This window comes from Amycolatopsis sp. NPDC051371 (genome assembly GCF_040682155.1).
Taxonomy (GTDB): domain Bacteria; phylum Actinomycetota; class Actinomycetes; order Mycobacteriales; family Pseudonocardiaceae; genus Amycolatopsis.
Genome location: NZ_JBFBAG010000059.1, coordinates 1 through 56,344, shown reverse-complemented (window position 1 = coordinate 56,344; position 56,344 = coordinate 1). Strand labels below are relative to the sequence as shown.

The 56,344-nt window shown below is 71.5% G+C and carries 51 protein-coding genes and 2 pseudogenes (1 of these 53 cut by a window edge); 30 read left to right on the top strand and 23 right to left on the bottom strand.

Going from position 1 to position 56,344, the window contains the following annotated elements; all coding sequences use genetic code 11:
- On the bottom strand, positions 1–803 hold the 5' portion of the coding sequence (locus tag AB0M59_RS46035) for a polyprenyl synthetase family protein (RefSeq protein ID WP_364628333.1). The gene continues 289 nt to the left of window position 1, outside the view; the window shows 803 of its 1,092 coding nt (coding positions 1–803); its start codon is at positions 801–803; its stop codon lies off the left edge, out of view.
- Between the two features lie 60 nt (positions 804–863).
- On the bottom strand, positions 864–1,553 hold the full coding sequence (gene merB, locus AB0M59_RS46030; RefSeq protein ID WP_364628331.1) for an organomercurial lyase: 690 nt from the start codon (positions 1,551–1,553) through the stop codon (positions 864–866).
- A 49-nt stretch (positions 1,554–1,602) separates the two neighbouring features.
- Here merB and metF point away from each other — a divergent pair, with 49 nt between their 5' ends.
- From metF to AB0M59_RS46015, 3 genes are all read left to right on the top strand, one after another.
- On the top strand, positions 1,603–2,487 hold the full coding sequence (metF, locus tag AB0M59_RS46025; RefSeq protein ID WP_364628329.1) for a methylenetetrahydrofolate reductase [NAD(P)H]: 885 nt from the start codon (positions 1,603–1,605) through the stop codon (positions 2,485–2,487).
- A 42-nt stretch (positions 2,488–2,529) separates the two neighbouring features.
- A complete protein-coding gene (locus AB0M59_RS46020; RefSeq protein WP_364628328.1) occupies positions 2,530–4,218 on the top strand; it encodes a DUF885 domain-containing protein in 1,689 nt (562 codons plus the stop codon).
- Between the two features lie 522 nt (positions 4,219–4,740).
- A complete protein-coding gene (locus AB0M59_RS46015) occupies positions 4,741–5,613 on the top strand; it encodes an EamA family transporter (protein ID WP_364628326.1) in 873 nt (290 codons plus the stop codon).
- A gap of 18 nt (positions 5,614–5,631) precedes the next feature.
- Here the strand turns inward: AB0M59_RS46015 and AB0M59_RS46010 are convergent, their stop codons facing one another.
- Together AB0M59_RS46010 and AB0M59_RS46005 are read right to left on the bottom strand one after the other, a co-directional pair.
- Positions 5,632–6,204: a GNAT family N-acetyltransferase gene (locus AB0M59_RS46010; RefSeq protein WP_364628324.1), complete on the bottom strand. Its 573-nt coding sequence runs from the start codon at positions 6,202–6,204 to the stop codon at positions 5,632–5,634.
- Positions 6,201–6,713 (bottom strand): YbaK/EbsC family protein, encoded by a 513-nt coding sequence (locus tag AB0M59_RS46005; RefSeq protein WP_364628322.1) that lies wholly within the window; start codon positions 6,711–6,713, stop codon positions 6,201–6,203. Before AB0M59_RS46005 ends, AB0M59_RS46010 begins: the two co-directional genes overlap by 4 nt.
- Before the next feature lie 729 nt (positions 6,714–7,442).
- On the opposite strand from AB0M59_RS46005, the gene AB0M59_RS46000 reads away from it, so the two are divergent.
- The 4 genes and pseudogenes from AB0M59_RS46000 (at position 7,443) to AB0M59_RS45985 (ending at position 10,577) form a co-directional block, all read left to right on the top strand.
- Entirely contained in the window at positions 7,443–7,856 is a 414-nt protein-coding gene (locus AB0M59_RS46000) for an SAV_6107 family HEPN domain-containing protein (protein WP_364628362.1), read from the top strand.
- Positions 7,846–8,616, top strand: a complete 771-nt coding sequence (locus tag AB0M59_RS45995; protein WP_364628320.1) for a maleylpyruvate isomerase family mycothiol-dependent enzyme — start codon at positions 7,846–7,848, stop codon at positions 8,614–8,616. Before AB0M59_RS46000 ends, AB0M59_RS45995 begins: the two co-directional genes overlap by 11 nt.
- Positions 8,617–8,674: 58 nt before the next feature.
- Positions 8,675–9,402: pseudogene (locus tag AB0M59_RS45990) on the top strand (VOC family protein).
- 113 nt (positions 9,403–9,515) lie between these two features.
- Complete coding sequence (locus tag AB0M59_RS45985) at positions 9,516–10,577, top strand: GNAT family N-acetyltransferase (RefSeq protein WP_364628360.1); 1,062 nt, start codon at positions 9,516–9,518, stop codon at positions 10,575–10,577.
- 160 nt (positions 10,578–10,737) lie between these two features.
- Here AB0M59_RS45985 and def read toward each other — a convergent pair whose 3' ends face one another.
- Genes def through AB0M59_RS45955 form a run of 6 tightly spaced genes read right to left on the bottom strand, consistent with a single transcriptional unit; the run spans position 10,738 to position 20,238 of the window.
- The gene (gene def, locus AB0M59_RS45980; RefSeq protein ID WP_364628318.1) at positions 10,738–11,238 is read right to left on the bottom strand and encodes a peptide deformylase; all 501 of its coding nucleotides are present in this window, start codon (positions 11,236–11,238) and stop codon (positions 10,738–10,740) included.
- 36 nt (positions 11,239–11,274) lie between these two features.
- Positions 11,275–15,936: a DEAD/DEAH box helicase gene (locus AB0M59_RS45975; RefSeq protein ID WP_364628316.1), complete on the bottom strand. Its 4,662-nt coding sequence runs from the start codon at positions 15,934–15,936 to the stop codon at positions 11,275–11,277.
- Positions 15,917–16,717, bottom strand: a complete 801-nt coding sequence (locus AB0M59_RS45970) for a DeoR/GlpR family DNA-binding transcription regulator (RefSeq protein ID WP_364628314.1) — start codon at positions 16,715–16,717, stop codon at positions 15,917–15,919. The genes AB0M59_RS45975 and AB0M59_RS45970 overlap by 20 nt, the downstream gene beginning before the upstream one ends.
- Positions 16,689–17,966, bottom strand: coding sequence for an MFS transporter (locus AB0M59_RS45965; RefSeq protein ID WP_364628312.1), 1,278 nt, complete (start codon positions 17,964–17,966; stop codon positions 16,689–16,691). The genes AB0M59_RS45970 and AB0M59_RS45965 overlap by 29 nt, the downstream gene beginning before the upstream one ends.
- On the bottom strand, positions 17,963–18,991 hold the full coding sequence (gene pdxA / locus AB0M59_RS45960) for a 4-hydroxythreonine-4-phosphate dehydrogenase PdxA (protein ID WP_364628310.1): 1,029 nt from the start codon (positions 18,989–18,991) through the stop codon (positions 17,963–17,965). Before pdxA ends, AB0M59_RS45965 begins: the two co-directional genes overlap by 4 nt.
- Positions 18,988–20,238 (bottom strand): four-carbon acid sugar kinase family protein, encoded by a 1,251-nt coding sequence (locus AB0M59_RS45955; RefSeq protein ID WP_364628308.1) that lies wholly within the window; start codon positions 20,236–20,238, stop codon positions 18,988–18,990. The genes pdxA and AB0M59_RS45955 overlap by 4 nt, the downstream gene beginning before the upstream one ends.
- Before the next feature lie 182 nt (positions 20,239–20,420).
- On the opposite strand from AB0M59_RS45955, the gene AB0M59_RS45950 reads away from it, so the two are divergent.
- The 4 genes from AB0M59_RS45950 (at position 20,421) to AB0M59_RS45935 (ending at position 24,552) form a co-directional block, all read left to right on the top strand.
- Entirely contained in the window at positions 20,421–22,265 is a 1,845-nt protein-coding gene (locus tag AB0M59_RS45950) for an Hsp70 family protein (RefSeq protein WP_364628306.1), read from the top strand.
- A 175-nt stretch (positions 22,266–22,440) separates the two neighbouring features.
- Positions 22,441–22,635: a DUF3046 domain-containing protein gene (locus AB0M59_RS45945; protein ID WP_364628304.1), complete on the top strand. Its 195-nt coding sequence runs from the start codon at positions 22,441–22,443 to the stop codon at positions 22,633–22,635.
- Positions 22,636–22,871: 236 nt separating this feature from the next.
- On the top strand, positions 22,872–23,918 hold the full coding sequence (gene recA / locus AB0M59_RS45940) for a recombinase RecA (RefSeq protein ID WP_364628302.1): 1,047 nt from the start codon (positions 22,872–22,874) through the stop codon (positions 23,916–23,918).
- Between the two features lie 106 nt (positions 23,919–24,024).
- Complete coding sequence (locus AB0M59_RS45935) at positions 24,025–24,552, top strand: regulatory protein RecX (RefSeq protein ID WP_284741286.1); 528 nt, start codon at positions 24,025–24,027, stop codon at positions 24,550–24,552.
- A gap of 120 nt (positions 24,553–24,672) precedes the next feature.
- On the opposite strand, the gene AB0M59_RS45930 is transcribed toward AB0M59_RS45935, so the two are convergent.
- The 4 genes from AB0M59_RS45930 to edd all read right to left on the bottom strand — a co-directional run bounded on the left by AB0M59_RS45930 (position 24,673) and on the right by edd (position 30,627).
- A complete protein-coding gene (locus AB0M59_RS45930; RefSeq protein ID WP_364628300.1) occupies positions 24,673–25,935 on the bottom strand; it encodes an MFS transporter in 1,263 nt (420 codons plus the stop codon).
- Positions 25,936–25,954: 19 nt separating this feature from the next.
- Entirely contained in the window at positions 25,955–27,925 is a 1,971-nt protein-coding gene (locus AB0M59_RS45925; RefSeq protein ID WP_364628298.1) for a PEP/pyruvate-binding domain-containing protein, read from the bottom strand.
- 213 nt (positions 27,926–28,138) lie between these two features.
- On the bottom strand, positions 28,139–28,744 hold the full coding sequence (gene eda, locus AB0M59_RS45920) for a bifunctional 4-hydroxy-2-oxoglutarate aldolase/2-dehydro-3-deoxy-phosphogluconate aldolase (RefSeq protein ID WP_364628297.1): 606 nt from the start codon (positions 28,742–28,744) through the stop codon (positions 28,139–28,141).
- Positions 28,741–30,627, bottom strand: coding sequence for a phosphogluconate dehydratase (gene edd / locus AB0M59_RS45915; RefSeq protein WP_364628295.1), 1,887 nt, complete (start codon positions 30,625–30,627; stop codon positions 28,741–28,743). The genes eda and edd overlap by 4 nt, the downstream gene beginning before the upstream one ends.
- A 254-nt stretch (positions 30,628–30,881) precedes the next feature.
- On the opposite strand from edd, the gene AB0M59_RS45910 reads away from it, so the two are divergent.
- The 7 genes from AB0M59_RS45910 to AB0M59_RS45880 are packed head-to-tail and all read left to right on the top strand — an operon-like array spanning position 30,882 to position 36,961.
- Entirely contained in the window at positions 30,882–31,169 is a 288-nt protein-coding gene (locus AB0M59_RS45910) for a hypothetical protein (protein ID WP_364628293.1), read from the top strand.
- Positions 31,166–31,990: a hypothetical protein gene (locus tag AB0M59_RS45905; protein ID WP_364628292.1), complete on the top strand. Its 825-nt coding sequence runs from the start codon at positions 31,166–31,168 to the stop codon at positions 31,988–31,990. Before AB0M59_RS45910 ends, AB0M59_RS45905 begins: the two co-directional genes overlap by 4 nt.
- Before the next feature lie 60 nt (positions 31,991–32,050).
- Complete coding sequence (locus AB0M59_RS45900) at positions 32,051–33,967, top strand: fumarate reductase/succinate dehydrogenase flavoprotein subunit (protein WP_364628290.1); 1,917 nt, start codon at positions 32,051–32,053, stop codon at positions 33,965–33,967.
- Complete coding sequence (locus tag AB0M59_RS45895; protein WP_364628288.1) at positions 33,964–34,716, top strand: succinate dehydrogenase/fumarate reductase iron-sulfur subunit; 753 nt, start codon at positions 33,964–33,966, stop codon at positions 34,714–34,716. The genes AB0M59_RS45900 and AB0M59_RS45895 overlap by 4 nt, the downstream gene beginning before the upstream one ends.
- On the top strand, positions 34,713–35,303 hold the full coding sequence (locus tag AB0M59_RS45890) for a hypothetical protein (protein WP_364628286.1): 591 nt from the start codon (positions 34,713–34,715) through the stop codon (positions 35,301–35,303). Before AB0M59_RS45895 ends, AB0M59_RS45890 begins: the two co-directional genes overlap by 4 nt.
- A 12-nt stretch (positions 35,304–35,315) precedes the next feature.
- On the top strand, positions 35,316–35,840 hold the full coding sequence (locus AB0M59_RS45885; RefSeq protein WP_364628284.1) for a GNAT family N-acetyltransferase: 525 nt from the start codon (positions 35,316–35,318) through the stop codon (positions 35,838–35,840).
- Complete coding sequence (locus tag AB0M59_RS45880; protein ID WP_364628282.1) at positions 35,837–36,961, top strand: amidohydrolase family protein; 1,125 nt, start codon at positions 35,837–35,839, stop codon at positions 36,959–36,961. The genes AB0M59_RS45885 and AB0M59_RS45880 overlap by 4 nt, the downstream gene beginning before the upstream one ends.
- Here AB0M59_RS45880 and AB0M59_RS45875 read toward each other — a convergent pair.
- Complete coding sequence (locus AB0M59_RS45875; protein WP_364628281.1) at positions 36,948–37,799, bottom strand: helix-turn-helix transcriptional regulator; 852 nt, start codon at positions 37,797–37,799, stop codon at positions 36,948–36,950. The genes AB0M59_RS45880 and AB0M59_RS45875 overlap by 14 nt on opposite strands.
- 172 nt (positions 37,800–37,971) lie before the next feature.
- Between AB0M59_RS45875 and AB0M59_RS45870 the strand changes: the two genes are divergently transcribed.
- Genes AB0M59_RS45870 through AB0M59_RS45860 form a run of 3 tightly spaced genes read left to right on the top strand, consistent with a single transcriptional unit; the run spans position 37,972 to position 40,899 of the window.
- The gene (locus AB0M59_RS45870) at positions 37,972–38,925 is read left to right on the top strand and encodes a DUF4037 domain-containing protein (RefSeq protein WP_364628279.1); all 954 of its coding nucleotides are present in this window, start codon (positions 37,972–37,974) and stop codon (positions 38,923–38,925) included.
- On the top strand, positions 38,918–39,607 hold the full coding sequence (locus AB0M59_RS45865; RefSeq protein ID WP_364628277.1) for a YoaK family protein: 690 nt from the start codon (positions 38,918–38,920) through the stop codon (positions 39,605–39,607). Before AB0M59_RS45870 ends, AB0M59_RS45865 begins: the two co-directional genes overlap by 8 nt.
- A gap of 26 nt (positions 39,608–39,633) precedes the next feature.
- Positions 39,634–40,899: a DUF4041 domain-containing protein gene (locus AB0M59_RS45860; protein WP_364628275.1), complete on the top strand. Its 1,266-nt coding sequence runs from the start codon at positions 39,634–39,636 to the stop codon at positions 40,897–40,899.
- A gap of 7 nt (positions 40,900–40,906) precedes the next feature.
- Here AB0M59_RS45860 and AB0M59_RS45855 read toward each other — a convergent pair whose 3' ends face one another.
- The 5 genes from AB0M59_RS45855 to AB0M59_RS45835 form a co-directional block, all read right to left on the bottom strand.
- Entirely contained in the window at positions 40,907–41,644 is a 738-nt protein-coding gene (locus tag AB0M59_RS45855; RefSeq protein ID WP_364628273.1) for an SDR family oxidoreductase, read from the bottom strand.
- A gap of 117 nt (positions 41,645–41,761) precedes the next feature.
- Complete coding sequence (locus AB0M59_RS45850) at positions 41,762–42,670, bottom strand: amino acid ABC transporter permease (protein ID WP_364628271.1); 909 nt, start codon at positions 42,668–42,670, stop codon at positions 41,762–41,764.
- Positions 42,667–43,353: an amino acid ABC transporter permease gene (locus AB0M59_RS45845; protein ID WP_364628270.1), complete on the bottom strand. Its 687-nt coding sequence runs from the start codon at positions 43,351–43,353 to the stop codon at positions 42,667–42,669. Before AB0M59_RS45845 ends, AB0M59_RS45850 begins: the two co-directional genes overlap by 4 nt.
- Before the next feature lie 75 nt (positions 43,354–43,428).
- Positions 43,429–44,280, bottom strand: coding sequence for a glutamate ABC transporter substrate-binding protein (locus tag AB0M59_RS45840; RefSeq protein WP_364628268.1), 852 nt, complete (start codon positions 44,278–44,280; stop codon positions 43,429–43,431).
- Positions 44,281–44,334: 54 nt separating this feature from the next.
- A complete protein-coding gene (locus AB0M59_RS45835) occupies positions 44,335–45,063 on the bottom strand; it encodes an amino acid ABC transporter ATP-binding protein (RefSeq protein ID WP_284741287.1) in 729 nt (242 codons plus the stop codon).
- Positions 45,064–45,348: 285 nt separating this feature from the next.
- On the opposite strand from AB0M59_RS45835, the gene AB0M59_RS45830 reads away from it, so the two are divergent.
- Positions 45,349–46,023, top strand: coding sequence for a response regulator transcription factor (locus AB0M59_RS45830; protein WP_364628357.1), 675 nt, complete (start codon positions 45,349–45,351; stop codon positions 46,021–46,023).
- A 5-nt stretch (positions 46,024–46,028) separates the two neighbouring features.
- A complete protein-coding gene (locus AB0M59_RS45825; protein WP_364628266.1) occupies positions 46,029–47,426 on the top strand; it encodes a HAMP domain-containing sensor histidine kinase in 1,398 nt (465 codons plus the stop codon).
- On the opposite strand, the gene AB0M59_RS45820 is transcribed toward AB0M59_RS45825, so the two are convergent.
- Positions 47,423–48,349 (bottom strand): TAXI family TRAP transporter solute-binding subunit, encoded by a 927-nt coding sequence (locus AB0M59_RS45820; RefSeq protein WP_364628264.1) that lies wholly within the window; start codon positions 48,347–48,349, stop codon positions 47,423–47,425. The two genes, AB0M59_RS45825 and AB0M59_RS45820, sit on opposite strands and share 4 nt — an antisense overlap.
- An 82-nt stretch (positions 48,350–48,431) precedes the next feature.
- On the opposite strand from AB0M59_RS45820, the gene AB0M59_RS45815 reads away from it, so the two are divergent.
- The 3 genes and pseudogenes from AB0M59_RS45815 (at position 48,432) to AB0M59_RS45805 (ending at position 51,333) form a co-directional block, all read left to right on the top strand.
- Positions 48,432–49,637, top strand: coding sequence for an FAD-dependent oxidoreductase (locus AB0M59_RS45815; protein WP_364628263.1), 1,206 nt, complete (start codon positions 48,432–48,434; stop codon positions 49,635–49,637).
- A gap of 334 nt (positions 49,638–49,971) precedes the next feature.
- Positions 49,972–50,499: pseudogene (locus AB0M59_RS45810) on the top strand (discoidin domain-containing protein); the annotation flags it as partial.
- 171 nt (positions 50,500–50,670) lie between these two features.
- A complete protein-coding gene (locus AB0M59_RS45805) occupies positions 50,671–51,333 on the top strand; it encodes a glycoside hydrolase family 64 protein (protein WP_364628356.1) in 663 nt (220 codons plus the stop codon).
- Between the two features lie 42 nt (positions 51,334–51,375).
- Here AB0M59_RS45805 and AB0M59_RS45800 read toward each other — a convergent pair whose 3' ends face one another.
- Positions 51,376–52,032, bottom strand: coding sequence for a TetR/AcrR family transcriptional regulator C-terminal domain-containing protein (locus AB0M59_RS45800; RefSeq protein WP_364628261.1), 657 nt, complete (start codon positions 52,030–52,032; stop codon positions 51,376–51,378).
- Between the two features lie 85 nt (positions 52,033–52,117).
- Here AB0M59_RS45800 and AB0M59_RS45795 point away from each other — a divergent pair, with 85 nt between their 5' ends.
- The 4 genes from AB0M59_RS45795 to AB0M59_RS45780 all read left to right on the top strand — a co-directional run bounded on the left by AB0M59_RS45795 (position 52,118) and on the right by AB0M59_RS45780 (position 55,645).
- Complete coding sequence (locus tag AB0M59_RS45795; RefSeq protein WP_364628259.1) at positions 52,118–53,236, top strand: NAD(P)/FAD-dependent oxidoreductase; 1,119 nt, start codon at positions 52,118–52,120, stop codon at positions 53,234–53,236.
- A 137-nt stretch (positions 53,237–53,373) separates the two neighbouring features.
- Positions 53,374–53,622 carry a hypothetical protein gene (locus tag AB0M59_RS45790; RefSeq protein WP_364628257.1) on the top strand — a complete coding sequence of 83 codons (249 nt, stop codon included), beginning with the start codon at positions 53,374–53,376 and terminating at the stop codon, positions 53,620–53,622.
- A gap of 59 nt (positions 53,623–53,681) precedes the next feature.
- Positions 53,682–55,175: a tRNA (N6-isopentenyl adenosine(37)-C2)-methylthiotransferase MiaB gene (gene miaB / locus AB0M59_RS45785; protein ID WP_364628255.1), complete on the top strand. Its 1,494-nt coding sequence runs from the start codon at positions 53,682–53,684 to the stop codon at positions 55,173–55,175.
- Positions 55,172–55,645, top strand: a complete 474-nt coding sequence (locus tag AB0M59_RS45780) for a hypothetical protein (protein WP_364628253.1) — start codon at positions 55,172–55,174, stop codon at positions 55,643–55,645. Before miaB ends, AB0M59_RS45780 begins: the two co-directional genes overlap by 4 nt.
- A gap of 1 nt (position 55,646) precedes the next feature.
- Here AB0M59_RS45780 and AB0M59_RS45775 read toward each other — a convergent pair whose 3' ends face one another.
- Positions 55,647–56,075, bottom strand: a complete 429-nt coding sequence (locus AB0M59_RS45775; protein ID WP_364628251.1) for a hypothetical protein — start codon at positions 56,073–56,075, stop codon at positions 55,647–55,649.
- Between the last annotated feature and the right edge of the window lie 269 nt (positions 56,076–56,344).

The window sequence follows — 56,344 nt, the reverse complement described above, 5'->3', positions numbered from 1 at the left end:
CCCTCGCGCAGGTCGTCGCCGGCGGGCTTGCCGGTGACCGACGGGTCGCCGAACACGCCCAGCAGGTCGTCGCGCAGCTGGAACGCGACGCCGACCTCGCCGCCGAACTCCAGCAGCGTGTCGATCAGTTCAGGAGATGCCCCGCCGAGCGCGGCGCCCAGGTGCAACGGCCGCTGCACGGTGTAGGCGGCGGTCTTGAGCCGGTCGATCTTCAGCGCGGCCTCGACGGAGGCGTCACCGGTGGCCTGCGTGCGGACGTCGAGGTACTGCCCGGCGAGCACCTCGGTGCGCATCGCGCGCCACGCGGGGCGGGCCGCGGCCAGGGTCTCCGCGGGCAGCGGCGCGTCGGCGAACATGTCATCCGCCCAGGCCAGGGCCAGGTCGCCGACGAGCACCGCGGTGGCCAGGCCGAACGTCGCGGGGGAGCCGAGCCAGCCCTGGTCGGCGTGCAGCTTCGCGCCCGCGATGTGCACCGTCGGGAAGCCGCGGCGGGAGTCGGAGGAGTCGATCAGGTCATCGTGGATCAGCGCGCACGCCTGGATCAGCTCGAGGCTGGACACCGCCTGCAGCACGCCCTCGGCGTCCGGGCCCGCCGGATCGCCGCCCGCGCCGCGCCAGCCCCACCAGGCGAACGTCGGGCGCAAACGCTTGCCGCCGGTCAGCACGAACCCGCTGAGCGCGTCGATCCCGGCCTTCACCGTCGGCTCGGTCGCCACGATTCCGGCGCTCGCCCGGCCGAGGAACCCGGCCAGCGCCCGCTCGACGTCGGCGGGCAGATCGGCGTCGGAACCGGGCGCGTTCATGCCGCCATCCTCGCGGAACCGGCGGGGCCGCGGGCTGCCGGGGCACCCGGATGTGGTGAATCAGACTCCGGCCGTGGCCGCCCAGAACGGCCCGGTCAGGCCCGCTTCGGCGAAGTACGCGACGGCGCTGTCCGGTTCGCGCCGCCGGTAGCCGCGCTCGAGCCGGCCTTCGTACCAGCCGCGGGCGAGCCGCCAGAGCGTGACGAGGTCCATGACGTACCCCTTCTCCTGCCCGGTCGCCGTCAGCCAGGCGTCCACACAGGACTCGCAGCAGAACAGCCGCTGGTGCCCGCAGGTGCGCAGCACGTCGTCCCACATCCGCGCGGCGGGCACGAGGAAGTGCGCCACCTGCGCGCCCTCCGGCGGGCCGGCGCGGTCGACGGCCAGTGCGTGCGGCTGGCCGCAGCCGGGGCAGCGGGTCGCGATGAGCACCTCCGGCTCGTCGGCCACCAGGTGGGGGATGGCGAACGAGTCCCACGCGCAGCCGCCCCACCACAGGGTGTGCGAGCCCATCACCGAGAACCCGAGCGACTTCGCCGCGAACGGGTGGGCCAGCACGACGTGCTCGCACTCGTCGAGCACCAGGTGGTGGGCTGCGGCGAGACGGTGCAGGGCCTGCTTGGCGACGGCCAGCGACCCACCCGCCGCGTCGGCCAGCTCCGGCGCGGACGGCGCGCGGCCGCGGTCGGCGAAGGCGTGGTAGACGGCGAGGCGCACGTCCTCGTCCCAGCTCGCGTCGTCATCCCTCATCGTTCACTCCTGTATCGAGTCTAGAGCCGGGACCTTTAACATTCGAGGTATGACGTCGGTGATCGAGCGGTTGCGCGGAGACGGGCCGAAGTTCTCCATCGAGTTCTTCCCGCCCCGGGACGCGGCGGACGAGGCCGTCCTCTGGAAGGCGATCCGGGAACTCGAGCCGTACGACCCGGCCTACATGTCGATCACCTACGGCGCCGGCGGCTCCAACCGCGACGGCACGATCCGCAGCATCGCGCGCGTCGCCACCGAGACGACGCTGGTGCCGATGGCGCACCTGACCGCCGTCAACCACACCGTCGCCGAGCTGCGGAACGTCATCGGCTGGTACGCCTCGGTCGGCGTCCGCAACATCCTCGCGCTGCGTGGCGACCCGCCGGGCGACGTCTACGGCGACTGGGTCCCGCACCCGGAGGGCCTGAGCTACGCCGAAGAGCTGGTGCAGCTGGTGCGCTCGCTCGGTGACTTCTGCATCGGTGTGTCGGCGTACACCTACGGCCACCCGCGCTCGGCCGACCTCGAGACCGATACGAAGTACCTGGTCCGCAAGCTACGGGCGGGCGCGGACTTCGCGATCGCGCAGCTGTTCCACGACGCCGAGGACTTCCTGCGGCTGCGCGACCGGGTCGCCGCGACCGGCTGTGACGTGCCGGTGCTGCCCGGTGTGATGCCGCTGACGACCATGCGGACGCTCCAGACGACCATCAAGCTGTCCGGCGCGCCGGCGCCCCGCAAGCTCCTGGACCGGCTCGAACCGTTGGCCGACGACCCCAAGGCGTTCCGCGCGGCGGGCATCGACGTGACCACCGAACTGTGCGAGAAGCTGATCGCCGAGGGCGTGCCGAACCTGCACTTCTACACGTTCAACCGGTCGAAGGCGACGCGCGAGGTCATCGCTCGTCTCGGCCTGGTCCCGGCCCGCACTTAAGTCCGTACCGCCGGCCCGTGGTGGCCCGGTAGCGTGCGGCGCATGGCTTCTACTGCTTCCGAAGGCGTGCACGCGATCTGTGACCGCTTCGTCGACGACTACGCGGCCGCCGACCCGGTCACCGCGACGGTCGTCGGCATCAAGGGTCACGACCACCGGCTGACCGACTACTCGGCGAACGGGTTCGCCGAACGCGCCGGGCTCGCCTCACGGGCGCACGCCGCCGTCACCGCCACCGAGCCGCGGGACGCCGCGGAGCGCGCTGCCAAGGCAGTGTTCACCGAGCGGGTCGGCCTGGAGCTGGAGATCCACGAAGCCGGTCTCGACGTGGCGAGCCTCAACGTCATCTCCAGCCCGGTGCAGGAGCTGCGGATGGCGTTCGACCTGATGCCCCTGGACACCGAGCAGGACTGGTCGGTCGTCTCGGCCCGGATCGGCGAGGTCCCGCAGGCGCTCGCGAACGTCCGCAACGGCCTGCTCACGGCGGCCGACGCGGGGCGTGTCGCGGCGCTGCGGCAGGTCGCGAAGGTGGCGGAGCAGTGCGAGACGTGGGCCGGGCTGAAGGAGGAGAAGGGGTTCTTCACCCAGCTCGTCGGCGGCGCGTCTTCGCAGGGTGATGCGCTGAAGGGCGACCTCGCGCACGGGGCGCGGGCCGCCGATGAGGCGTTCGCGGAGTTCGCCGGGTTCCTGCGGGCCGAGCTGGCGCCGAAGGCCCCGGTCAAGGACGCCGTCGGCGAGGACGTCTACCGCCTGTGGTCGCGGTACTTCGTCGGCGCGGCGCTGGACCTGCGCGAAGCCTACGAGTGGGGCTGGGCGGAGTTCGCCCGGATCGAGTCCGAGATGCGCGCCGTCGCCAACCGCGTCAAGGCGGGCGCTTCACTGGCGGAGGCCGCCGCGATCCTGGACGCCGACCCGCGCTACCGCGTCCGCGGCCGCGCCGAGTTCGAGGCGTGGATGCAGCAGCTCTCCGACGAAGCGCTGAAGTCGTTGCGCGGCAAGCACTTCGACATCTCCGACCGCGTGATGGCGCTCGAGTGCAAGATCGCCCCGCCGGGCGGCGGCGTCGGCGCGTACTACACGGGCCCGAGCGAGGACTTCACCCGTCCGGGCCGGATGTGGTGGTCCCTGCCGGCCGGCCGCGACGAGTTCGTCACGTGGCGCGAGACGAGCACGGTGTACCACGAGGGCGCGCCGGGTCACCACCTCCAGATCGCGACGGCGGTGGACCAGTCCGAGGGGCTGAACAAGTACCAGCGCCTGATGGCGTTCACGTCGGGCCACGCGGAGGGCTGGGCGCTGTACTCGGAGCGCCTGATGGAGGAGCTGGGCTACCTGTCCGACGACGGCGACCTGCTGGGGATGCTGTCGGAGCAGCTCTTCCGCGCGGCTCGCGTGGTGGTCGACCTGGGCATGCACCTGGAGCTTCCGATCCCCGCCGGAACGGGCTTCCACGAGGGGGCGAAGTGGACGCCGGAGCTGGGCCTGGAGTTCATGCTGACCCGCACGATCACCGACGAAGCCCACGTCCGCGACGAGATCGACCGATACCTGGGCTGGCCCGGCCAGGCACCGGCGTACAAGATCGGCGAGCGCCTTTGGCTGGCGGCGCGATCCGAGGCGCAGTCGCGGGCCGGTTCCGGGTTCGACATCAGGCGGTTCCACACGGAGGCGCTGAGGATGGGCGGGATGGGGCTGGACACGCTGCGGGAGCAGCTGGCCCAGCTGGACTGAGGTCTGCGCGGCCCCGCCCGATCGCGGCGGGGCCTCCGCCCTCCCTGGGCAGGGCTCCGGCAAAGTCGCGGTCGCACGCTTGCCGCCGGCCCACCCGACGTCTTGAATGACTCATTCAGGTCTTCGGAGGTCCTGAATGACTCATTCAAGACACGCCGACGCCCGCGCAACCCCCACTCCGGCCTGGCCACCCGACTTTGCCAGGCCCCCGCCCTTCCCTGGGGGGCGTCCCACGTCCAGTTTATCGGCGGACGGCGACAAAACCCGCTGAGAAGCCGTTTCGCGGCCCGACTGTCCACAATGCCGCCTGCCTGTGGACAACCGTCGAAAACCGTTGGTTCCGGCCGATCTCGCTCGACTAGGTTCGCCCTCGTGCGCCGAATTCTCTTCGTCACCCCGCCGCCCCGCGCCTGAGCGGGGTGGTCCCTCGCCGCGTGGCCTTCCAAGGCCCGCGGCTGATTCTTGATGCGCACCGCCCCGCGTCGTCGAACTCCCGATTCCTTCGACGCAGGAGCGTTCCCTTTGCTATCCCTACCCACGCGCGCCCGTTCGTCGGCCGCGCTCGTCCTCGCCGGTGTGCTCTGGGGCACCGGTGGTCTCGCCGGCTCATTTCTCGGCCAGCGAGCCGGCCTTCACCCGCTGGCCGTCGCCGCGTACCGGCTGCTCGTCGGCGGCGGTGTCGCGACCCTCTTCGTCCTGCTGAAGGGCGGCGCCCTCCCGCGCACGGCCGAAGCGGCGAAGCGGCTCCTCGCCGTCGGCGCGCTGTTCGCCCTCTTCCAGGCGAGCTACTTCGCCGCCGTCGCGCTCAGCTCGGTCAGCATCGCCACGATGACCACCATCGGCGCGGCACCCGTCGTCGTCACGCTCGCGGTGGTGCGCAAGCCCCACCGCTGGACGGTGCTCTCCCTCGCCGGCACCCTCGCCGGCCTGGTGTTGCTCCGCTGGGCACCGGAAGAACCCGCGCACCTGTTCGGCGGGCTCGGCTTCGCGCTCTTCGCCGCGGCGGGCTTCGCGACCCTGACGCTGCTCACCGCGAAGCCGGTCGACGGCCTGGAACCGCTGTCCACGACGGCGTTCGGCTGCCTGACCGGCGGCCTCCTGCTCACCCCCGTGGCGAGCTGGACGGGCATGGCGCTGCCGCTGCACGCGGACGTCCTCGCGGCGGCCTGCTACCTCGGCGCGGTGCCCACCGCGCTCGCCTACGCCGCCTACCTGCGCGGCCTGGCGACGGCGCACCCCGTCCTGGGTGCGCTGTCGGCGGTGCTCGAGCCGCTGACGGCCGCGGTCCTGTCCGCCGCGTTCCTCGGCGAACGGCTCGGCGTCACGGCCTGGTGCGGCGCCGCCGTCCTGGTCGCGGCGCTGGCGATCGGGTACTGGCGTCCCGAACCGCGCTGACCGGAGCTGCCCCTCGGCTCAGCGCGGGTCGAGGGGCAGCGTCCGCCCGAGGATCGCGAACGGCCGGGGATCGCCGGCGAAGTGATAGTCGCGCAGGACGTCGACGAACCCGGTGCGCCGGTAGAGCTTCCACGCCCGGCTGGTGCCCTCGGGCGTTGACAGCAGGACGTTCGCGCTCGGCACACTCTCCAGCAGGCTCCGCAGCAGGTCCTCGCCGATCTGGTGGCCCTGGTTCTCCGGCTTGACGTGGATCTCGGTCAGCTCGAAGTAGTCCGACAGCCAGCGCTCCGCCGCTTCGGGCCCGAAGCGGCGGCTCAGGCCGTGGCGCACCTGCTCGTGCCACCACTGCCCGGCCCGGCCGCGGTAGCCGTAGGCGAGCCCGAGCAGGACGTCGTCGGCGTCGAGCGCGGCCATGCAGCGCCAGCCCTCACGCAGCGCGTGGGTGAGCCACATCGGCGCACGCTGCTCGGCGGTGCCGGCCGGGTACCGCATCGCCCGGACGTAGATGTCCAGCGCCTCGGGCAGGCGCGCGCGGAACTCGTCCGAGGAGAGCTGGACGTAGCGGGAGCAGCCGGCGGGCATCGCGGTCACGGCTGCTCATCTTCCTCCGCGCCGCCGAGCGCACCCGGAGTGCCCCCGGTCAACGCGACCAGTCCGGCGAAGGTGGTGGGGAACACGGTCTTGGGGTGCCCGGCCGCGGCCCAGACGACGTCGTGGGCGCGCAGCGCGGTGTCGACGAGCGTCGGCAGTGGCTCGGGGTGCCCGACCGGGGCGACGCCGCCGATCGGCTGTCCGGTGAGCGCTCGCACGAAATCGGCGTCGGCCTTGCCGATTTCGCCGCCGGCCAGGCGCTCGAGGGTGGCCGGATCCGCCCGGTGGGCGCCCGAGGTCAGCGCGAGGAGCGCTTTTTTGTCGGACCCCAGGCGGAAGATGAGGCTGTTGGCGATGGCCCCCACGGGCACGCCGAGCGCTTCGGCCGCCTGCGCTGCGGTCCGGACCTCGGCGGGCAGCACGCGGATGCCCTCGGCGGCGGCGTGCTGCCCGGCTTCGGCCAGCGCGGCCGCCACCTTGGCGACGGCGGGGTGGTCCAGCGAACTCATGAACCTATGAGATCACGCCACCGACCTGGTGTCCCGCACCACGTCCGGGGATTCCACCCGTGGGGTTGAGCGGACACCGGGTCGGGGTTACTCTGGAAATTGTTCGAACAGACGTTCGACATCGGTGAGCGCGCACCGGTCAGGTGCCCGGCGGCGGGGCGGGGGAAGCGTCCGGCCGCCGGGTGCTCGATCGGGCTCACCCAGCGCAGGAGGAGGGTCGTCATGTCCGTCAAGGTCGTGTCCCCCACGGATCCCGGGCAGCCGCAGCTGCCCATGCCGCTGCGCCCGCCGGTCACCCCGGCAGCGGCCGGCACGCACCACGTGCGACCCCGACGGCACCCGTCGACCCGCTCGTCGGCGGACGGGGCTCGGCTGCGCCCGTCGGTCCCGGCGGACTCGGGGCAGCCCGAGTTGCCGATGCCGGTGCGCCCGCGGGTCGCGGACGGTGCGGAGCTTGAGCAGCCCCAGCTCCCCGAACCCCTGCGCCCGCCGACGGCGAACGGTGTGGACTCCGAGCCCTTGCGCGCGCCGGTCGCCGACGCGGATGGCGTTCAGTCCGAGTTGCCCACGGCTCTGCGTCCGCCTGCAGCCGGCGCGGATGGCGTTCAGTCCGAGCTGCCAGCCTCGCTGCGCCCGCCCACGGCTGGCGCGGAGGGCGATCAGCCCGAGCTGCCCACCCCCTTGCAGCCGCCCGCCGACGATGCCGAGCGCAGTCAGTCGCAGCTGCCCATGTCCCTGCGCCCGCCCGCGCCGCCCGTTGCGGCCGGTCTGCTCGCCCAAGCCCGGCGCGGGCTTGCCGAGGCCGAGCGCGAGACCGCTCCCGCCGAGCGGTTCATCGGCGCCTACCTCGCCGCCCTGCGCGGGGCCGCCGCCGTGCTCGCCGCGCGGGGCCGGCCGCACCGGGGTCGCGCGCGGCCGGCCAGTACCTGGGTGCTGCTCGACTCCGTCGCGCCCGAGCTGCGGGAATGGTCGGCCTTCTTCGCGAGCAACTCGGCCGCGCGCGCCGCCGCGCAGGCCGGGATCACCGGCAAGGTCACCGCCGAGTCGGCCGCCGCGCTGGTGCGCGCCGCCACGCCTTTCCTCGAACTGGTCCGCCGCTTGGTGCACGGCCTCCCGATCACCGGGGAAGCCCATGTCGCGTGAGCACGGCCCGGTCGACCAAGGGCGGCTGCTCACGGCGCTGGGGATCGAAGGCCGGGTGCTGGCCGAAGCCGTCCACGCGGCGCCCGTCGAAGCGCCGGTGCCCGCCTGCCCGGGCTGGTCGCTCGGTGAGGTGGCCCGGCACGTCGGCAGCCTCTACCGGATGGTCCGGCGCCGGCTCGCCGACGGCCGCAACCCCGAAGACTGGCAGCGCGACCCCGAGCCGGGCCAGAGCCTGGCGGCTTACCTGGAAACCGGCCTGACCGAGCTGCTCGACGAGCTGGCCGCGCACGACCCGGAGGAGCGCGCCGACACGTGGTGGCCGGCGGATCCGACGTACGGGTTCTGGCGGCGGCGGATGCTGCACGAGACGCTGGTCCACCGCGTCGACGTCGAGCAGGCGGCGGGCGCGGAGCAGCGCGGCGTCGCCGAGGACCTCGCGGTCGACGGCATCGACGAGGCACTGACCCTCTGGTTCGGGCAGAAGCTGCCGATGCTGGGGCTGACCGGCACGAAGGCGGGCTCGGTCGGGGTGCGTGCCGGCGCGCACAGCTGGATCGCGCGGGCCGGGCCCGAGGTGACGGATGCCTGGCGCTGTTCGGCCGAGGAGGCCGAGGCCGCGGACGACGTCGTCACGGCCGTCGAACCCGGGCGGATCTACCTGTGGTTGTGGGGCCGCTCGTCCCTGACCTCGGTGACCGTGCGGGGCGTGCACGACCAGGCCGCCCAGCTCTGGGCGCTGCTGCGGCTCGCGACCCGATGATCCGGCCGGTGGGGAAGCCGAACCGGAACTGTCGGGGGTGGCGGTTAGCCTGCGGCGCATGAACACGCGCCTGGTGAACGTGGTGATCGACGCGGCGCGGCCGAGGGTCCTGGCGGACTTCTGGGCCGCGCTGCTCGGCTGGCGCGTCGCCGTCGAGGAGCCGGACGAGGTCGACGTGCGCGCCCCGGAGACCGACGGCTGGGACCTGGACCTCGTTTTCGTCCCGTGCCCGAGGCCAAGGAGGTGAAGAACCGGATCCACCTGGACCTGGCGAGCAAGACGCTCGCGCACCAGGCGGAGCTGGTGTCGCGCGCCTTGGAACTGGGCGGCAGCCGGGTCGACCTCGGGCAGGGTGCGGTGCCGTGGGTCGTCCTGGCGGATCCGGAGGGCAACGAGTTCTGCGTCCTCGAGCCTCGCGACCGGTACGCGGCGGGCGCGGTGGCCTCGGTCGTGGTCGACGCCCACGACCCGGAGCGCCTGGCGGACTTCTGGGCGCGGCTCACAGGCTGGCCGATCGGCGCCCGCGAGGACGACGTCCTGGTGGGGCTGCGCACGCCCTCGGGCCGCGGGCCGTGGCTGGAGTTCCTCCGCAACGACGACGTGAAGCGGGTCAAGAACCGGGTGCACCTCGATGTCGCGCCGCCGTCGGGTGCCGATTACGCGGCGGCGGTATCGGAGGTCGTGGCAGCGGGTGCGGCGCCCGCGGACCTCGGCGGGCCGGACCTGCCGTGGCGCGTCCTGATGGATCCGGAGGGCAACGAGTTCTGCGTGCTGACCCCGCGCTGACCGTTTCGTTCGCGTTGCCGAGCCCCGGCGAACGCTGATCTGCGCGAAACACCCACGTCCCGGCGCGGCAACAACCGCGCGGGACCGTGGGGGACATGGAGACCTCGAGAGTGTTGCCCCAGCCCGGCCCGGCGGCCGCCGTCGACGTGCCGGGCGCGCCGCCGGTGTGGCGGGTGCGGATCCGGATGCACGACCACCCCGGCACGCTGGCCCGCATCGCGATCCGGCTCGCCGACCTCGAGTGCAACATCCTCGGGCTGACCGTGCTGCCGGTGCCCGGCGGCGTGCTCGACGAGATCGTCGTGCGCCCGGCGGCCGGCCTGCCCCGGCGGCACCTGGCCGACGCCATCCGCGCCGAAGGCTGCGAGTGCACGGCGATCATCGACGCCGACGTCCACGAGCTGGTCGACCCGGCGTCGTCGACGTTGCTCGCGGCCCGCCGGGCGGTCGACGACCCGGAGCGGCTCGCCGAGGTGCTGAAGGACGTGCTGGCCGCGGACGTGGTCACGCGCGTTCCGGCGGCCGAGGCCAACCCGGCGCGCACCGAGAGCGGGCACCGGGCGGTGTTCGAGCTGATCGGCGGGGACGCGCTGGTGGCGCGGCGCCGGTGGGCGCCGTTCGTGCAGCTGGAGCTGACCCGCGCCGAAGCGCTGGTGACGCTGCTGACCGCGGCGGTGCGGAACGTCGCGGGCCCGGTGGTGCTGAACCGCCCGGACGGCGCGGCGATCGTCCTGCGCAAGGGCCTCCCCACCGACGCCGACGCGGTGTCCGAGCTGCACCGCCGCTGCTCGACGGCGACGCTCTTCCGGCGCTACCACACGGGAGTCCGGACGGTCCCGCGCCGCTGGCTGCACCGGCTGCTGGTGCCGCCGCGCGGCACGAGTGTGCTCGCGGTCTTCGGCCGTGAGGTGATCGGCCTGGCCCAGCTGATCCCGTCCGCGACGGGCGGTGCCGAGATCTCCCTGCTGGTGGAGGACGACTGGCAGAGCCAGGGCATCGGCACGGCCCTGCTGGCCAGGGTGGCGGTGCTCGCGGAAGCCGAGGGCATCACGGAGCTGCGGGCGGACTGCCTTCCCGGCGACGAGGTACTGGCTCGCACGGCGGCCCGAGCGGGCTTGCGCACGGAGCACCTCACCGAGGACGGCACCCAGCTGCGGATGATCTTGCCCGCCTGAGCGACGACCCGAGCCGCTCGGTTGCGGGATGGACCAGGCGCGGGCACCCGCTGGGTTCTGACGCTGGCGGGTCGGAGGCGGTCGTCGTGGCCGAGGGTGCTGCCTGTGTACGGGCGTGGTGGCGGCTTGCGGCCGCCCCTCACCGTTTGGGCTCAGCTGGTCAGCGCTTCCAGAACCAGTCCTTGTCACGAGCTTCGCGCATGGCTGTCTTCTTGCGCTCGGCCGTGAGGCGGTCCAGGTAGAGCACGCCGTCGAGGTGGTCGGTTTCGTGCTGGAGGCACTGGGCCAGCACGTCCTCGCCCTCGACCTCGATCGGCTCGTTGTGGATGTCGACGCCTCGGACCTTCGCGTGCTTCGCCCGCTTCGTCGGGAACCACAGCTCCGGCACCGACAGGCAGCCCTCGTCGATCTCGTGCGTCTCCTCGGACAGCTCGACGATCTCCGGGTTGACGACGTACCCCGCGAGCCCGGCGACGTCGTAGCTGAAGATGCGCAGCCCGACCCCGATCTGCGGTGCGGCCAGCCCGGCGCGCCCGGCCGGCTTCACCGAGTCGACCAGGTCCCGCACGATCGCTTCGAGCTTCTTGTCGAACACCTTGACCGGGTCGCAGACGGACTTGAGGATCGGGTCCCCGAAATAGCGCAGCTCGCGCATGGCCATGAGCAGAACATCCTTCGTGCGTGTCGGACTGGCAGCTTAGGCCCGCAGCCGCAGCCCGGAAGGCGTGGCCCGGAAACCCGCCTCCCGCAGGACCTCCGCCAGCTCTGAGGTCAGGGCTTGCTCGCCGTCCGCGCGCTGGACCGCCAGCTGACCCAGCCAGCCCTCGCGAACCGCGGCCGACAGCGCCTGCGCCGCGTCGGACAGGGGTTGCCGTTCCTCGGTGAAGCTCAGCAGTGACCTGCCTCCTCGCTCGACGTACAGCGCCGGAACTCCGTCCACCAGCACTGCCAGCGCACCGGCCTTGCGGGCCGGACGGTGCTTCGTGTCGCCCGTCGCGGCCGGCCAGGGGAGCGCCGCGCCGTACGGCTGGGCCGGGTCCGCCGCCGCCAGCACCACCGCGCGGCCGGGCGCCGGGCGACCCGGGCCCGACAGCGCGCGCAGCCTGTCCACCGCGCCCTTCGCCGCGAATTGGGCCGCGCCCAGGCCCTCCACGACGTAGCCGCGGATCACCTGGCCGGTGTCTTCCATGCCGCGGAGCACCTTGTAAATCCCCGAAAACCCGCCCGTGACGCGTTCGGTGTCGAGCGCGCCGCGGGTCAGGACGCCGTGACGCTCCAGGAACGCCTCCGTCCGCGCGTGGGCGCGCCGGGTCGCGTCGGTTTCGCGGGTCGGCGTCAGCGCCCAGCGGCCGGCGACCGTCGGCGGCCCCGACCGCGACGGCATCTGCGGCCGCCCCGCCCGCAACCGCGCGTACCGGCCGCGGGGCGCCTGGCGCCGTGGCTTGTGCGCGCCGTGCCCGGCCACCTGGGCCCGCAGCGGCCCCAGCGTGTCGCCCGTGACCAGCCCGGCCCACACCAGGTCCCACAGCGCCGCCACGACTTCGGCGTCGTTCGGTGCCTTGTCCACCAGCACGCTCGCGCGGTCCACCAGCTGGCGGAAGAACAGCGCGCCACCCTCCAAAGTGGACACGATGGCGTCGTGCAGCGGGCCGGTCGGGATGTCCTCGACGACTTCCGGCAGCAGCAGGTCGGCGACGTCGGTGGGGGCGAGGGCGATCCAGCCGTCCCCGCCGGACAGCGCGCCGCAGCCCGCCCACGTGACCTCGCCCGCGGTCGTCAGCTCGTCCAGCAACGCGGGGGAGTAGCCCGGCAGCCGGCCGGGCAGGATCAGCGACTCCACCGCGCTCGCCGGCAACGGCGCTCCGGCGAGCTGCTCGACGACCGACAGCACGTCGTCCGCCGTCGGCGCCGCCCGGACGCGGCCGCCGAACCCGTGCCACGACGGCAGGAACCGGCCCAGCGCCGCCGGTTCGACCGGCTCCACCTCGGCCCGCAGCTTCGCCAGCGACGCCCGCCGCAGCCGCCGCAGCACCGCGGAATCGCAGTATTCGACACCTACTCCGTGCGTGTCCGGATGCCCGATGGGGCTCAGCTCGCCGCGTACCAGGCGGCCTTCCCCGGTCATCCGGTCGAGGACGCCGGTGACGACCGCCATGCCCAGGCCGAACCGGGCCGCCACGGCCGCCGCGGCGAACGGCCCCCGGCTGCGGGCGTAGCGGGACAGCAGGTCGCCGAGCGGGTCCGCGACCGGTTCGGTGAACGCCTCGGGCACGCCCACCGGCAGCGCGGTGCCCAGCGCGTCACGAACCCGGCCGGAGTCCTCGATCGCCAGGGACCGTTCCGTGCCGCCGATCCGCACCCGGATCGCTCGCCGTGCCGCCTCCAGCTCGGTGAGCCATTCGGCCTGGATCCCGCGCTCGGCCGCCTCCTCGACGGTCAGGTCGCCCAGGAACCGCAACAGGTCGGCGGCGTCCTCCGCCGAACGCGCGTGCCGGTCGGGCTCGAGCCGCTGCAGCGACCGCTCCACCTCGCGCACGGCTTCCGGGTCGAGCAGTTCGCGGATCGCTTCGGTGCCGAGGAGCTCGGCCAGCAGCGCCGAGTCCAGTGACAGCGCCGCCGCCCGCCGCTCGGCCAGCGGCGCGTCGGTCTCGTACAGGAACATCCCGACGTAGCCGAAGAGCAGGCTGCGCGCGAACGGCGACGCGGCCGGCGTCTCGACCTCCACCAGCCGGACCTTGCGGGCCCGGACGTCGGCCATCAGCTCACGCAGGCCGGCCACGTCGTAGACGTCCTGCAGGACCTCCCTCATCGCCTCCAGCACGACCGGGAAGCGCTCGTACTTCGACGCGACCGACAGCAGTTGTGACGCGCGTTGCCGTTGCTGCCACAGCGGGGTGCGGCGTCGGGGGTCCCGGCGCGGCAGCAGCAGCGACCGCGCCGCGCACTCCCGGAACCGCGCCGCGAACACGGCCGAGCCACCGACCTCCGCGACGATCAGCTGCTCGACCTCCTCGGGATCGAGCAGGATGTCGTCCGCGCCGATCGTGACGTCGCCGCCCTCGGCGTCGAGCGCGTCCGGCAGGCGCAGCACGATGCCGTCGTCGGAGTGCGCGACCTGCGCGTCCACCCCGCGGTTCTCCCGCAGCCGCGCGGCGATGGCCAGCGCCCACGGCGCGTTCACCTGCGCGCCGAACGGCGAGTGCACGATGATCCGCCAGTCGCCCAGCTCGTCGCGGTAGCGCTCCAGCAGGATGGTCCGGTCGTTCGGGACGTGCCGGGTCGCGGCCTTCTGCTCGGTCAGGTAGGCGAGCAGGTTGTCGCACGCCCGCTCGTCCAATCCCGCCGCGGTGGCTCGCGCGCGCGCCTTCTCGTCGTCCGATGTGGACAGTTCGCGGACGAACTTCCCCAGCGCCCGGCCGAGTTCCAGCGGACGGCCCGGCGCGTCGCCCTTCCAGAACGGCATCCGCGCCGGTTCGCCCGGCGCGGGCACCACGATGACCCGGTCGTGCGTGATGTCGGTGATCCGCCACGACGACGTGCCGAGCAGGATGGTGTCGCCGACGCGCGACTCGTACACCATCTCCTCGTCGAACTCGCCGACGCGGGAACCGGGTTTGTCGTCCCCGCCCGGTGTCATCACGGTGAACAGGCCGCGGTCGGGGATCGTGCCGCCGGAGGTGACGGCCAGCCGCTGCGAGCCGGGCCGCCCGCGCAGCTCGCCGGCGATGCGGTCCCAGGTGATCCGGGCCCGCAGCTCGCCGAACTCCTCGCTGGGGTACCGGCCGGCGAGCATGTCGAGCACCGCGTGCAGTGCGTCGTCGGGCAGCGAGGCGAACGGCGCCGCCCGCCGCACGAGCGTCGCGAGGTCCGTGACCGTCCACGGCTCCAGCGCCACCATCGCGACCACGTGCTGCGCCAGGACGTCCAGGGGGTTGCGCGGGTAGCGGACCGCCTCGATGGCGCCGGTCGCCATGCGTTCGGCGACCACCGCGCAGGAGACGAGGTCGCCGCGGAACTTGGGGAACATCACGCCGGTCGACACCGCACCGACCTGGTGCCCGGCCCGGCCGACGCGCTGCAGCCCGGACGCCACCGTCGGCGGCGCCTCGATCTGCACCACCAGGTCGACCGCGCCCATGTCGATGCCCAGCTCCAGCGACGACGTCGCCACCACGCACGGCAGCCGCCCGGACTTGAGGTCTTCCTCGACGTGCGTGCGCTGCTCCCGCGACATCGACCCGTGGTGCGCCCGGGCGATCACCGCCGGCGCGCCGGTGCTCACCCCGGACTGGCCCACGGCTTCGGCGGGGAACGTGTCCTCCGGCGTCAGCTCCGTCTGCTCGGCGGCCAGCTCGTTGAGCCGAGCCGTCATTCGCTCGGTGAGCCGGCGCGAGTTGGCGAACACGATGGTCGAGCGGTGGGACTGGATCAGGCTCAGCACCCGCTCCTCGACCGCCGGCCAGATCGACGGCCGCTGCACCGGGTTGCCGGCGATCTCCTCCAGCGTGCCCAGGCCGCCCGGCGCGATGTCGCCCGGCGGGAACGCCTCGGTCAGCGACTCCAGCTCGTCGAGCGGGCTCGGCGCGGGGCCGCCGCGAGGGGCGTCGAGGTTGCTCATGTCCTCCACCGGGACCTCGACGCGCACCTCGATGGTCTTCGCCAGCTTCGGCTGGACCACCCGCACCGGACGGCCGCCGGCAAGGAACGCGCTCACCTCGTCGACCGGGCGGACCGTCGCCGACAGGCCGATCCGCTGCGCCGGCTTCGGCAGCAGGGAGTCCAGCCGCTCCAGCGACAGCGCGAGGTGCGCCCCGCGCTTGCCGCCGGCGACCGCGTGCACCTCGTCGACGATCACGGTCTCGACACCGCGCAGCGACTCTCGCGCCGAAGACGTGAGGATCAGGAACAGCGACTCCGGCGTGGTCACCAGGACGTCCGGCGGGGTCTTGCCGAACGAGCGGCGCTCCGCCGCGGTGGTGTCGCCGGTGCGCATGCCGACCTCGATCTCCGGCACGGGGAGCCCGAGCCGCCGCGAAGCTTGCGAGATGCCGGCGAGCGGCGCGCGCAGGTTCCGCTGGACGTCGACGGCGAGCGCCTTCAGCGGGGAGACGTAGAGGATCCGGCAGCGTTTCGTGGCCTCCGCCGGCGGCGGTTCCACCGACAGCCGGTCCAGCGCCCAGAGGAACGCGGACAGTGTCTTGCCGGAGCCAGTTGGTGCGACGACGAGGGCGTGCTCGCCCGCGTGCGCCGCCCGCCAGGCGCCTTCCTGCGCCGCGGTGGGCGCGGCGAAGGCCCCCGCGAACCAGTCCCGGGTCGCGGGGGAGAAGAGGTCGAGCGCGTCAGCTGCCACGTCGTCCATGATGCGCGGCACCACCGACAGTTTCCGGCGAGCCGGCCAGGATCACGCTCTCGGCGAACTGCGGATACATCACGTCGACCTTCGGCTCGTCGGTGACGAGCCGGTATTCGCGGTCGAGCGGCGCCCAGTACGAAAAAGGCGCCTGGCCCAGCTTGGAGTGGTCGGCCAGCACGTACGCCTCGCCGCCCGCGTGCAGCATCGCGTGCTTGACCACCGACTGCTCGAGTGAGGGACAGCACAGCCCTCGCTCGGCCACCAGGCCGTCGGCACCCAAGAACACCCGGTCGGGTGAGATGTGCCGCAGCTGCGCCAGCACGGTCTCGCCGAGGATCGCTTCGTTGGGGTGCCGCAGCCGGCCGCCGAGCACGATCAGGTCGATCCCGGCGAAGCCGGCGAGCTCGCGGATGGCGTTGACGCCGTTCGTGACCACGGTCAGCCCCTCGCGGTGGGCGAGGTGCCGGGCCAGCCTGCCGGTGGTCGTGCCCGCGTCGAGCAGCACGACCTCGCCGTCGCGCACCAGCGCGGCGGCTTCCCGGGCGATGGCGTCCTTCGCCGCCGCGTGCTCGCGGTCCTTCTCGTGCGGGCTGCGTTCGGTGTCGAGTGCGCCGCCGTAGGTGCGGACGACGTGCCCGGCCCCGGCGAGCGAGGCGAGGTCTCGGCGGATCGTCGACTCCGAGACGCCGAACTCCTCGGCCAGTTCCGCGATGCCGCCGGAGCCGTCGCGGACGGCCTCCAGGAGCATCGCGCGCCGGTCACGGGTTCCTGGTCGCGGCTGGGACATGCGCCAAGCCTTCCACAGGGACGGGTTTCAGCCCGAAGAACGCCAGCCCGGCGGCCACGGCGAGGAACGCGGCCAGTACCACGAACCCGGTGGTCGCGCTGCCGGTGACGTCGGTGAGCCAGCCGACCAGGTAGGGCCCGGCGAACCCGCCGAGGTTGCCCAGCGCGTTGATCAGGCCCATCGCCACGGCGACGACCTCGATGCCGAGGAGCCGGCTGGGGATGGCCCAGAACGGCCCGTACGGCATGTAGACGCCGGTCGCGACGACGCAGAGCAGCACCAGCTGCACCGCCGCCGGCCAGTGCACGAGGTTGCCGAGCAGCAGCCCGGCGATGGCGACGACCAGCGGCACCGCGACGGCGAGCCGCCGGTTGCCGGTCCGGTCCGACCAGTGCGCGCACGCGACCATCCCGGCCAGCGCGAGGACGTACGGCACGGCCGACAGGAACCCGACGGAGGTCGCCGAACCCCCGGTCATCGTCTTCACCACCGATGGCAGCCAGAGCGAAAAGCCGTAGAACCCGGTGATCCAGAAGAAGTAGATGCCGATCAGCAGCAGCACCTGCCGGTTCGCCAGCGCTTGCCGGTAGCCCTGCTTCGCGAATGCCGGCTTCGCCTCTTCTTCGGCCTTCAGGGTGGTCTCGAGGTACTCGCGTTCCTCGGCGGAGATCCAGCGGGCCTTGGCCGGCCGGTCGGCCACCGCGAACCACCAGACGACCGCCCACAGCAGCGGCGGGACGCCCTGGATCACGAACACCCAGCGCCAGGACATGTGGTCGAGCATCAGCCCGGACAGCGGGGACATGACGATCGCCGAGATCGGCAGGCACGTCATCCACAGCGCGTTCGCCCGGGCTCGTTCGGCCTGCGGGAACCAGGACGCCAGCAGGATCAGCACCGCCGGCCACACACCGCCCTCGAACAGCCCGAGCAGCAGCCGGGCCAGGTGCAGCTGGGTTTCGTTCCGCACCAGGCCGCAGAGCACCGCCGCGAAGGACCACGCGATCATCAGCAGCAGCACCGTCTTGCGCGCGCTCCACTTCGCCGCCAGCACCGCCGCCGGGATCTGCAGCACCAGGTAGCCGATGAAGAAGATGCCGCTCGCCAGCCCCTTGGCGCTGGCCGACAGCGGGAAGTCGTCGCCGATGTAGGGCAGGATCACCGCGACGTTCGTGCGGTCGAGGTAGGCCAGCATGTACATGACCACCGCGACCGGGATGACGTACGCCCAGCGCTTGCGGGGGATCACCGGACGCCCGGTGGGTAGATGGCGGGCAGCTTCCGCGCGTACGGCGCCAGGGTGGCCGCGGCCTTGAACGCCGCGCGCATCGTGCCGTGCGACGCCCGGCCGGTGCCGGCGATGTCGAACGCCGTGCCGTGGTCGACCGACGTGCGCAGGATCGGCAGGCCGACCGTTACCGACACCGTGCCGTCGAAGTCGTACGTCTTCGACGCGATGTGCCCCTGGTCGTGGTAGAGCGAGAGCACGCCGTCGAACCGGCCCTGGATCCCTTGGTGGAACACGGAATCCGCCGGGATCGGGCCGACCACGTCGAGCCCGGCGGCCCGCGCGGCGGCGACCGCCGGGGCGATCGCGACGATCTCCTCGTCGCCGAACTTGCCGTTCTCCCCGCCGTGCGGGTTCAGCGCCGCCACGGCGAGTCTCGGTTTCTCGGTGCCGAACACCTCGAGTGCGGTGTAGGCCTCGCGGATCGCGTGCTCGATGTTCTCCCGCGTGATCTGGTCGATCGCCTCGCGCAGCGAAAGGTGCCGGGTGGCGAAGAAGATCTTCAGCCCGGACACCCAGAACATCGTGTTGAACCGGGTGGAGCCGGTCAGCTCGCCGAGCATCTCGGTGTGCCCGAGGTGCTGGGAACCCGCCGCCCAGATCGCCTCCTTGTTGATCGGCGCGGTCACGACCGCGTCGACCTCGCCGGCCAGCGCGAGCCGGGTGGCCACCTCGATCGCGCCCACGGCGGCGGCGCCCGCGGTCGCGTTGACCTCGCCCCACGGCAGGTCTTCCCGGACCACGCCGAGGTTGAGGATGTCGATCACGCCGGTGGTGAAGCGCGCGTCGGCGACCGTGGCGATCGGGTTGACCTCCAGGTGCAGTCCGAGGTGCCGGACCAGGCGCTCGAGCACGATCGCGTCGCCCACCGCCACCCCGCGTGCCATTTGGAGGGCTTCGGGCTCGGCGAGCGTCTTGAGGGTGATCTCGGGGCCGATGCCCACGGGGTCGCCGAGGGTGACGGCGAGGATGGGGAGGTCGCTCACGGGTTCTTCCTTCCGGTGGCCAGCACGTGGTTCAGGTGTTCCAGGCAGGCGACCGCGGCATCGCGCCCGCCGATCAGCCCGCCTTTGGTGGCGAAGGGCAGCCCGGTGTGCGGGCCGCCGGAGAGCCGCCCGGCGACCGCCAGGGGCAGCACTTCGGTGTCGATCTCGAAGCCCTCGGCCCCGAGTGCCTTCGTGACTTCGACGGCGATGTCGCCGCCGGTGGCGTACAGCCCGCCGATCCGGTGCGCGCCGAGGACCAGCCGGGCCGCTTCGCCGAGCGCCGGCGGGATCCGCGCCGCGACCGCCGGGTCGACCGGCGCGCCCGGGGCGGGTGCCCGGGTCCGGATGCCGACCACGCGGTGCCCGGCGTCGAGCAGTTCTCCCGCCGCGGCGGCGATCGACGGCGGGTCGGGGTGTTCCGGGTCGACGTCGACGTACCGCGCGTCCAGCACCAGCTCGGTTTCCAGTACCTGGTCACGGGTCTGCCCGGTGATGCTGCCGACCACGGAAAGGACCGGCGGGACGGTGCCGTGGCCGGGTGCGAGGCCCAGCGCGGCGGCCAGCCGGACGCCGAACGGCCCGGAGTCCACCGAGATCCATCGCGTGCCCTCGGCCGCCAGCCGGGCCGCGGCCTTGGCGACGGTGGTGAGGTGCCGGTTCGTGGTGGCGTCGCAGACGACGATCCCGGCGGAGCACCGCAGCGCCGTCTCGACCGCGTCCGCGCCCTCCTCGACGACGTCCAGCGGCAGCTCGGCGATCTCCCGCTCGGTGGGCTGCAGGAGGGTGCGGATCCGCGACGTCTTCACAGGCGCCAGCGGATCGCGTGCCGCGGGGCTTTCGGCCAGGGGCACGCCGTCGACCAGGTGCAGGCCGCCGAGGGTGACCCGCCCGGCGTCCGGGAACGCGGGTACGACCAGGGCCCGGGCGCCCGGCGCCGCAGCCAAGACGGCCTCGGTCTCCACGCCGACGTTGCCGCGCAGCGTCGTGTCCACGCGCTTCACGGTCAGTTCGACCGGCCCGGCCAGCTCGATCACGGTCCGCACCGCCTGCGCGGCGTGTGGCGGCGAGGCGTGGCGGGTACCCAGGTTGACCACCAGCGCGTCGATCCCGCTTTCCGCGCGGAAGCAGGGCGCGTCCGGTTCGAGCGGCGCGTTGACGGAAACCGCGCGCAGCCCGAAACGGGCGTACAGCGCTCCGGTCGCGTTGCTGCCGGTCAGGTCGTCCCCGAGGACGAGCAACTTCGGCATCGAACGCTCCCTTCTGCGCGATCCGTGCAACTCGAATGATCGAACTGCGCAACTATCGTGCACCGTGATCACCGCCGAAGTCAAGGAGCGGTGACTTTCGCGGGTCCGCACGCACGGTGACCGCGCGCATGGCAGCATCACGGCGACGCCGTCGAGGCGTGTTTTTCGTGAAGGGGAGTGCAGTGCGGATCCTGTCGGTGGACCTCGGGACGTCCAACACCGTCGCCGTCCTTTCGGCGCACGGCATGCCGCCCCGGGTCGTCGAGGTGGACGGCTCGGCCAACATGCCGTCCGCGGTGTTCGCCACCGAAGACGGCACGATCATGGTCGGCCGCGACGCCGAGCGCCGCGCCCGCCTCGACCCGACGCGCTTCGAGCCGAACCCCAAGCGCCGCATCGACGAGCAGACCCTGCTGCTCGGCACCGACGTCGTCCCGGTGACCGACGCGCTGGCCGCCATCCTGCGCCGCGTGCTCGAAGAAACCTCCCGCCAGCTCGGCGGCGAGCAGCCCGACGAGGTCCGGCTGACCCACCCCGCGCAGTGGGGCCAGACCCGCCGCAACGTCCTGATGGCGGCCGCCCGGCTCGCCGGGATGGGCCGGAACATCCTGCTGGTGCCCGAACCCGTCGCCGCGGCGGCGCACTTCGCGTCGTTCCCCGGCAAGTCGCTGGCGCCCGGCCAGGCGCTCGCGGTCTACGACCTCGGGGCGGGCACCTTCGACGTCGCCGTCGTCGGCGCCACGCAGAACGGCTTCACCGTGCTCGCCGAAGACGGCCTGCCCGACCTCGGCGGCCTCGACGTCGACCAGGCGCTGATGGTGCACGTCGGGCGCGAGGTCTCGCACTCCGACCCGCAGCGCTGGCAGCGGCTGCTGCGGCCCGAGTCCACGGGCGACCGGCGCACCCGGCGCGCGCTGCAGGAGGACGTCAAAGCGGCCAAGGAGGCGCTGTCGCGGCACCCGCAGACCGAGGTGCCGATGCCCGAGCCGTTCAAGGACGTCCTCGTCACGCGCGGCGAGCTGGAAGGCCTGGTCCGGCCGGCGATGCTGCGCAGCGTCGAACTGCTTGCGCGGACGCTGCGCTCGTCCGGGCTGACCCCGGACCGGCTGGCCGGCATCTACCTCGTCGGCGGGTCGAGCCGGCTGCCGCTGGTCGGCGCGATGATCGCGGAGAAGCTCGGTGTCGTGCCGGGCAGCCTCGACCAGCCGGAGACCGCCGTCGCGCTCGGTGCCCAGCACGTCGCCCGGGACGGGCTGGGCATGCGCACCCAGAACGTCGAGGGTGCGGTGGCCGCGGGCGCCCCGCACCGCCCGCAGTACGCGCCGACGGCACCCCCGCCGCAGTACCCCGGCTACGCGCCGTCGAACTTCCCGCCCAGCGGCCCGCAGCCGGTTCCGTCGAACTTTCCCGCGTACTCGCCCGCGCCGGAGCGGGCCGAGCCCCAGCCCGGCGGGAAGAAGAAGCTGCTCATCGGCATCGCGGTCGCGGTCGTCGTGGTGCTCGCGGCCGGGCTGACCTACTTCCTGACGTCGTCGTCCTCGACGGTCACCTACACCGCCGACCAGTGCAAGACGCCCGGTCAAGCCGACGACAAGGGCCTCACGGGCTGCCTGCGCCAGCTCGCCGGGAAGATCGCCGACACCGGCGACTGCAAGCCGGGCATGGGCAACGGCCCGGCGGCACCGGCGGAGAGCCTCGGGGTGGCCTCGACCTGCTCGGCGCCAGGTCGCGCGGGCACGCAGGTGACCTACGTCCAAGGCAGCAGCGCCGACACGCTCAAGCAGTACACCGACGGCCTGCTCAGTTCGGCGGGCGGCGACCGCACCGAGGCCGACTGGGGCGGCAACGGGCTCAAGGGCCACTACTCGTCGGCCGCGGGCAAGACGGCGGCGGTGCTCGTGTTCACGGTGTCGGACCGGCCGCTGGTGGGGTTCATCTACCAGCTGAACTCGAGCGACCAGGCCCAGGCGACCACGCCGGACACCCTCGCCGACTACTTCGAGGCGAGCGTTCAGCCGGGCGGGTAGGCACTGGGGCGGCCGGACGTCATGAACGACTCGTTCATGTCATCGGCCGAGGTGAACGAGTCGTTCACGGCACCGTGGCGGCACGACCGGCACGCCGATGCCGCAGGTTCCGGCGAGCGTCCGGCCGGGCGGGTAGCGAACGGACCGTTCGCGCCGTCCGGATAGAGTGGGTTCGATGCGGATCACGGTTTTCCGGCGGCTGATGGCCGAGGAGTTCGGCCCCGGACGGGCCCAGGTGCTGTCCAGGGACCACGTGCTCAGCGCGCTCGGCGGCCGCACGGTGGACCAGGCGCTGACCGCGGGAATCCCGGCCAAGGAGGTCTGGCGCGAGGTCTGCGACGCCTTCGACGTTCCGCGTGAACGGCGCTGACCTGGGCGGATACGTACAGGTCCTGACCCGGGCGGGCGAAAATCATAGCGCAAGGGTGTGTCGCTGCCGACCTCGAACAGGTGTTCGTCTAGGGTGTTGTCCACATCGGGTCCAGCGATCCACAGATTGGGCGCCGCGCCTGGAATTGTCGGTCCCCGCCGCTAGCGTCGGACCGGACAGCTGAAGAACAGACACAGAGAGCCCTCGACGGGCTCGGACCAGCGAGGTGGACTTCCATGCCTGCAGCACCCGACAAGGACAAGGCGCTCGAGCTCGCGCTCGCGCAGATCGACAAGCAGTACGGCAAGGGCTCGGTCATGCGGCTCGGCCAGGACGGCCGCGCGCCCGTCGCCGTGATCCCGACCGGCGCGATCGCCCTCGACGTCGCGCTCGGCATCGGCGGGCTGCCCCGCGGCCGGGTCATCGAGGTCTACGGCCCGGAGTCCTCCGGTAAGACCACGGTCGCCCTGCACGCGGTGGCGAACGCACAGCGCAACGGCGGCATCGCGGCGTTCATCGACGCGGAGCACGCGCTGGATCCCGACTACGCCAAGAAGCTCGGCGTGGACACCGACGCGCTGCTCGTCTCCCAGCCGGACACCGGTGAGCAGGCGCTGGAGATCGCGGACATGCTGATCCGCTCCGGCGCGCTCGACATCCTGGTCATCGACTCCGTGGCCGCGCTCGTGCCGCGCGCCGAGATCGAGGGCGAGATGGGCGACTCGCACGTCGGCCTCCAGGCCCGCCTGATGAGCCAGGCGCTGCGCAAGATCACCGGTGCGATGAACAACTCCGGCACCACCGCGATCTTCATCAACCAGCTGCGCGAGAAGATCGGCGTCATGTTCGGCTCCCCGGAGACCACGACCGGTGGTAAGGCGTTGAAGTTCTACGCCTCGATCCGGCTCGACGTGCGCCGCATCGAGACGCTCAAGGACGGCGGTGAGCCGGTCGGCAACCGCACCCGTGTCAAGGTCGTGAAGAACAAGATGGCACCGCCCTTCAAGCAGGCCGAGTTCGACATCCTGTACGGCCAGGGCATCTCCCGCGAGGGTTCGCTCATCGACATGGGTGTCGACCAGGCGATCCTGCGCAAGTCCGGCGCTTGGTACACCTACGAGGGCGACCAGCTCGGCCAGGGCAAGGAGAACGCGCGGAAGTTCCTGCGCGACAACCCGGACATCGCCAACGAGATCGAGAAGCGGATCAAGGAGAAGCTGGGCATCGGTGCGCAGGTCGACGCCGAGGCCGTCGAAGCCGTGCCGGCGCCGGTCGACTTCTGATCGTGTCTCCCGGGGGTCGACCCCCGGCGTGGTCGCGTTGTGTGGTGAGCGCGGCTTTGGGCTTGTGAAGAACGAGGAGTGATCGAGGGTGGCGAGGGCGCCGAAGATCCCGCCGGCCGAGCTGCCTCCCGAGGAGCGGTACAAGAAGGCCAAGGAGATCTGTTACGACCTCCTGGCCGTGCGTGCGCGCACTCAGGAGGAGCTCCGGCAGGCGTTGCACCGCAAGGGGTTCGACGAGGAGACCAGCGAAACCCTGCTCGGCAAGCTCGACCGGGCGGGGTTGGTGAACGACGCGGAGTTCGCCGAGCTGTGGGTGAAGTCCCGGCACGAGACCCAGGGGCTGTCCCGCACCGCGCTGCTGGCCGAGCTGCGGCGCAAGGGCGTCGACGACGAGGTCGCGGCGCAGGCGGCGGGTGAAGTCGACCGCGAGTCCGAAGAGCAGATGGCCAGGGAACTGGTCCGCAAGCGCCTCGGGTCGCTGGGCAACGTCGACGAGCAGACGGCGCTGCGACGGCTGCTCGGCTTCCTGGCCCGCAAGGGCTACCCGCAGGGGCTGGCGTACACGGTGATCAAGGAGGAACTCCGCGAATACGGCGCGGAGTCCACCCTCCTCGACGACGCCTACATCGACTGACGGCGCCCGGCGCGCGGGAAAGCGCGCCGGGCCGGACGGTCGTGGCCGGGAATCGGCGGACCCGGCTCGGACCGTGGCGGCCAGGCCGGTCGTGGCCACCGCCGGCGCTCGTTCGGCGTGTCACACCGTGGTGGCCGGTACTGCCTCTCGTTCGACCGGCCGACGCCGGTCCGAGCGGTGCTTGCGGACGGCCAGCAACAGCACCGCGAGCAACCCCATCACCACGCACGTGACGACCGCCGACAGCACCAGGAACTCGTTCAGCTGCCCGGCCGCCAGGTACGCGCCCAGAGCCACTGCCACCAGGGCGCACACCGCGCGGTCCACAATGGACTCCATGGACAGGAGTGTCGCGCGGTAGCGGGAGTCCGGGATGGAGTCGTTCAACAGCTGCTTCTGCACCGGGAACGAAATTCCCGTCGCCACCGCGAAGACGCACAAGACGACCACCGTCGCGAAGGAGCCCACGAACACTACGACGCCGAGGCAGAGCGCCATCACGATCGTCAGCGTGAACACCGACCCCACCGGGCCGATCGCGCGGCGGAGCCGGTGCGGGCGGGCCGCGCCCAGGGCTTCGAAGACCGTCATCGCGGCCAGCACCGCGCCGTACCAGTTCACCGACAGCGTCTTCGACTCCAGGATCGGCTGGAACAGGTTCACCTGGCAGATGCGGACCAGCGTGAACATCGCGATGCCCTGCACCATCAGCAGCATCAGCCACCGCGACGAGCGCAGCGCCGACAGCGCGCCGCCGACTCCGGCGAGCAGCGAGGCCGTCTTGCCACGCACACGACGGCCGCCCGGGATCGCCGGGAGCTTCAAGGCGAACAAGAGCGCGACACCCGCGTTGATCGCCGTCAGCCAGTACGGGGATGGGAGGTTCCACGCCATCAGCAGGCCGATCACCGGCCAGTACACGATCTTGCCGACCAGGCTGAACGCGCGGCCGACGCCTTCGACCCGCAGGTAGTGTTCCCCCGAGCCGTGCGCGTGCAGGTACTCGTACAGATACGCGCTCTGCGCGCCGGACACCAGCGAGCGTGCCAGCGCGATCAGGATGAAGTGCAGCAGGAACCCCGTGTACGAGCCGAGGAACACCGGGACCAGGTTCGCCGCGACGAGCACGCCGGCGCCCGCCGCCAGTGAGGTGCGGTAGTCGAACCGGTCGGCGATCATCCCGGTCGGGATCTCCAGCAGGCAGAACACGATGTAGTAGATGCTCTGGATGCCGAAGATCTCGCCGTCGGACAGTCCGACGAGCTTCTGGTACTGGTAGAAGATCGGCACCCACAGCAGCAGGCCGAAGAAGAACTGGAACCCGTAAGTCAGCCGCACCGCGCGGCGGACGGCGGGGTTCGCGGGCAGGCGAAGGCCCAGCATGGTCGTGTCTCCCGGAAACTCAAACAGAATAAGGACGCAGCTGCACGAGGTGGAGGTGGTCGCCGTCGGCGAGCCACTCGACATCCACCGGCGAGTCGAACGTGTAGTCGGGCGAGAAGTGGCCCTGCAGCAGGCGGCCGGCGATCGCGAGCCGCTGCAGCTGGTCGTGGGCCCGCGAGTCGAGGTCCTCGGTGGCGTCGCCGAGCGATACGGTGCGGCCGCCGCCCTCGACCGTCGAGTACAGGTACTGCATGGGCAGAGCCGAACCGTCGACGACATCGGTCACGCGCGGCGACACGTTGACGTACACCGTGCGGAAGTCCGCGCGGTTCATCGGGTTCGTCGTCACCAGCACGCCGCCGAAGTCGGCCGCGACCTGCTCCTGGATCACCACGCCCATGTAGCACTCGTCGAGCGAGATCCCGGCCTGCCGCCGCAGCCGGACGCTGCGCACCGACACCAGCGACGCCCAGACTTCCTTGACGCTGGCGAAGATCCGCTCGGCCGTGGTGACGTGGTTGAGCGACTCGTAGATCCCGGCCGCCGAGAACCCGGCCAGGTCTTCGGCGTTCGACGAGCTGCGCACGACGAACGTCCGCACACCGGCCAGCTGCGACACCAGTGCGGAGTCGATCTCCCCGGCCAGCGCGCCCGGCATCCGGGCCGACCGGATCAGGCCCTGCAGCTCGACGCAGAGCGGCTCGATCTCCCGTGCGTCCAGCTCCAGGGCCATCTTCAGCTTGCCGATGGCCTGCTGGATCCGCGGCGACGACTCCAGGAACCGCCGCTGCAGCGAGAACGGCAGCGCGATGCCGCGGGGCACGCGGACGTGGTCGTCGAGCAGCCGACGGGCGGCCGCGGCGAGGTCGGAACCCGAGGCGGGGACGTCCAGCAGCCGGGCCAGGTACGGCAGCAGGTTCTCCCGCGGCGGCCGCGGCACCTGGTAGAAGCCGAGCAGGCGCTGCGAACCGTGCGCCAGCACGTGGTGCAGCTCGCCGAGGTTGGCCGCCTTGGTGCCGTAGCGGTACCGGTCGGCCGCCCGCAGCCGCGCGAGGTTCACGATCGGGCTGCGCTCGGACTCCGGTTCCTCCAGCGTGACGCGCTGGGCGTACCAGCTCGGCGGCGCCGCCGTGGCCGGCTCGTCGATCTCCCGCAGCGTCAGCGCCTGGGCGTCCACCGTGTACTCGACCCACTTGCCGTCGAGCCCGCGGCGCTCGATGTCGGCCAGCGCGCCGAGCTGGACGGCGTTCGGGATCTGCCAGCCGGTGGCGAGGACGTTGGTGTGCGACAACGGTGTCGTGTGCCGGGCGTTGACGATGCCCGACAGCCGCGGGATGTCGTCGGGCACGCGGTCCATCACGATGATGTCCGACCAGTCCAGCGTGGCGGCCCGGTACTCGGCCTCGGTGCGGAACGCACGCAGCCGGCCCGTGGCCGTGCCGGGGTGCAGCGCGACGAACGGCGCCGTCGAGAACAGTTCGTGCGCGAACACGCGGGGCAGTTCGCTCGACGGGATCTCCCGGACGATCCGCTCCTGCAGCTGGTTGGCCGGCTTGAACAGCAGCGGCAGCGCCGGGTCGACGTACCGCGCGACGAACGCGTGGAACTCCCGGATCAGCGCGGCCGGCATGGTGTCGACCTCGACCGTCTCCAGCGAAAGCATCTGCGGGTGCAGCGCGACGATGCCGAGCAGGAACCGGCGGTCCGGCGCGTGGTAGAAGTCCTGGTTGTAGGAGTCGATCTCGGCGCGCACGCGTTCTTCGGGGACGCCGAGGATCTCTTCGCCGATATAGATCGCGTGAAAGGAATGGCGCGCGTCGTTCAGGAAGTGGATGACCGAGTTTTCGCGGTCCACCACGACCTTGACGAAGGAATAGCCGCCGAGGGTGCCGCCCAGCTGGTGGAGGGCGGACAGGGAAAGACGTTCGCCGACGAGTGCGGCGACGTTCTCGGGGGCTGGACTGGGGGCGACCACGCTGGTCAGGGACACCGGTTCTCCTCGCTCGAAACAGCGAGGGGGAACGATAACAGGGGGTGAATCACCGACCGTGGCGCAAATGCCCCGATGACTGGCACAAACGGGCGAACGCATGACCGCCGCCACACCCGTTAGGAGCACCGTTCCACCGCGTGGGAACGGTGCTCCCGGAATCCGGACGCGAATTCCGCCGTTCGGGTCCGGAATCCCGCGGGGTGATCTCGGCTACAGCTTCGCGGCTTCGGCGGCCAGCTTCTCGATTTTCGCGAAATCGAGCGAGGACGTCAGCCACGAGCCGCCGATGCAGCCGACGTTCGGCAGCGCCAGGTACGAGGGTGCCGAAGCCACCGTGATCCCGCCGGTCGGGCAGAACTTCAACGACGGCAACGGGCCCGCGATCGACTTCAGGTACGCGACGCCGCCGGACGCTTCGGCCGGGAAGAACTTCAGCGCCGAAAGCCCGCGTTCGGCCAGCCGCATCGCCTCGGACACGGTGCTCGCGCCGGGGAGGAACGGCAGCCCGGTCTCGACGCACGCGTCGACGACTGCGTCGGTGCAGCCGGGCGTCACGAGGAACTTCGCGCCCGCGTCCGCCGCCTGCTTCGCGTGGTCCGCCGCGGTGACGGTGCCGGCGCCGATGACGATGTCCGGCACCTCGGTGGCGACGCGCTCGATCGCCGACAACGCAGCCGCAGTACGCAGGGTCAGCTCGATGACCCCGATCCCGCCGGCGAGCAGGGCCCGGGCGACCGGCACTGCGTCGGCGGCGTCGTCGATCACCACGACGGGCATCACGGGGGACAGCTCGAGCAGGTCCTGACCGGTGGTCACTGACCGACCTCCTGGGTTGCGAAAACGGGCGTTCCGAAGTGTTCCGGCGTCAAGCCGCCGAACACGGAAGCGCCCTGGTCGGCGGGGCCGACCGCACGGCGCAACGCGGCGAACAGCTCTCGGCCGGTGCCGGTCCAGGATGCTTCGGACGGCGGTCCGTCCACAAGCTCACGGCGGGCGAGTTCTTCGTCACCGACCAGCACGTCGAGGCTGCCCGTGGAGGCGTCGAGCCGGATGACGTCGCCGTCGGCGATCCGCGCGATCGGGCCGCCCGCCGCGGCTTCCGGTGTCACCTGGATGGCGGCCGGGATCTTGCCCGACGCGCCCGACATCCGGCCGTCGGTGAGCAACGCCACGGCGTGCCCGCGGTCCATCAGCACGCCCAGCGCCGGGGTGAGGCCGTGCAGCTCCGGCATGCCGTTGGCCTGCGGACCCTGCTGCCGGATCACCACGACGACGTCGCGGTCCAGCTCGCCGGCCTCGAACGCGGCCGTGAACGCCTCCTGGGTGGTGAACACCCGCGCCGGCGCCTGGACGACCCGGTGCTCGGGCGCCACCGCGGACACCTTGACCACCGCGCGCCCGAGGTTGCCCTCGACCATCCGCAGCCCGCCGTCGGCGGCGAACGGGCGCCACGCCGGGCGCAGCACCTCTTCGTCGAGGCTGCGGGTGGGCACGTCGCGCCAGACCAGCTCGCCGTCGGACAGGATCGGCTCGGCCCGGTAGTGGTGCAGCCCGAAGCCGGCCACCGTGTGCACGTCCTCGTGCAGCAGCCCGGCGTCGAGCAGCGTGCCGACGAGGAACTGGATGCCGCCGGCGGCGTGGAAGTGGTTGATGTCGGCGCTGCCGTTCGGGTACACCCGCGCCAGCAGCGGCACGACGGCCGAGAGGTCGGAGAAGTCGTCCCAGGTCAGCTGGATGCCCGCGGCCGCGGCGATCGCGACCAGGTGCATCGTGTGGTTGGTCGAGCCGCCGGTGGCGAGCAGCGCGACGACGCCGTTGACGAACGCCTTCTCGTCGAGGATCCGCGAGACCGGCGTGTACTCCTCGCCGCGCGAGATCGCGACGATCCGGCGGCCCGCCTCTTCGGTCAGCGCCTGACGCAGTGCCGAGCCGGGCTGGACGAAGCTGGCACCGGGCAGGTGCAGGCCCATCACCTCGACGACCATCTGGTTGGAGTTGGCCGTGCCGTAGAAGGTGCAGGTGCCGGCCGAGTGGTACGACGCCGCTTCGGCGTCGAGCAGGTCTTCGCGGGTCGCGAGGCCCTCGGCGTACAGCTGGCGGACGCGCGCCTTCTCCTTGTTCGGCAGGCCGGAGTTCATCGGCCCGGCCGGGATGAGCACGGCCGGCAGGTGCCCGAACGACAACGCGCCGATCAGCAGGCCGGGCACGATCTTGTCGCAGACGCCCAGCAGCAGGGCCGCGTCGAACATGTCGTGCGACAGCGCGATCGCCGTCGACATCGCGATGACCTCACGGCTGAACAAGGACAGTTCCATGCCCGCGCGACCCTGGGTGATGCCGTCGCACATGGCCGGGACGCCGCCGGCGAACTGGGCGACACCCCCGGCGGAGCGCACGGACTTCTTCAGCCAGGCCGGGTACTCCTGCATCGGCTGGTGCGCCGAGAGCATGTCGTTGTAGGACGAGACGATCGCGACGCCGGGAGCGCGCGCGGCCCGCAGCGCCTCCTTGTCGACGCCGTCCATGGCGGCGAAGCCGTGGGCGAGGTTGCTGCACGCGAGACCGCGGCGGACCGGGCCTTCGGCGTGCGCGGCGGCCATGCGGCCGAGGTACGCGGTGCGGGTCGGGGCACTGCGCGCGGCGATGCGGGCGGTGACTTCGGCGACGACCGGGTGCGGCGTGGTGGGAGTGGGGCTCATGTCCGGCTCCGGATCACTGGTGTGTGGTGGTCCGCGGGACGGCAGCGCTGACGCCTCTGGGTCGTGACACTGGCCACAGTACCTCGGGAAAACGCCGAATCAAAATCGATTCAGAAGATCCACCCGCGTGACCCCGATCACCCAGGGAACCGTTAGTGTGCTAGTTGTCACACTGCACGACGCGTGGCAAAGCCGTACGGCGAGCGATCGTCCGGCCGGCTCCCTGCCAGCCCCACCACCACCCGGGAGGAATGATGTCCACCTCCGAGATCGCCGAGCTGCGGCGAACCATCGGCCAGCTCCGGCAGTGCGTCGGCGCACTGCGCTCTCGTTACGGCGACGCTTCGGCGGTCCGCCGGCTCGCCAACGACGTGGAGCGCCTCGACATCGACACCGCGGACCTCGACGGCACGCCGCTCGCGGTGCCGGCGCAGGCGAAGTCCGCCGAGCGGGTGCAAGTGCCCGACACGCCGTACGACCCCGCGCTGTGGCACGGCGCGGACGACGAAGGCGTCGGCGGCTACAAGCGCGACCAGCGGTGAGCGCTCCGGCTGACAACGGCGTCGGCACCGGTGTCCGGGCCCCCAAGCGGGCCCGGATCGCCGAGCGCACCCTCCGGACGGACCGGTGGTGGCTCCAGCCGCTGCTGACCGTGCTCGGGCTGTCCGCGTTCATCATCTACGCGACGGTCCGGTCGTTCGTGCGCACCGCGTACTGGGTGTCCGACTACCACTACCTGACGCCGTTCTACTCACCCTGCCTGTCCACGTCCTGCGTCGAGGGCTCGAGCCACTTCGGACACTGGTTCGGCGACCTGCCGGGGTTCATCCCGCTCGGGTTCGTCGTGCTGCCGTTCCTCCTCGGGTTCCGCCTGACGTGCTACTACTACCGCAAGGCCTACTACCGGGCCGTGTGGTTCTCCCCGCCCGCCTGCGCGGTCGCCGAACCGCACGCGAAGTACACCGGCGAGACGCGGCTGCCGCTCATCATCCAGAACGTCCACCGCTACTTCTTCTACGTCGCGCTGGTCGTCTCGCTGGTCAACACCTACGACGCGATCACGGCGTTCCACGGGAAGACCGGCGGTTTCGGGTTCGGGCTGGGCAACCTCATCCTGCTCGCGAACGTGATCCTGCTCTGGGCGTACACGCTCTCCTGCCACTCGTGCCGGCACGTGACCGGGGGCAGGCTGAAGCACTTCTCCAAGCACCCCGTGCGGTACTGGATCTGGACGCAGGTCACGAAGCTCAACACCCGCCACATGGCGCTGGCCTGGACGACGCTCGGCACGCTGGTGCTGACCGACTTCTACGTCATGCTCGTGGCCAGCGGTGCCATCACGGACCTGAGATTCGTGAACTAGCGCATCCCCCGACAGCGCTCCCTAAAACTGACGTCCCCAGTTCCGAGGTGGAATTCTTTTATGACCGAGGTCGAACGCCACAGCTACGACGTGGTGGTGATCGGTGCCGGTGGCGCTGGTCTGCGCGCCGTGATCGAAGCCCGCGAGCGTGGTTTCCGCGTGGCCGTCGTGTGCAAATCCCTGTTCGGCAAGGCGCACACGGTGATGGCCGAGGGCGGGTGCGCTGCCTCGATGGGCAACGCGAACTCGAACGACAACTGGCAGGTCCACTTCCGCGACACCATGCGCGGCGGGAAGTTCCTGAACAACTGGCGGATGGCCGAGCTGCACGCCAAGGAGGCGCCCGACCGCGTCTGGGAGCTGGAGACCTACGGCGCGCTGTTCGACCGCACCGCCGACGGCCGGATCAGCCAGCGCAACTTCGGCGGGCACACGTACCCGCGGCTGGCGCACGTCGGTGACCGCACCGGGCTCGAGCTCATCCGCACGATGCAGCAGAAGATCGTATCGCTGCAGCAGGAGGACTTCGCCGAGACCGGGGACTACGAGGCCAAGATCAAGGTCTTCGCCGAGTGCACGGTCACCGAGCTGCTCACCACCGACGGGAAGATCGCCGGCGCGTTCGGCTACTGGCGCGAGAGCGGCCGGTTCATCCTGTTCGAGGCACCCGCGGTCGTGCTCGCCACCGGCGGCATCGGCAAGTCGTTCAAGGTGACGTCGAACTCGTGGGAGTACACCGGGGACGGCCACGCGCTGGCCATGCGGGCGGGCGCGAACCTGATCAACATGGAGTTCGTCCAGTTCCACCCGACCGGGATGGTCTGGCCGCCGAGCGTCAAGGGCATCCTCGTCACCGAGGGCGTTCGCGGTGACGGCGGCGTGCTCAAGAACTCCGACGGCAAGCGGTTCATGTTCGAGTACGTGCCCGAGGTCTTCAAGGGCCAGTACGCCGAAAGCGAAGAGGAAGCCGACCGCTGGTACGCCGACGCGGACAACAACCGGCGCACGCCGGACCTGCTGCCCCGCGACGAAGTGGCCCGCGCGATCAACTCCGAGGTCAAGGAGGGGCGCGGCTCGCCGCACGGCGGCGTCTTCCTCGACATCGCCAGCCGGCTGCCGACCGAGGAGATCAAGAAGCGACTGCCGTCGATGTACCACCAGTTCAAGGAGCTGGCGGACGTCGACATCACGGCGGAGCCGATGGAGGTCGGCCCGACCTGCCACTACGTCATGGGCGGCATCGAGGTCGACCCGGACACGGCCGCGGCGAGCGTGCCCGGCCTGTTCGCGGCCGGCGAGTGCTCGGGCGGCATGCACGGGTCCAACCGGCTCGGCGGCAACTCGCTGTCCGACCTGCTGGTGTTCGGCCGCCGCGCGGGACTCGGCGCGGCCGAGTACGTGCTCGGCCTGGCCGACCGGCCCGCGGTCGAGCAGTCCGATGTGGACGCCGCGGCCAAGATGGCGCTCGCGCCGTTCGACCCGCCCGAGGGCACCACGGCCGAGAACCCGTACACCCTGCACACCGAGCTGCAGCAGTCGATGAACGACCTGGTCGGCATCATCCGCAAGGCCGGTGAAATCGAGCAGGCCCTGACGAAGCTGGCCGAGCTGCGGCAGCGGATCCTGCGCGTCACGGTGGAGGGACACCGGCAGTTCAACCCGGGCTGGCACCTCGCGATCGACCTGCGCAACATGCTGATGGTCAGCGAGTGCGTCGCGAAGGCCGCGCTGACGCGGACCGAGAGCCGCGGCGGGCACACGCGGGACGACTTCCCGGGCATGGACGCCGAGTGGCGCCACAAGCTGCTGGTGTGCGCGGCCTCGGAGGGCGACAACCCGGTCGTCCCGGACGTCGGCGTCACGGTGAAGGAGCAGGTGCCGCTGCGGCAGGACCTGCTGGAGCTGTTCGAGTTCGGCGAGCTCGGGAAGTACTACACCGACGACGAGCTCGAGGCGCACCCCGGGAGCAAGGCATGAGTTACAAGGCGAGTTTCCGGGTCTGGCGCGGCGACGACACGGGCGGCGAGCTGCAGGACTTCACGGTGGAGGTGAACGAGGGCGAGGTCGTCCTCGACATCATCCACCGGCTGCAGGCCACCCAGGCGTCGGACCTCGCGGTGCGGTGGAACTGCAAGGCGGGCAAGTGCGGCTCGTGCTCGGCGGAGATCAACGGCAAGCCGCGCCTGCTGTGCATGACGCGGATGTCGACGTTCACCGAGGAAGAGGTGATCACGGTGACGCCGATGCGGACGTTCCCGGTGATCCGCGACCTCGTCACCGACGTGTCGTTCAACTACACGAAGGCGCGGGAGATCCCGTCGTTCACCCCGCCCGCGGACCTCAAGCCCGGTGACTACCGGATGCAGCAGGTGGACGTCGAGCGGTCGCAGGAGTTCCGCAAGTGCATCGAGTGCTTCCTGTGCCAGAACACCTGCCACGTGGTGCGCGACCACGAGGAGAACAAGGAGTCCTTCGCCGGGCCGCGGTACCTGATGCGCATCGCCGAGCTGGAGATGCACCCGCTCGACGTCGCGGACCGGCGTGACGCGGCGCAGGACGAGCACGGCCTCGGCTACTGCAACATCACCAAGTGCTGCAGTGAGGTCTGCCCGGAAGGCATCCACATCACCGACAACGCGCTGATCCCGATGAAGGAGCGCGTCGCCGACCGCAAGTACGACCCGATCGTGTGGCTGGGCAACAAGCTCTTCCGCCGGGACAAGTGACACTGTCCCGTTCGACGCTCGCGAACCGCGTGTCGGCCGCCCTCGAGGCGGCGGTCGCCGGTTCGCGAGCGTCGTTACGGGGTTCGCTCGCGCGCGGAACCGCGGACGCTTTCAGCGACATCGACGTCGATTGGCGGGTTCCTTCGGCCGCGTTCCCGGACTGTCTCGACGTCGCGCCGGTGCTGTCGGCGGTCTGGCCGGTGGCGGCGGTGCGGTTCTCGCCGGACTTCCTGCATTCGCCGGTGCAGCGGCTGGTCTTCGTCCGCTTCGAGGGCGTGCCGCTGTTCTGGCGGCTCGACCTCGACGTCCGCACGGAGGCGGCCGACGATCGGCCCGTTCCGGCGGCCGAGGGCGAGTGGTCGCGTCCGGCCAGTGCGCTGGCCAACGCGCTCGGCGCGGTGAAGGCTGTGGCACGCGGGCGGTTCGATGACGCGCGGGGCCTGCTGGACCGGGGCTTCGAGCGGATCGGCTCTTCCGACCGGGCGACCGGCGAGTGGGCGGCGGACATCGCGCGGCTGGCCTCGGCCTGCTCGCGTGGCGAGCCGGAGCTGGCCGGGCTCGCGGCGGAGATCGTCGCCCTGGCGTGACAAGGTGGGGGCATGGAGATCGAGCTGCTGCCGCCGTCCGCCGGTCCTGCCGTGATCGCGCGGATCACCGCTCTCGTCAACCAGGTCTACGCCGAGTCCGAGAAGGGGCTCTGGCTCGGCAGCACCGACCGGACGTCCGCCGACGAGGTGGCCGGATTCGTGCGGGCCGGGGAGATCGCCGTCGCCCGGGTCGATGGTGACTTCGCCGGCTCGGTGCGCATCCAGCGGCTCGACGACACCACCGGCGAGTTCGGCATGCTCGCGGCCGACCCGGCGCGGCGCGGGCTCGGCATCGGGCGGGAGCTCGTGACGTTCGCCGAGCGGGCGAGCCGGGACGCGGGCTGCCGCGAGATGCAGCTGGAGCTGCTCGTTCCGCGCGAGTGGACGCATCCGGCGAAGCAGTTCCTCGCCGAGTGGTACGACCGGCTCGGCTACCGCGTGACACACCGCGCCGACCTCGCCGAGGACTACCCGCACCTCGCGCCGTCACTGGCCACGCCGTGCGATTTCCTCATCTACCGCAAGGAACTCGCGTGACGTTGCTCGCCGGCGCGCACGTGTTCGATCCCGAGACCGGCGAGACGACCCGCGCGGACGTCCGGCTCGACGGCTCCCGGATCGCCGAGGTCGGGCCGGACCTCGACGGCGACCAGCGCGTCGACTGTTCCGGCGGGCTGCTGATCCCCGGCCTCATCGACTGTCACGTGCACGTCGCGTTCCGGCGGCCCGAGTCCCTGCCGCGCAGCGCGCGCATCCTCGAGGCCGTGCCGGTGCTGCGCCGCTTGCTGGCGCGCGGGATCACCACCGTGCGGGACGCCTGGGGTGCCGACGCCGGGTTCAAGCACGCGCTGCGCGAAGGCTGGATCACCGGGCCGGAACTGCTGGTCAGCCTGCGTCAGCTGGGGCCGACCGGCGGGCTCGGCGACCCGTGGGACCCGGCTGCGGGCGCCGTCGACAACTACGGCGACCCGTCGCTGCCGGACCCGCTGTTCGACGGGCCGGACGCCGCCCGTGCGGCCGTCCGCCGGATGGTGCGCGCGGACGCCGACTGGATCAAGGTCGGCGCGAGCGGGTCGATGCGGGCGGTCCGCGCGGGCGTGGACGTCCGCCCGACCGACGACGAGCTCGCCGCTGTCGTCGGCGAGGCCCGCCGCTGCGGCCGCGACGTGCTGGCCCACGCGCACTCCTCGGCGGCGGTGGTGTCGGCGGCCCGCGCCGGGGCGCGCAGCATCGAGCACGGCACGTTCCTCGACGACGACGCCGTCACGGCCCTGGCGGACGCCTGGTACGTGCCGACGCTGTCGCCGATGAGCGACACCGAGTTCGCCGGCACGCACCGGCGTTCGCTGCGCCTCGCCGTGGAGGCGGGCGTCCGGATCGCCGCGGGGTCCGACCTCGCCCCGCGTCCCCATGTCGACTTGACGACCGAGCTGCGGCTGCTCGCCGCGGTCCTCGGCGACGCGGCGGCCCTGAAGGCCGCCACGTCCGAGGCCGCTCGCCTGCTCCGGCTCGACGACGACCGCGGCCGCGTCGAGCCGGGCCTGCGCGCGGACCTCGTGCTGCTCGACGGCACGGACCTGGACGTGACCGACCTGCCCGGCCGCGTCCGCGCCGTCTGGCACGACGGGGAACGGGTCAGTGCACTCACGTCGCCATGAGATCGAACTCCTCGGCCAGCCGGACCAGGAACTCCCGGGACTCCCGTTCGGACAGGGCAGCTTGCTCCAGACGTGTGCGTAGGACGTAGAAGGCTTCGACCGCCACGCGTTCGTCGATGAACAAGCCGGCGGCGAAGGTCTCTTCGTAGGCCACCGGGGGATGTTCGGCGAACTCGAGGATCGTGAACCGGCTGCCGACCAGGTGGTACGGCGGCGCGGAAGCGGGGACGACGCGGATGGTGCAGTGCGGGAGGTTGGTCGCCAGCACCAGGTACTGCAGCTGTTCGTGCATCAGCGCGGGGTCGCGTAGGATCGATCGCAGCGTGTGCTCGTAGACGAAGTAGAGGCACTGCGGTGGGTTCCGCCGCTGCAGCAGCTGCTGCCGGTCGATCCTCGCCTGGACGAGCAGCTGCAGCCGGTCCGTGGTGTACCGCCCGGACATCTCGTGGACGGTGCGGACGTAGTCCTCGGTCTGGAGCATGCCGGGCAGGGCCATCGGGCTGTTCGAGATCACCGCGGTCGCCAGGTTCTCCTGGACGATGAGGGACTTCATCGGGTCGACGAGCTCGTCGAAGTACGGCCGCACCCAGTACAGCTCGCTGGGTGGCCGGGTCAGGTGCAGCAGCCGGTCGCGTTCCGAAGCCTCGGTTCCGCAGTGCGCGAGGTAGATCGCCGCGTCGATCGGCGAGATCCGGCGACCGTTCTCCCAGCCCGACACCTTCGACGCCGACCAGTGCGCGCGCCGGGCGACTTCGCGCAACGACATCTGTCTCGCCTCGCGCTGGGTCTTCAACTCGGCACCCATCTCCCGGGTGCGCACCGTGCTCTTTTCGGTCATGCCCGCACGGTAAAGGCAAGCACCGACAAAATGTCTCGTGCCGCGCAGGGGTTCACCGGAACGGATGTTGCTGTTCTGCCTGTGCGACAACGGGTTCCGCGCGCGAAGCGCTGCGAAGCACCTTCGCATATTGAAGCGCGCTTCGCGCCTTTAGTAAGCGACACTGGCGTTCATGACGTTCATGACGTTCATTCCGGGAATCGAACTGAGCCGCCGGTTCTACGCCGAAGCGGTCGCGCCGGTGGTCGGCGGGCCCCACACCGCCGCGCTGGTCGGGCCCGGTTCCGAAGTCCTCGGCTTCGACACCGCACGCTCCACCGACCACGACTGGACCGCCCGCGTCTTCCTGTTCCTCCCGGAGCCGCGCGAACCCCGGGTGCCGGCCACCTTCCTCGGGCACCCGGTGAAGCTGGTCGTCGCGACGCTCGACGGCTGGGCGCGCGACTTCCTCGGCTTCGACCCGCGGCATCCGCGGTCGCGTGACTGGCTCGCGACCCCGTCCCAGGTCTTCGCGGAGTTCACCGGGGGCGCCGTCTTCCACGACGACCTCGGGCTCGAACCGCTCAGGCAGCGCGTCGCCTGGTACCCCGACGACGTCTGGCGGTACGTCCTCGCCTGCCAGTGGCAGCGGATCGGCCAGGAGGAGGCGTTCGTCGGGCGGTGCGGGGAGGTCGGCGACGAGCTGGGGTCGGCCGTCGTCGCGGCGCGGCTCGTACGGGACCTCATGCGGCTGTGCCTGCTCATGGCGCGCCGGTACCCGCCGTACAGCAAGTGGCTCGGCAGCGCGTTCGCGCGGCTGCCCGCGGCCGCGACGCTGTCGCCGCACCTCACCGGCGCCCTGGCGGCGACGACCTGGCCGGAGCGCGAACGGCACCTCGTCGCGGCCTACGAGTACGTCGCGGGGCTGCACAACGCGCTCGGCCTCACCGACCGGGTGGACCCGCGGACCCGGCCGTTCTTCGACCGGCCGTTCCAGGTGATCGACGCCGGACGGTTCGTCACGTCCCTGCTGGCCGGGTCGTCGTTCGCAGTACCGATCGGGGCGATCGACCAGTTCGTCGACAGCACCGACGCGCTCGGGCACCGCGCGCTGACCCGCGCGGTGGTTGACTGCGCGCATGGCTGAACCGAAACCGCGGGACCTGGCCGCCCTGTTGCTGACGCTGACCGTCGTGACCGGGGTCGTCGACGCCGTCAGCTTCCTCGGGCTGGGCCGGGTGTTCGTGGCCAACATGACCGGGAACGTCGTCTTCCTCGGGTTCGCGGCGGCGGGGGAGTCGACGCTGTCGGTGCTCGCGTCGCTGACCGCGGTGCTGGCGTTCCTGGCGGGCGCGCTCGCCGGCGGCCGGCTGGCCCGCCGCGAGGACGACTACGACGCCCTCCGCCAGGCGACCGCGGTGCAGGCGGCGCTGGTCGCGGTGGCGGTCGTGCTGTCCGCGACGCTGGGCAGCGGCACGCGGGCGGGCAGCGAACTGCTGATCGTCGTGCTGGGCGTGGCGATGGGCCTGCAGAACGCGGCGGTCCGCCGGATCGGCGCGCCCGACCTGACGACGACGGTCCTGACGATGACGCTGACGGGCTTCGCGGCGGACTCGAAGGCGGCCGGCGGGCCGGGGTCGCACCCGCTGCGGAAGGTGGTCGCCGTGGGCGCGATGCTGGTGGGCGCCTTCGCCGGTGGCGTGCTCCAGCTGCACGTCGCGATGTGGACGGCGCTCACGCTGGCCCTGGTGCTCATCCTCGGGGTGCTGGTGGCGCTGCAGGTAGGCCGAGGCCGTAACAAGCCGGTCGCCGGAAGCGACTCCGCCTGACGTCAGGTGATCTCGGGGAGGCGTCGATGTTCGGTGGGCGGAAACGGCAGGAAGAGCTCGAAGCCGCGCAACGGGAAAACCTGTTCCTGCGCGGGGAGCTCCAGCGGCTGGGCGCCCTCGGATCGGTCGGCGTGCAGCAGGAGATCACCGCGCTGACGCAGCGGCTTCACGCGGATCAGGCTCGCTATCAGCAGGAGACCTCGGCCATGAACGCGGAGCTCGGCCGGTTGCAGACGCAGCTGGCCATTTCGCGGGCGGAGGTGGTGGAGACCGATGACGCCAGGCTGATGCAGGAAGTGGGGGTCTACCAGTACCGGCACGTGCTGGCGGACGCCGAGGCCTACAAGGCCGAGCTCGAACGGCTCAAGGCCACCATGAAGGACATGACCCGGGCGAAGTCGGCCGTCGAAGCGTCCAGCAGCTTCCACTACAACAACTCCCTCGCCCAAGGGCGCAAGTTCGTCGGCGACTTGTCGAAGCTCATGCTCCGGGCCTACAACGCGGAGGCCGAGAACTGCGTCCGCGTGCTCAAGGCGGGCAACCTCGCATCGGCGGTCAAACGGCTGGAGACCGCGGTCCGGACGATCGAGAAGCTGGGGGCCATGGCGTCGATCCGGATCAGCCCGGCCTACCACGCGATGCGCATCCGCGAACTCGAACTCACCGCGGACTACCTGGCGAAGAAGCAGCAGGAGAAGGAAGACGAGCGGGAACGGCGCGCCGTCCTCCGCGAGGAGCAGAAGGCGTTGCAGGAGTACCGGCGGGAGCAGGAACGCCTGCTGAAGGAACAAGGCCACTACCATAACGCCATCGCGGCCCTGCGGGCCAAGGGCGATCTGGAAGGCGCGGCCGACCTCGAGCGGAAGCTGGCCGAGATCGAGGCGGCGCTGAACGGAATCGAGGAGCGGCAGGCCAACATCCGCGCGGGGTACGTCTACGTGATCAGCAACATCGGCTCCTTCGGGCCGGAGGTCGTCAAGATCGGGATGACCCGGCGGCTCGAACCGATGGACCGGGTGCGCGAGCTCGGCGACGCGTCCGTGCCCTTCCGGTTCGACGTGCACGCTCTGTTCTTCTCCCAGGACGCGGTGGGGATCGAACACCAGCTCCACACCAAGCTGGAGGCGCGGCGGCTCAACCGGGTCAACCGCCGGCGCGAGTACTTCCGGTGCACGCCGGCGGAGGTCAAGGCGCTCCTGCACGACCTCGCCGGGAATCTCCTCGACTACCGGGACGAACCCGAGGCGTTCGAATACCGCCAAAGCCAGCGGGTGACGACCCCGGCCGCGTAGGTACCGGTCAGCCGAGGGCGCGGCCGCCGTCGACCAGGAGCCGCTGGCCCGTCACGAAGCCCGCCTCTTCCGACGCGAAGAAGCTGACCGCCGCCGCGATGTCCTCCGGGGTGCCCAGCCGGCCCGCCGGGACCGACGCCCGGTACTCCTCCCGCTCCGCCGTGGGGACCTCCGCGTGCCGCTCCACCGGGACGAATCCCGGCGCCACCGTGTTCACCGTGATGCCGTCCGGGGCCAGCTCGCGCGCCCACGCGCGGGCCAGGCCGATCTGGGCGCTCTTCGCCGTCGCGTACGCCGAGCGGCCGGGTGGCGGGCGGTCCGCGACCTCCGAGTCGACGTGCACGATGCGGCCGAACCCGCGGGCGCGCATCCCGGGCAGCACCGCGTGCCCGAGCAGCACCGGTGAGCGCACGAAGAAGTCCAGCTGCGCCAGGTGGTCGGACCAGTCCACTTGGGACACCGGGCCCTCCGGCTGCGGGCCGGTCGCGTTGAGGACCAGCACGGTGATCGGGCCCAGCAACGCCGTGACCGCGTCGACCAGCTCGCCGACCTGGCGCCGGTCGGTCACGTCCGCGGCGAACGCCGCCGCCCGGCCGCCTTCGGCGAGGATGCCCTCGGCGGACGTCTTGAGGTCGGCGTCGTCGTGGTGGCCGTTGACGGCGACGGCGAACCCGTCGCGCGCCAGTCTGCGCGCGATCACCCGGCCGAGGCCGCGGGAGCTGCCGGTCACCAGTGCGACACCCATGGGCCCGACGCTAGGGGAGACCCCCGGGTTCGACAACCCCGGCGAGCCCTCGATCGGGGCAAAAGAAAAGCGGGTGAGTGCGCCGCTGCGCACTCACCCGCTTCCGGTGATCGGAGATCAGGCCGAGCTGTTGCCGGTGTTGAAGTCGGTCGCCGCCGTCACCGCGGCCGGGGGACCTTCCAGCGGCTTCGCACCGCGCGGTGCCTTCTTCCGTCGCGACAGCTTGCGCTCCAGGTACGAGGCGAACCACGACAGGAGCAGGTTGAGCGCGATGAAGATGATCGCGATGACGATCAGCGTCGGGATCGTGTTGTTGAAGTTGCCGGTGATCGGCCCGGACCCGCGGATCAGCTCGTCGTAGCCGATGGTCAGCTGACCGGCGAGCGCGGTGTCCTTCAGGATGACCACCAGCTGGCTGACCAGGGCCGGCAGCATCAGCGTGACGGCCTGGGGAAGCAGGACGCTGACCATCGTCTGGGTCTTGCGCAGGCCCAGGGCCGACGACGCTTCGGTCTGCCCCTTCGGCAGCGACAGGATGCCCGCCCGGAACACCTCCGCCATCACCGACCCGTTGTAGAGCACCAGGCCGGTGACGGCCGCGAACAGCGGGCGGGTGTCCGGCGAGATATCGGTGTAGTAGGCGTACAGCGACGCCCCGAACACCATCAGCAGCAGCACCGGGATGGCCCGGAAGAACTCGACCACGGCGCCGACCGGGATCCGCACCCACTTGTGCTCGGACAGCCGGCCGATGCCCAGCAGGGCGCCGATCGGCAGGGCGATCACGATGGACAGCGCCGCCGCCTTGAGCGTGTTCAGCAGGCCCGGCAGCAGGAACTGCGTCCAGGTAGACCCTTCGACGAAGGGCTTCCAGAGCGCACCCGCCCACTGGCCCTTCTCGTCGAAACCGTGGTAGATGAAGTACGCCACCAGCAGCAGGACCAGCACGAACAGCACGCTGTAGAGCCAGTTGCGGACCTTGGCCTTCGGCCCGGGCGCGTCGTAGAGGACGGACTGCGTGCTCATCGCTTGACCTCGGCTTTCTTGGCGACCCAGCCGAGCAGCAGGCCGAGTGGCAGGACCAGCGCGACGAACACCAGGGCGAACAGGATGAAGACGTAGAACAGCGAGTCGGACTCGTTCTCGACCATCGACGACATCAGCAGCGACGCCTCGGCGACGCCGATCACCGAAGCCACCGTGGTGTTCTTCAGCAACGCGATCAGGACGTTCGCGAGCGGCGCGATCACCGCGCGGAACGCCTGCGGCAGCACGATCAGGCCGAGCACCTGCAGGAAGTTGAGCCCCAGCGCCCGTGCCGCCTCCGCCTGGCCGACCGGGACGGTGTTGATGCCGGACCGCAGCGACTCGCACACGAAGGTCGCCGTGTAGACGATGAAGCCCAGCACGGCCAGCCGGAACGCGTTGTCGGCCAGCGAGGTGGGCGAGTCGGACGCGGCCAGGTTGATGCCGAGCGTGGACGACAGGCCCAGCGACGTGAAGATGATGATCACGGTCAGCGGGGTGTTCCGGAAGACGTTCACGTACACGGTGGCGAAGCCGCGCATGATCGGAACCGGGCTGACGCGCATCCCCACGAGGATCGTGCCCCAGATCAGCGCGCCGATCGCCGAGAAGAACGTCAGCTGGATCGTCGTCCAGAACGCGCCGACGAGGTCGTAGTCAGGATTGCTGAGGAAATCGAACACGGTTGTCCAACCTGGCCTCGGTACGGGAACGGTGCGCCGCTTTCACGGCGCACCGTTCGACTTCAGAACCGGATATCAGGGAGCGATCGCCGGCGCGGCCGGGATCTTGTAGCCCGACGGGCCGACGTTGGTCTGCAGGGACTTCTCCCAGGAGCCGTCCTGCTCCATCGCCTGGATGGCCTTGTTGATCGCGGCCTTGCCGTCGGCGTCGTCCTTCTTCACGCCGACGCCGTAGTTCTCGTCGGTGAAGCCCTTGCCGACCAGCTTCAGCTTGCCGGGCTGCTGCGCGGCGTAGCCCGCGAGGATCACGTCGTCGGTGGTCATCGCGTCGACGGAGCCGTTCAGGAGCGAGGTCACGCAGTCGGTGTACTTGCCCACCTCCTGCAGCTGCACCTCCTTGGCGTACTTCGTCTTGACGTTCTGCGCCGGGGTCGAGCCCTTGACCGAGCAGAGCTTCTTGTTGCCGGTCAGCGACTCGGGGCCGGTGATGTCGGTGTTGTCCTGGCGCACGAGCAGGTCCTGGTGCGCGATGAAGTACGGGCCACCGAAGGAGACGTCGTTCTTGCGCTTGTCCGTGATCGAGTAGGTGGCGACGATGAAGTCGACCTCACCCTTCTTGATCAGGTCCTCGCGCTGCGCCGACTGCGCTTCCTTCCAGGTGATCCCCGACTCTTCGACGCCCAGCTGCTTCGCGATGTACTTCGCGACGTCGACGTCGAAGCCGGCGTAGGTGCCGTCCGGCTTCTTCAGACCGAGGCCCGGCTGGTCGAACTTGATGCCGATGGTCAGCTTCTTGTTGTCCTTGGCCCGCTGGACCAGGTTCTTGTCGCCGCTCGCGCCGCTGCCGGAGCCGCCGCCGCAGGCCGTCAGGGCCAGCCCGGCGGCCATCACGACCGCGCCGACCTGCAGAACTCGGTTCAACCGCATCGTCTCTCAGGTTCCTTCCGAATCATGTCCGGCCTCGGGGCCGGGGAAAAGTGCTCAGTGGGTGAGGATCTTGCCGAGGAAGTCCTTCGCGCGCTCGCTCTTCGGCGCGGTGAAGAATTCCTCCGGCGTCGTGTCCTCGACGATCTCGCCGTCGGCCATGAAGATCACCCGATCGGCTGCCCGGCGGGCGAAGCCCATCTCGTGGGTGACGACCAGCATCGTCATGCCGTCCTTGGCCAGGCCCGTCATGACGTCGAGGACCTCCTGGACCATCTCCGGGTCCAGCGCCGAGGTCGGCTCGTCGAACAGCATGACCTTGGGCCGCATCGCCAGCGCCCGCGCGATCGCGACGCGCTGCTGCTGGCCGCCCGAAAGCTGCGCCGGGTACTTGTCGGCCTGGTTGGCGATGCCGACGCGCTCCAGCAGTTCCATCGCCGTCTTGCGCGCCTCGTCCTTCGAGGCCTTGCGGACCTTCGTCGGCGCCAGCATCACGTTCTCGACGATGGTCTTGTGCGCGAACAGGTTGAACGACTGGAACACCATGCCGACGTCGGCGCGCAGGGCCGCCAGGGCCTTGCCCTCCGCGGGCAGCGGGACGCCGTCGACGGCGATCTCGCCCGAGTTGATCGGCTCGAGCCGGTTGATCGCCCGGCACAGGGTCGACTTGCCCGACCCCGACGGACCCAGCACCACCACGACCTGGCCGCGAGGTACCTCGAGCGTGATCTCCCTGAGCACGTGCAGGTCGCCGAAGTACTTGTTCACGGCGGACGCCTTGATCATCGGCGCCGCCACCTCCGCGGTCATCTGGCCTCCAGGGTCGTTCGAATGCGGCGTGGGTCACCCGCGATGGCGAGAACCTACCGTTGCTTTACCGGCTCGCAAGGCGGCTTGAGCAATACTTAGGGTTTCAACTGCGTATCGATGTCCATTTTGGGGTGATCAGGGGTACCGTAGCCCCCTGATTACCAGGAGTGACTGCTCGGGTGGCTCGTGCGGCCGGTGCCGCGAGGTCCTAGAGTTCGGCGCTACCGGCCGGTGGAGCAGGTCACCATGGGAGGCGGACGGGTGCGGGTGCTGCTGGTGGAGGACGACGACCGGGTCGCGGGTGCGCTCATCCCGGCGCTGGCCCGCCGCGGCCTGGCGATCGCCCGGCTGGCCACCGGCGCCGGCGTCCTCGAGCGCGTCCACGAAGTCGACGTCATCCTCCTCGACCTCGGCCTGCCGGACATCGACGGCGTGACCCTGTGCACCCAGATCCGCGCGGTCAGCGACGTCGCGATCATCGTGGTGTCGGCCCGCGGCGAGGTCGACGACCGGATCCGGGGCCTGCGCGCGGGCGCCGACGACTACCTGGTCAAGCCCTACGACGTCGAGGAGCTGCTGGCCCGCGTCGAGGCGGTGCGACGGCGGCGCCCGGAGCACGCGGTCACCGAGCCGGTCGTCATCAAGGCGGGTGACGTCAGCGTCGACCTGTCCCGGCACGAGGTGCTGGTCGACGGGCACGCGATCGCGTTGTCCCGCAAGGAGTTCCAGGTGCTCGCCCTCGTGGCGGGCGCGCGCGGCGCGGTGTGCTCGCGCGAGCACGTGCTCACCGAGGTGTGGGGGCACCGGGGGCCCGCGGAGAGCCGGTCGCTGGACGTCCACGTCGCGACGCTGCGGACGAAGCTGGGCCGCCCGGCGCTGATCGAGACGGTGCGCGGGGTCGGCTACCGGCTCGGCGGCCAGGCCGCCCGGAGCTGAGGAGGGTGCGCGTCCGGCTGCAGGGCATCGTGCTGACGCTGGTCGCCCTGCTGGTGTTCGGCCTCGGCATCCCGCTGGCCATCTCGATCGCCGCCGGCGCGCAGCAGGACCTGTTCCTCGACCGGCTCACCGACACCGCCCGCTTCGCGTCGCTGGCCCAGCGCCCGCTGCTGGACAACAAGCCGTACCTGATCGACCCCGACGTGCGCCGCTACACCGAGGTGTACGGCGTCAAGGTGGTCGTCGTCGACCAGGACGGCAAGCCGGTCGTCACCTCGCTCGGCCCGGCCGCCGCGCGGATCGACCTCACGGACGAGCGGATCAGCGACCCCGTGCACGAGGCGCTGGCCGGCCGCCGGTCGCAGCCCGCCGGCGTGCTGATGCCGTGGGACTCGACGCCGCTGGTGCTCGCCGAGCCGGTGCTCGCCGACGGGGAGGTGCGCGGGGCGGTGCTCACCGTGTCCGCCACCGATTCCGAGCGCGCCGCCGTGCTGTGGTGGTGGCTGCTGCTCGCCGCGGGCGGGATCCTCGCCTTCGTGGTCGCGCTGGCCGTGGCGATCCCGGTGGTCCGGTGGATCCTCAAACCGGTGAAGCGGCTCGACGACGCGACCGGCGCGCTGGTGGCCTCGGTGGTCAGCGGGCGGGAGGCCGAGCCGGTGGGGGAGGGCGGCGGCCCGCCGGAGCTGCGGCAGCTCGGGCGCTCCTTCGACCGGATGGCCGAGAGCGTGTCGGGCGCACTGGCCGCGCAGCGCGCGTTCGTCGCGGACGCCTCGCACCAGCTGCGCAACCCGCTGACCGCGCTGAAGATCCGGCTCGGGAACCTCGACGGCCACGTCGTCGACGACCAGTCCGCCGCCGACCTCGAAGCCGCGCGCGTCGACGCCGGGCGGCTGCACCAGATCCTGGACGGCCTGCTCTCGATGGCTCGCGCCGAGGCGTCCGGCGGGGAACTGGACCCGGTGGTGCTGGACGAGGTCGTCGCCGAGCGGGTCGCCGACTGGTCGGTCGTCGGCGAAGCCCGCGACGTGCGGCTGGTCGTCGACACCGCGGGCGACGGCGCGCGCGTCCGCCTGCCGCCGCGCGGCGCCGGGACGATCCTGGACGCGCTGCTCGACAACGCGCTGAAGTTCACCGCGTCGGGCACCGAGATCCGGGTCGCCGTCGAGCGCGACGGCGACCGGGTCCGCCTGTCGGTGCGCGACCACGGACCGGGGCTGCCGCCCGAAGAGCTCGACCGCGCGCTGGACCGGTTCTGGCGCAGTCCGGCGCACCAGAACGTGCCGGGGTCGGGGCTGGGCCTGGCGATCGTCAGCGAGCTGACCGCGCACTCGGACGGCGAGCTGACGCTGGACCTGCCCGAGGGCGGCGGCCTGCGGATCGCGATGACGTTCCCGGCCGCTTAGGTCTTCTTCGCCCGGTAATAACGCAATGCCCCTGGGTGCAAGGGGATCGGCTGGGTCTCGATGCCCGGGTGGACGTCGATCGACAACGCCGCCGGGTTGGCCCCGGCCAGCTGCTGGCGGGCGTCGAACAGGCCGCGGACCAGCGCCTCGGCGACGTCGTCGCTCATCGACTTCGGGACGACGAGGAAGTTCGGCACCAGCAGCGTGGTCACCGGGCCCGGCTGGTTGTAGGTGCTGGCCGGGATGGACGCGGTGCCGTAGACCTGGTTGAGCTCCTGCATCTTCGGCATCACGTCGGCGATGTCGAGCAGGCGCAGGGACTGCTTGTCGTTGTAGCCGGCCAGCACGGGCGTCGGCAGGCCGCCGGACCAGAAGAACGCGTCGATGTCGCCGCTGAGCAGCGCCTTGACGGAGTCGTCGAGCCCGCGCGCGCTGGTGGTGACCGACCCGGCGAGCCCGGTCGCCTCCAGCAGCCGGCTGGCGATGTACTCCACGCCCGAGGACGGCGAGCCGGTCGCGATCTTCCGGCCCCGCAGCTGCTCGACGGTCCGGATGTCGGAGTCGGTGCGCACGACGATGTGCAGGTAGTCGTCGTGGATCCGGGCGAGCGTGGCCAGCCGCGGGTCGTGCTTGTACCGGTCGGCGGCGACGTCGGCGGCGACGAACGCGACGTCGGCGTTGCCCGCGAGCACCCGGTCGAGGTTGTCGGGCGAGCCCTGGGTCTGCAGCACGGCGGGCCGGTCGATGTCCAGGTCCGCGGCCCACACGGTGGCGAGGGTCTGGGCGAGCTTGTCGTAGACCCCGCCGGGGTTGCCCGCGGCGATCCGCAGCTTCAGCTCGCCGAAACCGGTGCTGCAGGAGGCCAGCACCAGGAGCAGGGCGGCCGTCATCGCGAGCGCTCGCCCCCGCCGCGTCCTGGCCACGGCCCGATCGTGCCAGATCCGGTGGCCCGGTGGTTGGCGGCGGGCGATCCGGGCATTCCCCGGGGGACGGAGGGAGACCGGCATGGACGTCGTCGTCGTGGGTGGCGGGCTGGCGGGGCTGAGCGCGGCGCGGCGGCTGCGCCGGGCCGGGGCGGAGGTCACCGTGCTGGAAGCGGGCGACGACGTCGGCGGCCGGGTGCGCACCGACGTCGTCGACGGGTTCCGCTTCGACCGCGGGTTCCAGGTGCTGCTGCCCGCGTATCCGGCGCTGCGGCGGCTGACCGATGTCGGCGCCTTGCGGCCGCGCCCGTTCACGCGCGGCACGATCGCGATGACCGGCTCCGGGCGCCGCTGGCTCGCCGGCCCGTGGCACGGCCTGCCCGCGGTGCGCGGGGCGGCGGGGTTCGTCGCGGGCCGGCCCGCGGACGGCGCGCGGATGGCGGTGCTCGCGGCCCGGGACGTGCTGAAGGCCGACCGCGCCGACACCGGGCGCAGCACTGCCGAGGAGCTGCGACGCTGGGGGCTGACGCGGTCCACGGTCGAAGAGGTGCTGCGGCCGTTCCTCGCCGGGGTGTTCCTCGACCGGGAGCTGGCGACGTCGGGCCGGATGTTCCACCTGATCTGGCGCAGTTTCCTGCGCGGCGGGGGCGCGTTGCCGGCCGAGGGCATGCAGGCCCTGCCGCGTCAGCTGGCCGCCGGGCTGCCGGTCCGCACGGGCGTCGAGGTCGCGGAGATCACCGCGGACGGCGTGCGCACGCGCGACGGCGAAGACGTGCCCGCGCGAGCCGTGGTGGTGGCGACCGACGGGGACACGGCCGCGCGCCTGCTGCCCGGCGTCGAGGCACCGGGCTGGCACGCGGTGACGACCTTCTACTACCGCGCTCCGGTGAGCCCGCTGCGGTCGCCGACCTTGCTGGTCGACGGCCTCGACGAGTTGCTGCTCAACACGGCGGTGCTCAGCGAGGTGGCGGAGGGGTACGCCCCGGCGGGGGCCGCGTTGATCGCCGCTTCGGTGCCCGACCGCGCCGATCCCGGTCTGGAGCCGCGGGTGCGGCAGCGGCTGGCGCGGATCTACGACACCGACACGCGGGGCTGGGAGCTGCTGCGGACGTACGCGATCCCGAAGGCGTTGCCGGTGTTCGGCCCGGGAGTTCCGCTGCGGCGTCCGGTGCGGGTCGGTCCGGGGCGGTACGTCTGCGGTGACCACCGGGACACGCCTTCGGTGCAGGGCGCGCTGGTGTCCGGGCAACGGGCGGCCGCGGCGGTGCTGGCCGACCTCGTGGCTTGAGTCCACAATGGAATCGTCGGCGACGACGTGGCCGGTGGTGGTGTGACGGACGAGCGTCGGTCGGACGGGCACCGCTGCACATGGCTGACTCCCGGTGAGCCGGCCCCTGGGCGGGTGGCGGCGCCACGCAGAGGGTTGATGGAACCGGTTCCGAGGATCGCCCCGCGGCCCCGGCCTGTCAAGGGTTGACAGGCCGGGGGCGGTGGTATGAACCTTTTCATCGACCGTTCCCCGCCGGCCCTCGAGGGCATCCGCCCGGCGTTCAGGGACGAGCCGGACGACGCCGTCCCCTGACCGGCGGCGGGTCCGCCCCTTTCCCGGCCAGGGAGGAACCATGCCCTCGAACGCACCGCCGCGGCGCCGTCGCCGCGGACCCGGTACCCGCTTGGCGACGCTCGCCGCGGCGCTGGCGGTCGCCGTACTCGGCTTCGCCGCACCCTCGGCGACTGCGGCGGACAGCCTTATCTCGCAAGGAAAGCCCGCTACGGCGTCCTCGGTGGAGAACGCCGGAACCCCCGCGTCCGCCGCCGTGGACGGCAATACCGGCACCCGCTGGTCGTCGCAGTTCAGCGATCCGCAGTGGATCCAGCTCGACCTCGGCGGCGCGGCCACCGTCAGCCGGGTCGTGCTGAACTGGGAAGCCGCTTACGCCACGGCGTACCAGATCCAGCTGTCCGCCAACGGTTCCGCGTGGTCCACTGTGTACCAGACGACGACCGGGACCGGCGGCACGCAGACGCTGAACGTGACCGGGTCCGGGCGGTACGTGCGCCTCGCCACGACCGCGCGAGCCACCCCGTACGGCGTCTCGCTGTGGGAGTTTCAGGTGTTCGGCACCGGCGGCGGGACCACGCAGCCCGGCGCCGGCGTCCCGCCCGACTCGTTCTGGGGTGACACCGCGAGCATCCCGGCCGCGCGCAACGTGCTCACCGTGAAGGTGCTCAACCGGACCAACGGCAAGTACCCGGACAGCCAGGTGTACTGGAACTTCGGCGGCCAGACCCACTCGATCGCCGAGCAGCCCTACATCGACATGCCGGCCAACTCCGCCGGGCGGATGTACTTCTACCTCGGCACCCCGAACGGTCAGTACGCCGACTTCATCGAGTTCACCGTCGGGCCGGACGTGTTCAACGGCAACACCACCCGGGTCGACGCGTTCGCGCTGAAGCTGGCCATGCGGCTGCACGCGCACGACGGCTACGACGTCCAGGTCGGCGACGACTACGGGACCTTCCAGGAGGACCGGTCGGCGACCTTCGCCAAGTTCCAGGCCGAGGTGCCGACGGAGTTCAAGGGCCTGGCGACGGTGAACGCGCCGTACCGGATCCCGGCTCCGGGCAGCGCCCCGGACTTCCGCGCGGGTGGCCGGTACGCGAACTACTTCACCGCCTACGCGCAGTCGGTGGGCGTCAACGAGCCGACGTCGAACATCACCGGCTGCGCCGGCTCGCTGGCCGGCAACCCCGACATGTGCGCGGCGCTGAACCGGCACACCGCCCACCTGCCGCAGTCCCAGTGGCAGGACCCGGCGCGGTACTACCAGGCGGCCCCGGCGAACTACTACGCGAAGTTCTGGCACGACCACGGGATCAATCACCTCGCGTACGGGTTCCCGTACGACGACGTGGCGGGCCAGTCGTCGTTCGTCTCCCACGGGGACCCGCAGTGGCTCCTGGTGGCGGTCGGCTGGTGACCTTCCCTCGGTGTGGCGGCTCCCGGGCCGTCACACCGAGGCTCAGCGCAGGCCGGCGATCCCGGCCAGGAAGATGTCGACGCCGGCGAGGAACTGTTCGCGGTCGTCGTGCTCGCGCAGGTGCGCCGCCGCCTTGTTTACGAACGGATATTCCTCGGAATCGAGCTGCGCCCACTGGGCGGCGACCTTGGCCAGGAAGACCGATCGGTCCCCCTCGCTGGAGGTCAGGAGCCGGGCGTTCGCGGCGTTCTGCCCGGCGACGCCGAGGACGTAGTTCACGAGCGCCCCGGCGGCGTCGAAGAGCGCCCGCTCGGGAACGCCGAGCGCGTCGAGCAGCCCGCCGATGCGCTCGTAGATCGCCAGCAGGGCGGGGCGCCACGGCTCCCGCGAGAGCTGCGCGCCGACCCAGGGGTGCGCGTCGATCGCGTCGAACAGGCCCAGCGCGACGGTGCGCAGCGTTTCCCGCGGCTCCGCTTCGACGACCACGCCGGTCAGGACGCCCGCGATGACGTCGTCGGTGGCCGCCGCGAGCAGGTCGCTCTTGTTGGCGACGTGGTGGTAGATCGCGCCGTATCCGGTGCTCAGGTGGGTGGTGAGCGCGCGGAAGGTCAGCGCGCTCTCGCCGCCGGCGTCGAGGATGCCGGTCGCGGCCTTGACGATCAGCTCCTGGGACAACCCGTCGGTGCGCCGCTTCGTCATGGGCGAAGTATTGCATGGTTGGATCGCCGATCCAAAGTCGTGCTAGGTTGATTGGAGTGACAATCCAATCGACGTTGGGGGAACCATGACCGTCACGATCATCGGAGCCGGCCTCGGTGGCCTGGTGCTGGCCCGCGTCCTGCACCGGCACGGCATCCCGGCCACGGTCTACGAGGCGGAGCCGTCGCCGGCTGCGCGCCGTCAGGGCGGAATGCTCGACATCCACCCGTGGAACGGCCAGCCGGCGCTCGAGGCGGCCGGCCTGACCGAGGGGTTCCGCGAGCTGGTCCTGCCGGGCCGCGAGTCCTACCGCGTCCTCGACCGGCAGGGGACCGTGCTCGTCGACCGGCCCGACGACGGCACGGGCGAGCGTCCCGAGGTGCAGCGCGGCGAGCTGCGGCAGCTGCTGCTCGATTCACTGCCGTCCGGCGTCGTGCGGTGGGGCCACAAGGTCACCGGCGTGCGGTCTCTCGGTGAGGGGCGCCACGAGGTGAGCCTGGCCGACGGCACCACGGTCGTCACAGGCCTGCTGGTCGGCGCGGACGGCGCGTGGTCGCGAGTGCGTCCCGTGCTCTCCGACGCGAGGCCTTCGTACGTCGGCTTCTCGGTCGTCGAGACGTTTTTGTTCGACGCTGACACCCGCCATCCCGCTGCCGCGAAAGCGGTCGGCGGCGGATCGCTGTTCGCGCTCGCGCCGGGCAAGGGAATCTTGGCGCACCGCGAAAGCGGCGGAACGCTGCACACGTACGCGCAGCTGCGGAAGCCGCAGGACTGGCTCGCCGGCGCCGATGCCGCGACGGTGGCCGCGCGCGTCGCCGAGGAGTTCGCCGGCTGGGCCCCCGAGCTGACCGCCTTGATCACGGCCAGCGACACTCAGCCGGTCCTGCGCCGTCTCCACACCCTGCCGATCGGGCACCGCTGGGACCGAGCGGAGGGAGTGACCCTCCTCGGCGACGCCGCGCACTTGATGCCCCCGAACGGCGAGGGCGCCAACCTGGCCATGCTGGACGGCGCCGAACTCGGCCAGGCCTTGGCCGCGCACCCGGACGACGTGGAGGCGGCGCTCACCGAGTACGAAAAGGCGATGTTCGAGCGCGCGGCCGCCGAAGCGGGAGAGGACGACGTCTACGAGATCATGCTCGGCGCCGACGCACCGCACAGCATGGCCGCCATGTTGACCGGAGCCGAGGGCGCCAGGGAGTAGCAGGTGGCAGCCGGTCTACCCAGGGACTCGATGACCGCGAACCAGGCAGCCTGCACCCAAGTCACAATCGAGCGGTGAACCACTCAGACCCGCTGGCCGAACCACTGCGAAAAGCGGCCCTGGGAGCCGACAGCGCAATGACCGCAGCCCTCGTAGCGGCGGCATACGACGAACACGATCCGCATACGCGACTGGTCGGCATCGCCACGTCGGCGATCGCTGCCGGCACTGACCGGGAGGCCATCGTCCGCGCCTGTGACGCAGCCCGTTTGGAGATCCGGACCAGGGCCGGCAGCGCCCGGGACTACGACGACCCGGCGGAGGACCACGTGCTCGACCTGATGGACCGGCTCACCGGGTGGTGCCACCCCGAGTACCGGATCTAGCCGACGCGAGCAAGGGCGCCACCGAGTAGCAGGTGGCGGCCGGTCTACCCTGGTGGCTGATGACCGAGAACCAGGCACCCAGGGCGTACCAGATCCGTACCTTCGGCTGCCAGATGAACGTGCACGACTCCGAGCGCCTCGCCGGGCAGCTCGAGGAAGCCGGGTACGCCCCCGTCGAAGCCGGGGCCAAGCCCGACCTGATCGTGTTCAACACCTGCGCTGTCCGGGAGAACGCGGACAACAAGCTCTACGGCACCCTCGGGCACCTGCGGCCGGACAAGGTCGCGAACCCCGATCTGCAGATCGCCGTCGGGGGGTGTCTGGCTCAGAAGGACCGCGGGGAGATCGTCAAGCGGGCTCCGTGGGTCGACGTCGTCTTCGGGACCCACAACATCGGGTCGCTGCCCACGCTGCTCGAGCGGGCCCGGCACAACGCCGAGGCCGAGGTCGAGATCCTCGAATCGCTCGAGACCTTCCCCTCCACGCTGCCCGCGCGCCGCGAATCGTCCTACGCGAGCTGGGTGTCCGTTTCGGTCGGGTGCAACAACACCTGCACCTTCTGCATCGTCCCCGCCCTGCGCGGCAAGGAACGCGACCGGCGGCCCGGCGAGATCCTCGCCGAGGTCGAAGCGCTCGTCGCCGAGGGCGTGCTCGAAGTCACGCTGCTCGGCCAGAACGTGAACTCCTACGGCGTCGAGTTCGGCGACCGGCTGGCCTTCGGGAAGCTGCTGCGGGCCGCCGGCGCCATCGAAAACCTGGAGCGCGTGCGCTTCACCTCGCCGCACCCGGCCGCGTTCACCTCCGACGTCATCGAGGCGATGGCCGAGACGCCGAACGTCTGCCACCAGCTGCACATGCCGCTGCAGTCCGGCTCCGACCGCGTGCTGCGCGAGATGAAGCGGTCCTACCGTTCCGCGCGGTTCCTGAAAATCCTCGACGAGGTCCGCGCGGCGATGCCGGACGCGGCCATCACCACCGACATCATCGTCGGCTTCCCCGGCGAGACCGAGGAGGACTTCCAGGCGACCCTGGACGTCGTGGCGCAGGCCCGCTTCTCGAGCGCCTTCACCTTCCAGTACTCGATCCGCCCCGGCACGCCGGCCGCGACGATGCCGGACCAGCTGCCCAAGGCCGTCGTGCAGGAGCGCTACGACCGCCTGGCCGAGCTGCAGAACACGATCTCCTGGGAAGAGAACAAGAAGATCGTCGGCCGCCGGGTCGAGCTGCTCGTCGCCGCGGGCGAGGGCCGCAAGGACGCCGAGACGCACCGGATGAGCGGCCGCGCCCGCGACGGCCGCCTGGTGCACTTCACCCCGACCGGCGGCCACGTCGATCGCGCGGTCCGTCCCGGCGACGTCGTCGAGACGGTCGTGACCTACGGCGCCCCGCACCACCTGGTCGCCGACGGCGACCTGCTGTCCCACCGGCGGACGCGGGCCGGCGACAACGCGGAGGCGGGGCTCCGGCCGAAGACGAGCGGCGTCACGCTGGGCTTGCCGGGCTTCGGTGCCCCGGCCGCCCAGCCTGAGCCGGTGAGCGGGTGTGCGCTGTGACGGAGTCCAAGGGCAACGGCGAGCTGGCCGAGCTGGCCGCCGAGATCGACGAGGTGGGCGACCGCGCGTCGCGCACGGTGGAGCTGGGCCGGCGCGGGTTCACCATCGCGCTGTTCTCGTTCGTGCTGCTGATCTGCCTGCTCCTGCCGTGGGTCGGCGAGCACGCGGGCTGGCAGGTGCTGGCCGGCGAGGGCGGGGGCATCCCGCAGCTGTTCGCGGCGACGTCGACCGCCGTCGGCATCCTCGCTTCGGCGCTGGCGCTGGTGACGCGCCGGTGGTGGCTGTCCTGGGTGTGCGCCGCCGGCGGCTGGTTCGCCTCGGTGGACGGGCTGCTGGCGATCTGGTCGCAGCAGTCGTCGCACGCCAGCGGAGCCGCGGGCGGCGGACCCGGGTACGGCCTGATCATCGCCTGGATCGCGATGATCTGCCTCGCGGTGTCGTGGATGCGGACCGCGTTCTCGCGGAACTGAGTCAGATCACGACGATGCCGATCAGGCTCGACACGACGCCGACGTAGAGCTCGGTCTCGGGGTGGAAGACCCGCAGCGTGACGTTCGCGTGGATGCTGAAGCTCAAGCTGAACCTGAACACGCCGTTGGGCTTGCAGGTGCCGGTGGTCAGGTCGACCCAGACGCCGGCCTTGAGCTGTTGGACGATCACCGGCTCGCCACCGGAGAGGCTCTCCTGCCCACCCAGGTCGGCGAACGAGCCCTTGATCTTCGTCTCTTCGCCGACCTTGACGCGGCTCTTCTCGGCCTTCGCTTCGAGCTTGGCCTTGTGCTTCTTGCCTTGGACGGCGGCCGGGGCGGGCCCGGTGGCCGCCGGCGCGACGGTCGGGGCGGCGAGCGCGACCGTGCAGGCGATGACCAGTGCGGACACGAGGTTCGATGGCTTGCTCATGATCGAAGTGGAGCACCGGCGGCCGCGGAAAGCGCCGGAAGACACCTGGCCGTGCGAGGCGTCACACCGCTTCGGGTGACGCGTTAACCGTCCGCTTGCCGGACAGGCCCCGCCCTCCCCGGGCAGAGCTCCGGCAAAGTGCCGGTCGTACGCACGCCGGCCCACCAAAGGTCTTGGGCTTGACCCGTTTTGGCAGACACCTCCGATCAGGGGCGCAAGCCCCTGGAAGGGATGTCCCTCATCATGGAACCCATGGCCAAGAAGAAGCC

What these genes read in the sequence shown, in the direction of transcription:
- merB (WP_364628331.1), bottom strand. Translation starts at nt 1,553, where the DNA reads ATGAGGGATGACGACGCGAGCTGGGACGAGGACGTGCGCCTCGCCGTC.
- metF (WP_364628329.1), top strand. Translation starts at nt 1,603, where the DNA reads ATGACGTCGGTGATCGAGCGGTTGCGCGGAGACGGGCCGAAGTTCTCC.
- AB0M59_RS46020 (WP_364628328.1), top strand. Translation starts at nt 2,530, where the DNA reads ATGGCTTCTACTGCTTCCGAAGGCGTGCACGCGATCTGTGACCGCTTC.
- AB0M59_RS46005 (WP_364628322.1), bottom strand. Translation starts at nt 6,713, where the DNA reads ATGAGTTCGCTGGACCACCCCGCCGTCGCCAAGGTGGCGGCCGCGCTG.
- AB0M59_RS46000 (WP_364628362.1), top strand. Translation starts at nt 7,443, where the DNA reads ATGTCCCTGCGCCCGCCCGCGCCGCCCGTTGCGGCCGGTCTGCTCGCC.
- AB0M59_RS45995 (WP_364628320.1), top strand. Translation starts at nt 7,846, where the DNA reads ATGTCGCGTGAGCACGGCCCGGTCGACCAAGGGCGGCTGCTCACGGCG.
- def (WP_364628318.1), bottom strand. Translation starts at nt 11,238, where the DNA reads ATGGCCATGCGCGAGCTGCGCTATTTCGGGGACCCGATCCTCAAGTCC.
- AB0M59_RS45975 (WP_364628316.1), bottom strand. Translation starts at nt 15,936, where the DNA reads ATGGACGACGTGGCAGCTGACGCGCTCGACCTCTTCTCCCCCGCGACC.
- AB0M59_RS45970 (WP_364628314.1), bottom strand. Translation starts at nt 16,717, where the DNA reads ATGTCCCAGCCGCGACCAGGAACCCGTGACCGGCGCGCGATGCTCCTG.
- AB0M59_RS45955 (WP_364628308.1), bottom strand. Translation starts at nt 20,238, where the DNA reads ATGCCGAAGTTGCTCGTCCTCGGGGACGACCTGACCGGCAGCAACGCG.
- AB0M59_RS45945 (WP_364628304.1), top strand. Translation starts at nt 22,441, where the DNA reads ATGCGGATCACGGTTTTCCGGCGGCTGATGGCCGAGGAGTTCGGCCCC.
- recA (WP_364628302.1), top strand. Translation starts at nt 22,872, where the DNA reads ATGCCTGCAGCACCCGACAAGGACAAGGCGCTCGAGCTCGCGCTCGCG.
- AB0M59_RS45930 (WP_364628300.1), bottom strand. Translation starts at nt 25,935, where the DNA reads ATGCTGGGCCTTCGCCTGCCCGCGAACCCCGCCGTCCGCCGCGCGGTG.
- edd (WP_364628295.1), bottom strand. Translation starts at nt 30,627, where the DNA reads ATGAGCCCCACTCCCACCACGCCGCACCCGGTCGTCGCCGAAGTCACC.
- AB0M59_RS45910 (WP_364628293.1), top strand. Translation starts at nt 30,882, where the DNA reads ATGTCCACCTCCGAGATCGCCGAGCTGCGGCGAACCATCGGCCAGCTC.
- AB0M59_RS45900 (WP_364628290.1), top strand. Translation starts at nt 32,051, where the DNA reads ATGACCGAGGTCGAACGCCACAGCTACGACGTGGTGGTGATCGGTGCC.
- AB0M59_RS45895 (WP_364628288.1), top strand. Translation starts at nt 33,964, where the DNA reads ATGAGTTACAAGGCGAGTTTCCGGGTCTGGCGCGGCGACGACACGGGC.
- AB0M59_RS45885 (WP_364628284.1), top strand. Translation starts at nt 35,316, where the DNA reads ATGGAGATCGAGCTGCTGCCGCCGTCCGCCGGTCCTGCCGTGATCGCG.
- AB0M59_RS45875 (WP_364628281.1), bottom strand. Translation starts at nt 37,799, where the DNA reads ATGACCGAAAAGAGCACGGTGCGCACCCGGGAGATGGGTGCCGAGTTG.
- AB0M59_RS45870 (WP_364628279.1), top strand. Translation starts at nt 37,972, where the DNA reads ATGACGTTCATGACGTTCATTCCGGGAATCGAACTGAGCCGCCGGTTC.
- AB0M59_RS45865 (WP_364628277.1), top strand. Translation starts at nt 38,918, where the DNA reads ATGGCTGAACCGAAACCGCGGGACCTGGCCGCCCTGTTGCTGACGCTG.
- AB0M59_RS45860 (WP_364628275.1), top strand. Translation starts at nt 39,634, where the DNA reads ATGTTCGGTGGGCGGAAACGGCAGGAAGAGCTCGAAGCCGCGCAACGG.
- AB0M59_RS45855 (WP_364628273.1), bottom strand. Translation starts at nt 41,644, where the DNA reads ATGGGTGTCGCACTGGTGACCGGCAGCTCCCGCGGCCTCGGCCGGGTG.
- AB0M59_RS45850 (WP_364628271.1), bottom strand. Translation starts at nt 42,670, where the DNA reads ATGAGCACGCAGTCCGTCCTCTACGACGCGCCCGGGCCGAAGGCCAAG.
- AB0M59_RS45840 (WP_364628268.1), bottom strand. Translation starts at nt 44,280, where the DNA reads ATGCGGTTGAACCGAGTTCTGCAGGTCGGCGCGGTCGTGATGGCCGCC.
- AB0M59_RS45835 (WP_284741287.1), bottom strand. Translation starts at nt 45,063, where the DNA reads ATGATCAAGGCGTCCGCCGTGAACAAGTACTTCGGCGACCTGCACGTG.
- AB0M59_RS45815 (WP_364628263.1), top strand. Translation starts at nt 48,432, where the DNA reads ATGGACGTCGTCGTCGTGGGTGGCGGGCTGGCGGGGCTGAGCGCGGCG.
- AB0M59_RS45805 (WP_364628356.1), top strand. Translation starts at nt 50,671, where the DNA reads ATGCCGGCCAACTCCGCCGGGCGGATGTACTTCTACCTCGGCACCCCG.
- AB0M59_RS45800 (WP_364628261.1), bottom strand. Translation starts at nt 52,032, where the DNA reads ATGACGAAGCGGCGCACCGACGGGTTGTCCCAGGAGCTGATCGTCAAG.
- AB0M59_RS45795 (WP_364628259.1), top strand. Translation starts at nt 52,118, where the DNA reads ATGACCGTCACGATCATCGGAGCCGGCCTCGGTGGCCTGGTGCTGGCC.
- AB0M59_RS45790 (WP_364628257.1), top strand. Translation starts at nt 53,374, where the DNA reads ATGACCGCAGCCCTCGTAGCGGCGGCATACGACGAACACGATCCGCAT.
- miaB (WP_364628255.1), top strand. Translation starts at nt 53,682, where the DNA reads ATGACCGAGAACCAGGCACCCAGGGCGTACCAGATCCGTACCTTCGGC.
- AB0M59_RS45775 (WP_364628251.1), bottom strand. Translation starts at nt 56,075, where the DNA reads ATGAGCAAGCCATCGAACCTCGTGTCCGCACTGGTCATCGCCTGCACG.